This window comes from Planctopirus hydrillae (genome assembly GCF_001707835.1).
In the GTDB taxonomy this organism is placed as follows: Bacteria; Planctomycetota; Planctomycetia; order Planctomycetales; family Planctomycetaceae; genus Planctopirus; species Planctopirus hydrillae.
This window is the reverse complement of record NZ_LYDR01000043.1, coordinates 1-57,671: the sequence shown is the minus strand read 5'-3', so window position 1 is coordinate 57,671 and position 57,671 is coordinate 1. Positions and strand designations below refer to the sequence as shown.

The following is a 57,671-nucleotide window of genomic DNA, read 5'->3' as shown; positions in this document are numbered from 1 at the left end:
TTTCCCATGAATTGCAGAATTTATCAGCTCCATAAATTTTTGAGCAATTGCCACAAACCCTCTCGCGCTGTCGCTCCTGCACCGTGACACCACCTGGCCAATCCTGAAAGCAGATTTTCAGAAACCTTAACACCCAGATGCGGCTTCCATCGTCCCTGGGGGGACACAATCACCTGTAAGGTCGTCATCTCCATGAGACCGGCAATTCCCCGCGTTCGACCATAGCCACTCCATCGATTTCCACCAAAGGCCACTCGAGGATCTGCTGTCGGTGCAATGAGATCATTGATGACCACACAACCCGTCGAGAGTTGTCGAGCCAGATGCATGGCTTTTTCCGCTCCACCAAAGATCGAAGCTGACAAGGCATGGTCTGATTTCCGATCCTCTGCAAGCAGTTCCTCGATCGACTGATACTCGAACACAGTCGCCACCGGGACGAACAAATCACTGTGCAATACAGCGGCATCAGCAGCAAGATTCCCCAGAAGAACAGGTTGCCAGTTTTTCTCCAGACTCCACGAACCTGTCAGAACCTGCCCACCCCCGGCCACAGTTTGTTCGAGGATCTGAATCGCTGGTTCTGCATGAACACGATCCACTGCGCACGAACCACCTCGCAGGTTGACTTCCTGCTGGAACAGATTCACCAGTTCGTTGAGCCGTCCGTGGGGACAAAAGACTTTGCGCGGAGCCATGCATGTCGCTCCGCCATTGATCATCAGACCAAACGCGAGACATTGAGCTGCCAGTTGAAAACTGGCATCCGGGAGCAAGTACATTGCGTCACGACCGGAGAGCTCGAATGTGCCGGGAATAAGCTGCTCACTGGCCAACTTCAGAACGGCCTGGCCACCGGCTACGGAACCTGTCATGACGACAAAATCTGGTCGTTGTGCAAGAACCTCGGCCACCTCGGCATGGCTCTCACCTGTCACATGCATCAGGTCTTTCGGCAGACCTGCTTCCACCAGCAATCGTTTCAACAGATCAGAAACCGGCTGAGCCAGTCGTCCGGGTTTTAAGATGATCCCGTTACCCGCCATAAGCCCTTGAAGAACCTGTACTCCGGGCAGAAAGAGCGGATAGTTGGATGGCCCCACGATCAGAACAATGCCGTGAGGCTGGCGAAGTTCCCAAACTTTCGCACCTGGCATCCAGAGCGGTTGACCGCGTCCTGAGAGTTTTTTGGGCGAGAGTACCCGCCCCGCCATCCGTTCCAGAAACTGGCACGCTTCGGCTAATGGAAGTATTTCTGCAGTCAGCGTCTCAAGAGATTGCCTTTGAGGAATCGTGATCGTATCAATGATTTCCTGCTGCGAACTCACCAGAAGATGGCGAAATCGCTGGAAAATACGGGCTTTTTCGGCAATTGAGCGACGATTCCACTCCTGCTGTGCATGTCGTAGTTGAGGCATCGCATCAGATAGAGCCACAGATCAACCCCGAAAAACCCATCAACCTCGTCATTCGACTTGATATCCAGCCTTTAACCTATCGAAGTCTTGCTGTCGGGGGCAGAGGCCAGTTGATGAATTTCGTGATGGCTGCGACATGCTGCCAGACTATCAGCCATTTGGATCTGCTCAACGGGAAGCGTGTGATCGGCGAGTATCGGTTGGGCAGCCTGGTGAGCTGGCGAATCGATCGCCGGGAACGAAACATTTTGTTCGCCAAGATCTTCCAACAGAAGCTTTGAAGTGATTCTCGCTGATTCGTAGATGACGGGCAATCCGCTGCCAGGGTGAGTTCCTCCACCCACCAGATAGACTCCGGGAATATCAGCAAATCGATTTCGGGGCCTCAGATGTAGCATCTGCTGGAGGTTATGAGCCAGGTTGAAGGTGGCACCGCGATAAATTTCGAAGTCTTCATCCCAGTTTCGGGGTGTGACGATTTTCTCGTAGCGAATTCTTGATTCGATATCTTTCAGGCCAAATTTGGATTTGAGCTGCTCAATAACGACTGCTCGAAACTTTGCCTGCTGCTCGGGCCACTGAATGTTTGGGTGCTGGTGCGAAACGGGTGCCAGCACGTAAAGGGTGCTGTGTCCCGCGGGAGCCAGTGAATCGTCTGTCACGCTGGCATTCTGCACATAAATTGAAGGGTCTTTGGAGAGGATATGCCGCTGTTCGATATCTTTGAGATTCCCCTCATAATCTCCTGAGATCAAAATATTATGATGTGACAGATGATCGTAGCGCCCCTCGATCCCCAGATACATCATGAATGTCGAGCAACTGTATTGCTTGCGTGCCAGAATTCGGTTCGACCATTTCGGGCGATGTTTCTCTGGAACCAGCCGTTCCATGCTGCGGGCAAAATCGCCATTGACCACAATGGCTTTCGCCCGATACTCGCCCCTGGTTGTCCTGGCACCGACAGCCCGTGAACCCTCGAATATGAGTTGCTGAACTGGCTCTCCGTAATGAAACTGCACTCCCATCGACTGGGCAATTTCTGCCATTTTTTCCGAGACAGCACTGCATCCTCCATAGGGATGAAATACGCCGTACTCATACTCTAAAAATGAGAGAATTGTGAACAGGCTTGGGCAGCGGAACGGCGACATCCCGAGATATTTGCTCTGAAAAGAAAACGCCAGCCGAAGCCTGGGATCTGAGAAATATCGCTTAAGATCGCCATCCACTGATGCCCAAGGCCTGACAATGGGCAGTAACTTGAGAAGTGGAAGAGCGAGAACATCTTTGAGCGAGTGAAAAGGGGATTCGAGAATCGGACGGAACATTTCCAGCTTGTGTCGATTCTCATCGAGAAATCGTCGGAAGTTCCGCGCGTCCTGCGGATTGAATTCAGCCAGTGCCTGCTCCATCCGAGTGACGTCTGGTGTCGCATCGAGCTGGCCACCATTCCCGAAGAGGAGTCGATACTGGGGATCGAGCCGCTTCATGGGAACATCGGTCATCAAATCCCGACCCACAGCGGCAAAGATCTCTTGGAGAACTCGCGGGTAGAGAAAGAATGTCGGCCCGTAGTCGAAGCGATAGCCATCAGCATTCAGGGCTGATGTGCGACCGCCAGCAACCTCGCGACGTTCGAGGACGCATACCTTTTTTCCCCGACTCGCCAGCAGCATGGCTGCCGCCAGACCGCCGGGACCTCCACCCACGATGATGACATCACTCTCCACTCACAAACTCCTCTCAAAGAACTCTTCTTGGGGGAAGAAAGTTCAGAAAGACTTCCCGGGTGATGTCAAGATTTTTGAATCTTTTCTCGGATTTCTGCTGAGCAACGCCGCCATACACGAAGAATCTCTCGATCCACCGCCTCTTAGCGAGAATTATTCACATCTGGCAGGATTCGCCCAGTAGAAATTCTCACGACACTAATCACCGATCATGGCAGACCGTTCGAGCAAAACCTCCGAATTGAGCATTCTGAGTACGATTAGCATACTTCTCTGAGTCGAAATAAACACCCTCCTGAATGGCCACCGAAGTCAACTTCTTTGAAGATCCTCCCATGACGCAACGTACTTTTGTCCAGAATTTCACCTCGCGTCTGCAATTCAGCCTGGTGATCTTCTCCTTGCTCTGGCTCAGCGTTGCGTTCTTCTGGCTTTACCGGGCAGTGACTCATGCAGGACAGAAAATTGACTTTTTTGTCGCGATCTATCTCTTTCTAACCATCCTCTGCAGTGTGGTGGGTTTCGTTCTGGCGTTCATTGATAAGCGGCTGGCAGTTCGAGATCGGCCGCATATTTCGGAACAAACACTCCATGCCTTTTCTCTCGCCGGGGGCTGGCCGGGGACTTGTATCGGCAACTGGCTTTTTCGCCACAAGACACAAAAGACCTCCTATCAGGCGATGTTCTGGCTGATTGTGATGGGACATCTCTCAATCATTTCCTATGGCATTTACCTGACCTGGTGGCCAGCCAATTCTGAGCCTTCCAACATTTCCAAGCCTCCCTCGACCAGCCTCCCACGGATCACTCCTCAACCTCTACTTCCACCAGTTGGTGCAGCCGGGTGAATATCCCCTTTTCCCATTCTTTCTGCAGCCCACTAACGGATATCAGTTACGAATCGATGTTCTGCGGGCTAGTATGAGGCCTGATCAATCTCCCTTTGCCATAGCCACTTTGCGATTCAAGAAGACGCCTCATGATCTCGCAGGAACTCACCACTCAACTTGCCAAAGCCCCCACACCCGGCGATGTCTTCGAGCGGCTTATCCATGAACTGGAGGCTCAGAAATCCTGGCATCTTCTTTTCGATGCCCTGCTCGCCCAATCGAAGCTCAAACTGGGTCTTCCCACGCTCAAACCGACATCGTTTGAAGATGTTCCCGCTGCTCTCAGGCCGCAATTCGAGAAAGACTATGCGACAGCCGCCCGCGTGGTCGGTACAGCACTCCTCGGCCAGAAAGATATCACGGGAGCGTTCCCGTATTTTCAGGCGATTCGCGATCTCGAACCGTTGGCGGCCGCTTTAAAGGCGATCCCCTTACCCGTTACCTGGTCAGAAGAGGCCCAGTCACTCATTCAATTAGCGCTTTATCAAAAAGTGGCCCCCGAACGCGGTGTCGAAATGATGCTCAAACTGCAGGGAACCTGCAGCACAATCACGGCACTCGATCAGATCTTTGCTGAACTTCCAGCCGAAGCCCGCTCTCGCTGCGCTATTCTCATGGTCCGCAATCTGCACCAGGACCTGCTATCAAACCTTTCACGCGAAGTCCTGCAGAAGTCTCCGCTCGCCATGCCTCCCAAAACCATTCGAGAAGCGATTACTGGCCGGGACTGGCTCTTTGCAGAGTCAAACTACCATATCGACGTTTCCCACCTGCACAGTGTGGTACGCTTTGCCCGTTCGATCATGAACAGCCCCGGCGATCTCGCATTGGCACGCGATCTTGCCGAATATGGCTCGATGCTCGACCCTCAGTTGCAATACTCGGCTGAACCTCCTTTTGACGACTACTACGCAGCCCATCAGCAATTCTTTTCTGTGCTGCTCGAATCAACACCGGACGAACATCTGGCGTGGTTTCAGAAAAAACTTGATGCCGAACCTGATGCCCCTGATCGCGCTTTGATTGCCTACGTGATGGTCGATCTTCTGGCTCGGCGGAAACTTCTCAAAGAAGCGATCCCCCTTGCGAGAGCGCACTTGATTGGTGCCGACCCTCAGTTTCTGGCAGCTTTTTCTGAGTTGTGCCGGGATGCCGGCGAGTGGGGCGTGCTGGCCGAGGTTGCCGCTGAAGAGAATGAACCTGTTCTCTATGCTGCGGCTGTGGCTGCCCAATGCCCCCAGCCATCGGCCAGCTAATCGTTCTGAGTTAAAACCTTTATCGGCAGTACTTCGATTTCTTTTCGACATTGAACAACAGCTTTGGAGCACAGGCAAGATGAGACACGATGGTCGCCAGCCAGATGAACTGCGTCCGATACGAATTCAGCGTCAGTTCACCAAAGTTGCCCCTGGCAGTGTGCTGATCTCGGCTGGTGACACAACTTTGCTCGTGACCGCCAGCATCGATGAAACCTTGCCTCCTTGGAAGGCCGCAGATCCTGCCGCTCAAAAAGGCTGGCTTACCGCCGAGTATTGCATGCTCCCTGGCAGTACCTCTCCCCGCAAGCGCCGCGAACGGGAAAAAGTCGATGGTCGCTCGACAGAAATTCAACGGCTCATTGGCCGCAGTTTGCGGGCCTGCGTCGATTTTGAAGCATTGGGGCCGCGCACGATCATGATCGACGTGGATGTACTGCAGGCCGATGGCGGCACCCGCACACTGGGCATTACTGGCGGCTATATTGCCCTGTGCGATGCCATTGCAACTTTAGGTGATAAGGTTTCGAAAGACCGCCCGGTATTGACCACGTCAATTGCTGCCATCAGTGTCGGGATTTCACACGGTACTCCGATCCTAGATCTCGATTACATCGAAGACAGCCAGGCAGAAGTTGATCTGAATGTCGTCATGACGGGTTCGGGCGAGTTCATTGAGATTCAAGGGACAGCCGAAGGCCGCTCGTTTACCCGCGCGCAACTGGATCAACAGCTTTCACTGGCCGAGAAAGGGATTCGCCAGCTCATGGAACTCCAGCAAGCGGCTCTGAAAGGGTGATCGCCTTTGTTTCGTTGACCGTGAAGCCTGATGGGAACCCCTCGCCCATGTCCTCAAGGGAGAAAGTGAGAGACCGGGTTGCAGGCGTCGTACGTCTGCCACCGCCTCGCGGTCAATCGAGGTCACCAGTTCAGATGCACTTGTAAACTTCCTCACAAACCCCATCAAAACGGCTTCGAACAATGTACCAAAAAACCTGGGGGCAAACGAAGACGTTTGACCCCCAGCCACACAGTCTCAGGCGACCCAGTCCTCAGTTTCACATCGAATCAGCACGTCGGCAAAGTTGTGTGTAAGTGACTACGACTCTGAGCATGCATGCTTTAGAGACGCTGAACACGCCGTTGACGGCTGCGACCCTAGGGATTGGTTTTGCGACAATGCTGATCCAGTCCATATAAACAAGCTCAGACCCATATCGTGAAGAATATGAGCCTGACCTGTCGATGTTTCTGGCGGACCTAGACAGCCACTTGAGTGGCCAACTCCTTCAAGCCTTCAATCCCGAGACGCACGCAGTAATCGCCAAAACCTTCTCCAGGCAAGCGATCGGCCTTGTAACCTGTCAGCAGTGGTACGAGTGTCGGCACCAGTTTTTCCAGTGGGACATAATCTTCGTACATAAAGGCCAGTCGCGATCCTTCGGGATTTCCGCCGACAAACACGGTGTACTTACCCAGCGATCGACCGACAAAACCAATATCGGGCGTATAGGGCCGGGCACAACCATTGTTGCAACCCGTCATATGGACCGAGATCTTTTCCGATTGCAGCCCCAGCCTGGCCATTTCGACATCGAGTTGATCAATCACACTCGGGAGGACTCGTTCTGATTCCGTCAGCGATAATCCACAAGTCGGCAGTGCCGGGCAGGCAATTGCGAAGCGACGCAGAATGGTCAATTCTTCGGCAGACTTCAGGCCATACTGCTTGAGCATCGCCGTGATGTCGGCACGATCGGCAGGATCAATATCACACAGGATTAACCCTTGAAGAGCCGTCGCCCGCACTGGCATGCGGTACTTCTCAATAATGGCCCGCAGGCCGGTCTTGACCTGAACTTCACTGGTATCCCGCACGCGCCCGCATTCAATGTTGATACCTACAAAGAGCTTGCCATCGCCCTGTTCGAACCAGCCCACATGGTCTTCGACACCTTTGACATCCACAGAATTTGGCGGAGTCAATGCCTGACCATAGTACTCTTCCACTTTGGCCCGGAAGGCATCCAGGCCCCAGTTATGAATGAGGTATTTGAGGCGGGCCACTTTTCGATCAGATCGATTTCCAAAATCACGCTGAACTTTCACAACGGCTTCCGCCACAGGAATGACCTGTTCGGGAGTCACGTAGCAGAGCTTCTTGCCGACTGCAGGGAAGGTCTTTTCGGCAGAAGGAGTCCGCCCCATGCCCCCACCGACGAGCATGTTGTAACCCACAATCCGGCCCTCTTGCACATCGGCAATCAAGCCCAGATCGTTGGCATAAACATCAATGCAGTTATCGTCGGGCAAAGCGATAGCCATCTTGAATTTGCGCGGCAGATAGTGCGTACCGTAGATCGGTTCTTCGACAGGCACAAACGCCTCGGTCGCGTTGTGGTTGTTCCCCTCGCCATCAGTCAGCCACAGTTCATGGTAGGCTGTGGTCTTCGGACGAAAATGCTCGGCCATCTCATAGGCCAGTTTCTGAATGGCTGCATGCGGCTGATCTTTAAATGGAGCCGGGCAGGCCATCACGTTGCGATTGACGTCGCCGCACGCGGCGAGCGTAGTGAGCATCGTGTCGTTAATCCCTTTAACGACTTCTTTCGTGTTTCCCTTGGGGATGTAATGAAGCTGGATCCCTTGCCGGGTCGTCAAACGCATGGCACCGTTGCCATACTTCTCGCTCAAGTCGAGAATGCCCAGAAACTGCTCGGCTGTCATATTTCCGCCCGGAATCCGAGCGCGAATCATGACGATATGCGTCTTGCCTTTAGGCGTTCCATCCGGATTCTTGGCCTTCCTCACATCGCGGTCATCCTGCTGATACATGCCATGAAACTTCAGCAGTTGCTGGCTGTCTTCGCTGAATTCCGGTGATTCACTCTGCAGATCTGTCAGGATGGAACCACGCAATTGCCGGCTATTTTCCTTGATGATCTCATTTTTACTGCGTTCAACCTGCTCAGACATCACGGGTTTCCTGCTGACTCACAAACTCGGAATGGACTCTTTCGGTGGGGTGGGCCTGTCCACGCAGTTTGACACCTGGCGAACACGCCCCGCGTTCAAACCTGCAGGCAACACCTGCCAGTCAGGCACTACACTCAGGGAATACCTGCTGAATTCTCATGCGGATCATCATGGAATTGTACCTCAATCCGACCTGTCTGAGTAGGCTGACCTTTCTGTTGCGACTCCCCCACGACGCGTCATCGGCAAGGGAGTGCCCGAAGAACATCCTCACCACGAACCAAGTGGCAAACCCCTCAGCTTGCGGGATTTTCAGCAGTTCACGAACGACCACAAGCCCCCTCATGCTGTAAACTTCAAACAGTTACCAATGACAAACATTTCCCGATCAGCTTTTTGAACCCCTGATTTCCAACAAATGGTAATCCGATCCCCCTGAATCGCTGCTCGCACTCTGAAAATTCTCACTGCTCGAACCAATTGTCAATTTGCGAATCACTTTGCCGTCGTTGACCTCCAGGAGAATCCGCAATGAATGTTCTCGTGATTGAAGACGACCCCGCGATCGGCCGCTCACTTCAGCAAGGATTCTCCGAAGCCGGGCATCATTGCGTCTGGCAGCAGAACGGGACCTCCGGTTACGAAACAGCACTCTCCCGCCAGGCCGATGCGATTGTTCTCGACCTGCTGCTTCCCGGAGAGAGTGGTTGGGATGTCCTGCAAAAACTCCGAGCGGCTGGAGTTCAGGCCCCGATCATCCTGTTGACAGCGCTCGGTTCGGTCGATGACCGCGTCAAAGGCCTCAAACTTGGGGCCGATGACTATCTCGTCAAACCGTTCGACTTTGCTGAGCTCATGGCTCGCCTCGAAGCTGTCCAGAGACGGACTGGAAACAAGCCCTCCATGATTCTCCAAGCGGCTGGGCTGACTCTGGATCTCACCACTCGTCGGGTCACCTCGAATGATACGGAGAAAGAAATCGATCTCACTCCCATCGAATTCAGCCTGCTTGAACTTCTCATGCGCTATGCCGGCCAGGTTGTGACCAGAAAAATGCTGTGCGAACACGTCTGGGGCTTCAACTGGGACGGCACCACCAACGTCATTGAAGTGCATGTCAACCGGCTTCGCGGCAAACTCGATAAAGACCGCGATCAATCAATCATCAAAACCGTGCGGGGACGAGGTTATGCCCTTCCAGCATCTTAGCCGCCGACTGGCTTCGCTCCGCTTCCGACTCACGATCTGGAATACCCTCGTCGTGATTCTCGCTGTCCTGGCGGCATTGATCAGTGTCCGTGAAGGACTTCGATTCTCACTGGTGGACGAAACCAACCGTATTCTTCTCGACGAGGCGAGCGCACTCGAGCTGGCTGTACGTGAATACTGGCCCGATCAGGACGCCATCCGTGGCGAAATGGAACGTAAAGCTGAGAGTAGTAAAGAGGTGGGCTGGCACATCCGCTGGCTTGATGCCAATCGACAAACCATCTTTGCCAGTGCCAATGCACCATCAGCACCCATTGACAGCATGGTTGGCAAAATGGGAGACGCGACCATCTGGGCCAGTGGTGATATTCGCGCTGTGGAGAAGCAGGTCAACACCGAGGTGGTGACGTTTGTCCGTGTCGGGCTCAATACAGGGTTCATTACCACAGATGTCGCCCGTATGACTCGAGTCCTCCTGCCGATTGCTTTTTCCCTATGTATTCTCGCTCCACTGGGCGGGTTTATTCTGGCCACTCGCGCTGTCACACCCTTTCAGCGCATTCTGGCTTCAGCCGATATCCTGAGACCACGTCAGTTGCAGGATCGACTCAAAATCAAAGGAACAGGGGACGAACTCGACATTCTGGCCACAAAAATTAATGCCTTCCTCGATGAAATCGCTTCGCAGATCAATCGCAACAATTCGTTCCTCGCAAATGCCGCTCATGAACTGCGTTCTCCGTTAACGGCCATGATCAGCCAGATCGATGTCGCACTGTCCAAACCCCGCGATTCGGCCGAGTATCAGGAAACTCTCGAAACTTTGCTCGAAGAATGTCAGCACCTGGCGACGCTCGTGCGTCAGTTGATGCAACTCGCCGAGTCCGATGTTCGCGGCACAGATATCGAACGCCAGCCCGTGGATTTGAAACTCATCGTTTCCAGGGCCATCGAGATGTTCACAGCCGTCGCTGAAGAACGTCAGATCAGGCTGTCATTGATTCTTGGCAGCGAGCAGGTTCAGTCCCCTGATCCCAACTCCTGCCGAGTGATTGGTGTGGAAAGTGAATTGCGTCAGGTCGTGACCAACCTGCTCGATAACGCAATCAAGTTCTCCCGGCCCGAAAGTGAAATCCAACTCATCATCACGACGATCCCCGAAAAGCACATGCTGCAACTCGAAGTCAAGGATCAAGGTGTCGGGATCTCATCAGAGGATCTCGGAAATGTGTTTGATCGATTCTTTCAGGTCGACAGATCGCGCCAGAGGCTCGAATCCCGAGGTATGGGTCTGGGCCTGAGTATCTGCGATTCGATTGTCAAACAGCACCGGGGTGAAATCGCCATCAAGAGCGATCTGGGCGTCGGAACAAGTGTCGAAGTCAGACTGCCTTTAGCCGCCTGATGCCAATCTGCTCGCGACGTTTTCCCAATGAACATCAGGTGTTTCCGGCCATTCCAACGTGTTCAAAAATGAAAGATCCTCCAACTCAATCTGAGTGGAGGATCTTGTTTTTTGTGACCGTGCCAACTCGACATGATGCCTGTCAGCCAGGATCTGTCTGACAACGATCTCAGACTTGTGGAATTTCCATAACTGTCGGATTGGCTTCAAAAATGAAAACCTTGACAGGAGGATCCGTCGGCTTGGGGCCCGGCAGAATCAACGTTTCCGAGGTGTAGTTTTCGATCCCGGTCGCGGGATTGAGCTTCATGCGGGCTCCAAAGACTTTGGCAAACTCCTGGATGCGCGGATCCTCTTTGGATTGGAAAGCCCCCACAGTCACAATCGATTCAAATCGACCATGGTAGCAATAGGCATCAATCCCTTTCTGTCGCAAAGCCCGCGTCAATTGTTCGGCATCTTCACCAGCCAGATTCAGATTCATCCCGTCATTACCAGCGAGGCTGCGATCAAATTTGCTGGCACCCTTGGCGAGAGCTTCATCACCAATCGCACTCATCTGCCGACCGCCAAAACTGGCGATCTTGAGAGAATACTTTCCTTTGGCATCGACCAGACCATACTGCAAACCGGTGTTCAGGCGAGTCAGCAGCATATCGCGCTTCTGCTGAATGCTCGCAGGATCAATCAAAGGATTGATCGTGAGAAATGCCCCTGCCAATGGACCCTTTTGCCCCGGAGTTTCACGGTAAATTGCACCACTCTTGGGATCATCCAGAAACTTGGGACGAAACTTTTTGACATACAACAATGTCTTTTGAGCCACGGGAGACTCGATCGATTCGTAGTTGCCTGCCAAAACCGAAATCATTCCCCGCTGAGCGGCATAGACCCGGCCATCTTCACGCCCCAGTCGATCCACTGTCTGTAATTTTTCAACACGACCTTCCTGCAGATGGATATATGCAGGAATTCCCACCTTTCGCAGTTCATAAACCAGTTCGTCAGCCGCCTGACGGGCTGTCAATCCTTCATCCGTCCGACGATCTTCCGGCGGTTTCTTGAAACTGGCCACCATAATCATCCAGGGGCCATGTTCCTTACCCAGCGGGTACGATTTCCCCCGCACAGCATCAATTGCCCATGTTTCCAGAGCCATGGACGCAATCACAGACAACAGCAACACCGAGTTCAGCAGTGTTCGCACGGTGGACTCCCTTCCAGAGCGAACCAGGAAAATGAAACGCTATTGACCAACGGTGGATTTTCACTGCGACCCAATGATCGGCAAAAACCCTCCACTGATCAGGCGGGTGGGTTCTAATTTTTCTACAAAAATCTGTCCAGAGCGGCTTATTCTCTCAATCGATCGAAGAGATCCGAACCATCGAGAAACTTGATCATCGATGCACCCCGGTTCTCAACCTAAAGCCAGGCGGCCCATCGTCCAGCGGGCGTTGATGTCCTGAAATGGGCGGAGTGCGGTGTCGGCGTTTTGAAAGTCGAGCGGAAGATACCGCATGGCATCGATTCCCAGAGGGCCTGTGTAGCCCAGGTTCGTCAGCTTCTTAACGACGGTAAACTGATGATCGATGGCTGGCTGCCACTGGGCGATGGAATCGGGATCAACGAGCGGGCTGCTGGATTGATACTGGCCAGTGGGTGAGCATTCGAGCCGTGTGATTCCAACCAGCCTGATCTGATCCTTACCTTCAATGTGCCATTGGATGCCAACTTCGTCCCTGCGTTTGAGCCAGGGTTCTGCAAAGAGGTACTGGCCCATGGCGAGCCGCTTCAAGCACCAGGCGGTCTGCTCACGTTGCAAATCCTGCTGCCCGAGTATCCGTTCGCGACCCGACATGCCAAACTCGGCTTTGATCACCCAGGAGTGGGTTGACGCACTCACACGGCTGTTCCAGTCTTCGAGTTCTGCTGCCGTTGAGATGCAGGTGGTGAGCGTATGAAATTGCATCTGGCCATCGATGCATACACTTCCCAGTTGCTGCTCCATCTCGAAGGCAAAGCGTCGCGAGTTGCCGTATCGGACGACATCGAGCGGCGGTGGTGCGGCATCGACGTAGCAAGTGGGGAGCATCCTGTAGTGTGCGAGGGCACGAGGAGACCAACCCCATGGAACAAACTGGTAGTGAGTGTTGGCTTTATGCAGGAAAGTGATCAACTCATCGATCGTCGCAATGAATTTTACTTTGGTCGGCCCGGCGGGGGAAATCGGCGTTGTGGAAGGGAGCCAGAAGAGATCGTCGGCTGAGGCCTGCTTCATCCAGATTGTGCCCCATTGAGCCGATTGCTCAATCAGAGTTTTCGAGGGCTGGAAATGAGGATCAGCCAGTTCGTGCTCGAAGCTGAAGTTGCCAAAAAAGAGCCTGGGCATGGATTATGTTTGCCTGCGAAAATCTCGCCCAGAGGCGCGTTCCTGGGGCTCACTCAAGCCAGGAGAAAAATACCAGATGTCGAAATTCATGGTGGTTGAACTGCGATTGGCACGGCCTTGCCGATTGATCGTCTCCTGCAGCAACCGGCCCAGTTCAGGAGAGATTTCCTTACGCAAGGCCTGATACTGCTGGATGTAATTTTGTGAGGCAGCGGCATTGCCCCGCAAACTTTCGATCACCGCCAGACCCGCCAGACCATGTGCCCTCAAAGTCGGGTCTTGTTCCCCATCGCGCAAGAACTGCTGGCAGATTTCTTCAGCCTGGGAAAGTCGATCTGATTTCAGATAGATGATCGCCAGTTGCTCTTTGGCCCGGCGATTCTCCAGCTCGGCATCAGGGAAGTAAGTGATCACACTTTTCCAGGCCGCCTCGTCGTAACCTCGAGTCAGAGCGTAGTAGTACTGGGCCTGTGCTGTTTCCTGCTGGGGAACTTGATCAGTGTTTTGGACCGGTTCGAGGAATGGGTCGGGAGTGCGCAATAGCCAGCCAACCCCTGCTGAAGCCGAACCGACCAGCAGCATTGCCAGCAGCGTGAAAAGAGCATGTCTGATGAGCTTTTGCCGCTGGGTGCGATGCATGGAAGGTGTTTTGGTGGGCTGTCTGAGCGGGCGAACTTCCGGCGTCTCGTCGCGCTGATTGACGAAGCGGCTGATCTGTTTGAGATCGGCAAGAATAACGCCGGCATCCGCTGGACGGTCTTCCCGCTTTTTGGCCATCATCCGTTCGATGAGTTGCACGAGTGGTTTGGGAAGATCGGGCCTTAAATCGCTGATCGGTGGTGGGGCCACATTCAAATGCTGCACCGCAATCGACAGAGCCGTTTCGCCTTGAAAAGGCGGGCGACCACAGAGCATGTGGAAACACAGGACACCAAACGAATAGATGTCGCTGCGAACGTCGAGCGGCTTGCCATTGACCTGCTCGGGGCTCATATAAAGCGGAGTGCCCATGGTCACTCCCACTTGCGTGAGTTCGACCTTTTCGCCTGGGCGAGTGAGTTGAGCCAGGCCAAAGTCGGCGACTTTGGCTTCGCCCTTACGTGTGAGCAGAATGTTCTCGGGCTTGATATCGCGATGAATAATGCCCGCAGCACCGGCTACTTGAAGCGCTGAAGCAACTTGCCGCATGATCTGCATGGCGGCATTCACATCGAGCGCCCCCTTACGCACCAGATATTCTTTGAGGTTGCGGCCCTGAACATACTCCTGGGCAATAAACTGTACGCCATCCGCTTCGCCGATTGTATACACCTGAACAATATTGGCGTGGTTCAGTCCTGCGGCAGCCTTGGCTTCCTGTTGAAACCGTTTGAGGTAAGTCTGATCCTGAATGAACTCGGGACGCAAGACTTTGACTGCGACCGATCGCTTGAGCGAAAGTTGTTCCGCCAGATAAACCTCAGCCATCCCACCACGACCCAGCCTGCGAATGAGCTGAAAATCGCCGAGCTTGCGATTGGAGAGATCGAAGGTGGGAAGATCGGCCGTGTCGCTCATTATGTCAGGATTTCTTCTGCTTGCGGGATGAGTGATGCCGGGAGGCGAGTCATCCACCGGGAAGCTATTGGATTTCAAGGGTTGCTGGCAGGTGTTTTTGTGGTTGCCTGGTGCTTTCAAATTCTTGTGTTGAGATCATCGCATAGGTGGGGAGGATGATGCCAGTCGATTTCAGGGAGATCCTCTCTCGCTCCAACAGGTGAAAGAACTTTGGTTGTGACGGAAACGAATCGGTCAAAATGCCAGAGGCGAGAAGCGATTCACTTCGGTTTTGTATTGAACCTGGAACGAGTTTCGGATTGAACCGCGACGGCCATTGAAGGATACTCCTGTAACAAATCTGCTGTAACCAATCGACGATGACAATCGGGCAGATAAAGTCATTGTGGCTTGTTGGCCCGGCAGGTTGCGATTGAAGGATGAAAGTTGTCCCTGAATTCTGAATGAAGAGTTCAGGAAGTTGATAAAAGTTACGGGGCTGTGAGACGATCAGCAGAAAGAGGAATTGCCGATGACATGCTTTAAGCCCCGCGTACTGCCATGGTTTGCAGTGGCCTGCCTGCTCGTTGGCCTGACGACAAGTGTGTTCGCCCAGGCTGATGGCCGACCTGCGGAAGGTGCGGCAGCACCGATCAAAAAACCATTCTGCGTGGTGCAGGTGGCAAGTATCGATCGAGTGGAAAAGGCCTCCCAATACATCGCGAGCTTCTTCCAGGATCGTGCCGCTCTGGAAAAGAAGTATCGTAAATGGCTGGATGAATGGAATGAACCCGATGGTGCGGATCGTAACCGGCCCCTGGGTCTGATGGTTTTCCTGGGAGAGACCATTCAGGAAGAGCCGTGGTTTGTCTTGTCGTTTCCCGTCACCGATCCTGTGGTTTTTCTGCAGGGACTCGGCAAGGATAATCCCGAGGCCACTCCCCCTGTCAAAGTTCCCGGTCAGGCGGGCGTGTGGGAAATCCCCGAAGTGATTCCCGAAATCACACATGCCATTGAAGTGGGCGATTCGTTGCTCCTTTGTAATGCCAAAGTCCTCGAAAAACCGTTTCGAACTTTTGCGCGCTTCGACGACTCGGCTAAGGAAGACGCCAAACAATTTGATTTCTCGGCATCGGTGCGGCTCTCTGAAGTTCCTCCCGGAATTCGCAATCTGATTGGAGTCGGGATTCGAGCAGGGATGGCCCAGGCTGCTGAAGAGTTGGCAAAGCAGTCTGCCGAATCCAGTAACTGGCCATCACCAGAGGCTGAAAAACTATTCAAGTCGGCCTTGAGAACATTTTTGAACAGCTATGCCGGTGCTTTTGAAAAGCTGTGCGCGGACGGGACGGATATCACCCTGGGGATGAAGATCGATCCTGAGCTTGAACTGATGGAAGTTTCGATTCCGTGGCATGTGACTGCTGAAAGTGGTGCTTCCCGCATGATTGATAGCTGGCGGGTGCAGGATGGCCGACTGATCAAACTGCTGGAAACGAACAAGCCCGCCGAACTGAATTCATTTGCCTACACAGGCTTTCGAGCAGGGAAGACACTCTCTCCACTGGGAGGGATTTTCGCCAAGATGATGGAAGAGGCAGTGCGGGCTCAGGTGAAAGACGTGGAAGCGCAAAGAGAACTCGTCAAGGCGTTGAAGCCACTGCAGGATCTGACACGAACAATATTCAGTGGAAAGTCCCTCGAGAATTTTTCAGAGACACAACCCACAGCAGCCACCGCCTCGGATGGTCAAGCAGCCCCGGAGAAAACTGTTTTCAACGGGTTGGCCGTCACTGCCTTTGCTCCAAGAAAAAATCTCAGTGCCGATCTGACGGTCCTCTTGCCGAAACTGGAAGAGATCCGGGTCAATGACTCCCAGCTCGTGCAGAAAGTTTCGTTAGGAGTGGGCAGCTTTCAGGGACTGCCGATCCATCAGTTGGACTACCTGATGCCCTATCAGGATCCTGCCAAGGCCCTTGAAGAAATCCCTGGTTTTCCCAAAGTGGAACTGGAAGAAAAACCTGCCGGCGATGGGGCCAAAACTCCAGCAGCCACTCTCATTCAGCAGAAAGTGTATTTGTGGATCAGCGATGATTTGATCTGCTATTCCACGTTATCACTCGAAACCACAAAGTCGCGTCTGGCCGAAATTGTCGAGAAAATACAAGCCCCTGCCGACCCATTGGCCAGCCGACGGAAGATCCCTTTCTATATCACCAGTACGAACTTGAAGGATCTGGCCGAGACGATGCTTAAGCCGGTTTTGCCTGCGGATCTGCCCCCGGTTGATCCATCCGTTGGGGCACTCAAAGCATCGCTGAGGCCACTCGAAAATGGTCTGGTCTTAAGTTATCAGGCCGAGCAGGCATGGATCCGGCTCATGGCCATCGGGATCGAGAAAGGACTGCTCACGGCGGAACTCGATGAAGATGCAGAGGCTGAATCGAAGTAAGCCAGCGGATCGGTCGGTCTCATTTGCGAAGTACACGTTGTTGCCTAAACTTCTCATGCTGATGGCAGCCACTTTGCGGTTGCAGGCATTTGTTGATGGCTGATTTTCTGCTGGGATGCTGCATGTCTGTCGCTGATTCACGTCGATCGATTGAGAATGAAGTTCGTTTGGTTCACTCCCGCAGTGAGAATGTTTTTGCCGCAGCTCAACAGCTGATTCCCGGTGGTGTGAACAGCCCTGCTCGTGCTTTTGGTGGTGTGGGTGGCACACCCGTCGTCATGGATCGTGGGGAAGGGCCTTACCTGTATGACATTGATGGGAATCGATACCTCGATTACATCGGTTCGTGGGGCCCGCACATTCTAGGACATCGCCATCCTCTGGTGACGGCTGCCATTCATGCGGCTGTTGATCGCGGCACGAGCTTTGGTGCCCCCTGCGAAGCCGAAAATGAACTGGCACAAATGGTCATTGAGGCCGTCCCGTCGATCGAGATGGTGCGGATGACGAACTCGGGGACTGAAGCCACGATGTCGGCCATTCGTGTCGCACGGGGATTCACCGGTCGAGATCGATTGATCAAGTTTGCAGGTTGTTATCACGGGCATGTCGACAGCTTGCTGGTTTCTGCTGGAAGTGGAGCTTTGACCCATGGTGTCCCTTCGAGCCCGGGAATTCCTGCTAGTGTGACAGAGCACACGACAGTTCTCGAATACAACGACTGCGAGGGCCTGGCCCATGCGTTTCGTCAGCAGCCGGATCAGTTCGCCGCGGTGATTCTCGAACCCGTGGTCGGGAATATGGGCCTGGTCGTCCCTTCGCCCGAGTTTCTGAAGCTGTTGCGTGAGCTCTGTTCTCAACAGGGAACAGTGCTGATTTTCGATGAAGTCATGACCGGTTTTCGTCTGGCGTATGGTGGTGCCCAGGGGTTGTTCGGAATCATGCCCGATATGACGACTCTGGGAAAAATCATTGGCGGCGGAATGCCTGTTGGGGCCTACGGTGGGCGAACCGATATCATGAGGAAGGTTTCGCCCATCGGGCCGGTCTATCAGGCAGGGACGCTGTCCGGCAACCCCGTGGCGATGGCCAGCGGAATTGCCACTCTCAGTGTGCTGCGTGATACACAACCTTATGCAGCTCTGGAAAGCTACACAGCGAGGCTGGCTCAAGGGCTGAGTGAACTCGCGACAAAGTATGGGCTGCCCCATACGTGCCCTCATGTGGGAAGTATGATCACGCTGTTCTTTAATCCCGATGTTGTGACAGGTTATGAGGTGGCGAAACGGAGCGATACAAAACGCTTTGCCCGGTTCTTTCATGGGATGCTCGAGCGGGGAATCTATCTCGCCTGCAGCCAGTTCGAGGCCCACTTTGTGTCTGCGGCTTTAACGGAAGAACATTTGAAGCTGACTCTCAGTGCAGCCGATGATGTCCTGGCCGATATCGCCCGGCAATCGTGATCACAGCATGCTGGGCTGGCCCTGGAAAAGCTGGCAAGGGTTTTACTCCTTCTCCCGTTCCGACGGGAGAAGGTCGGGATGAGGGTGAGTTCGCTCGTATGGGGCGTATAATCAACGAGTAACCCCACCGCGTGATGCCTGTTACCTCCACTCCTTCACAGTCAATCGGCGCTCCTGCGAATGCCTCGCTGACCGATACAGAACGATTGGAAAGACCCTCACCCGGCACTCCGTGCCACCCTCTCCCACGCAGACGCGGGCGAGGGTTCCCGAGGGCGTGCACCGGCAAGTTAACATCATGGAGTTGGCAATCCTCAAGGCGTCAAGGTCAAGCCAGTCTTGCCTGCTTAACAGTTATCGGGTTCGTTTAATGCCACTGGCCAAGTGAGGAAGTGTTTTTCAATTCTGTATTGCAGGGGGTGACTGTTGCTGGCAGATAGCAGTTGATAGAACTGTGAGTTGTGAGTTGTTGCCAGATCTTATCAGGAGAGAGTGTTGCATCTCCTGTCGTGATTGCTCGCGAATGGCGGGTTCCTATGACGTTGAGAATAACCGATCGATCACAGATCGAAGATTTGGTGGATCGACTGGCTCAAGCGGTGCATGAGGCTGACCAGCCGGGCCAGATCACACAGGAGTTGCTGGCCAGTCTTTCGCCGCTCACCGGAGCCGTGGCATCGCGCCTATGGATCTGGGTCGGAGGTATTCCCACTGTCAGTCACGATGGGGCTCCTGAGAATACCACGGCTTCATCGCAGCGACCGACAGTCAGGGGCAGTGCCATGGCGGTCGCCATTCATGCGGGTGCGATCCTCGCCCGTTATGCCGATCCTGATGCGCATGAGTTGCGTGAGGTCGCCAATCTGGCCAATTCAGTGAAGCCTCAACCTCTGGAGCCTTTGCCTCAAGGAGATCGCAGTGAGACAGTTGCTGCCGAGAGTGTCCTTCGCTGGATGATCCCCGTGCGAAAGTCGAGTCGTACGCTGGCAGTGCTCGAGTTTTTGCAGCCCGGGAAAGCCGTTGATCCCTTGCCACTGGCCAGTGTGGTGGCAGAATTACTGGCCGATCTGCTGCTGGATCAGGAAGTCCGCCAGTTGCGATTGACTGTCGAACGCCGCCAGAAAGAGCAGGCATTTTTTGCACGCCTGGCAACGACCTCTGGATGGCAAGTCGCCGCTCAGTTGATTGCTCAGGAGGTTCGCGGGCTGGTGGGCTGCGACCGCGTAGCAGTTTTGCAGTTTGCAGGGAAGCAGGCACGTTTGCTGGCGGTCTCGGGAGTTGCTGATTTTGATCGGAGATCGCCAGAAGTCCGCCAACTGGAAGCGATGGTTCAAGCGGAGAGTCAAGTCCGTGAGGAAGAGCGCGATCCCGGCATTCAGTTGATCACAGACTTAGCAACCGGAGTGCCCATTGCGGCTATCGTCCTGGAGAAGTTTGGGGCTGAACTCGAACGGCGCAAAGAAGCATCACTGCAGCCGGTTTCCATGTCGAGTACGAAGCCCGCAGGTATCAATTCCAAGTTACTCACGACGCGGGAGGCCAATGAGCTGACTGAGATTCTCAGGAACTGGCAAGGTCTCGAAGCGGTCGTTTCGTCCATCCTGAGGCAGCAATTACTGGTGGAGACGATTCCCCTCGCGTCGTTCTGGTTGAGAGCGAGTCGAGAGTTCAAGACGCTGTCGCTCCGTCGGCAGGCTCGGCGTGTCCTGTTGTTTGTTCTGCTGGGTGGAATGGTGGCGAGCCTGTTTCTGATACCTGGCGAACTGCAGATGACCGGACAGGGCGCTGTCTGGCCGCGCGAACGCAAGCATGTTTTTGCACCCCACGCAGGACGTGTGGAACAGATTCACGTGAATCAGGGGAGCATTGTCAAAACAGGCGATCTCCTCGTGACCTTGCATAACCCTGAAATGGAGTTGGAATCGACACGATTACAGGGTGAGATTTTAACACTGGAGAAACAGATCGAGGCGACACGATCTGCCCGGGTGCAACTCTCTTCCGGGAATAGCGATCAGGCGGCGAAAGCTGCAGAACTTTCTGCCCAGGAATTGGGGTTTGAGCAGCAACTGCTCTCCCGCAGAGAGGAGTTGTCACTCGTTAGACAGGCCATGAGTGAACTGCAGATTCGATCGCCAATGGATGGCGAAATCATGACCTGGGATCCTCAGCAGACACTGGCTGGGCGACCGGTGGAACGCGGCCAGATCTTACTGGATCTGGGAGATACGCAGGGTGAGTGGGTGGTCGATGTCCGTGTGACAGATCAATCAATGGGCCACATTCTGAGTGCGTATGTGCAGACTCCGGGACAAGGAAATCGACCACAGGAAAAACTCCCTGCCGAGTTTGTCCTGACAACCCGGCCTGAAGAGACTCACACTGCCCATGTGGAGTCGATCAGTGAAAGTGTGGAGCGTGACGAAATGGGCCAGCTCTACCTGCGACTGGTTTTGGGTTTTGACCGGCAGAATGTTGCAGGTCTTCGCCCGGGAGCGACAGCAGTGCCCCGAATTCACTGTGGCAGAGCACCTTTAGGTTACGTCTGGCTGCATGATTTGATCGACAGGATCCGTCTGTGGTGGCAATTTTGAGGCTGGGGAAAAAGTTTCTCCAAACCTCATAGTTTGAAACATCGCTAAGTATGAATCAATAGTGAAGCGAATGGCTTCGATTCAACAATTTCTTTGCACAACCTGAAACAGGTGTGACAACAAGCTGTCACAAGCATTTCCGATAACTGCCGACGTTCGATGGGAAGTGGCGGTGGTTATGGCCATGCGAAGGACGGCAGAGATGGGTCGGCCAGAGCAAGCCTGCGGCCTGACCACCGCCACACTCTTTTTTGGAACTGCACAGTTAACCATGCATCGATCGACGTATTCCGGAATTCAAATGCGAATCGATGCGCTGTCCAGCATGCGTGCTTGAAGCTGCTAGCCATCCTCAATCCCATCCTCAGGTGGCTGTAAAACTTGGCAACCACAAGTCTTCATCGCTTAGGATTCAAGAGAGTTGCTCTCATGAAGACCTTCTGCCAAAAAATCAGGCCCGGCAGATCGTACTGCCGGGCCTCCGTTAGAATTGCTCCCGATAAAATCGGGGAACGAGATGCAGGACTGAATCAGGCGACCAGGCTTTTGAGTGCCTGATCCTCGGTCGAAACCAGCGGAATCAATCGATTGAAGTGCGAAATCTCCAGCACTTCGCGTGCAATCGGTGAGGCACCGTACAACACCATTTTGGCCCCTTGTCGCCCTGCTTCCTCATGGATATGCCGGAGCACTTCCAACAGGCAGGAACCAAAGTAAGGTGCCGATGAAAGATCGACAACCACCGCATCCGGAACATGTTCTTTCAATGAGGCGACCACTGTATCGACCTCATCCAGAATCCGTTCGTCCGACAGACTGCTCACTGATTTTTTCAAATGCAGTCGCAGTACTGTCCCCTGTTTTCTCATTTCAAAATAACTGGCCGGAACAACCGGGGCCGGTGTGAACATGAGGCCCTCCCACAAAAAAATTCCACTGACATAAACTCGGAGGACACCCTCCGTCAAAAAAAGGTTCGCTTGATGGACGACTCTCAATTCACTTGGGAGCACTGTCACTTGGTTCGTGAATACTGTGTTCGTGAATACTGTGCTGGTGAGTACCCGGCTGGTGAATCTGTTTCAAACTGGCTTTGGTGAGAACTCACTTTGATTGAGATCTGCATTTTCCAGACCGAACCTGAACACCAGATGAACAGATCTCCAAAAATACAATCTGATATCCTCTGCTAATGATCTTCTGATCAACTTGTGATGCGATTCACCAGGCCTGACGACAACTTTCAGCGCCCCTCCTGAGACCCGTCACGCCAGTGACAACCCTGGAACCGTCTCACATCGATCTGTCGGGCATTCAGACGTCAATTGACCTCACGAGTTCCCCAAATGTTCGCGACGGTATTTTTTTAGAACCACTTGATTCCCTTGTTTGCTGTATTCCACCTCATCCATAAACATCTGAATCAGCAGTAACCCTCGGCCGCATGGCTTCTCAAGATTCTCAGGCACTGTCGGATCCGGAATCGTCCCCGGGTCGAAACCTGGCCCCTCATCACGAATCACAAAGCAGGCCGCTGCAGGCGAAAACTCCGCAGCGACGTGAATCCGCCTCTCCTGATAAGGAGAGATACTCATCCTGGAGCGAGCCAACTCATAGAACTGACGATGATCGATCTCACGCAAACTCGAACTTACCTCGAGATTTCCGTGATAACATGCGTTCGTCATCGCTTCCTGTAAGGCCACTCCCACACGGATTCGATCTGCTGCTTCACAAATTCCACTTCGAGCTGTCTCTTCCTGAAGGTATTGCACCAGAGAGGCAATCAGTTCCGGATCATTCTCGATGCAAAATTCAATTTTGTGATGAACAATCCGCTGTGACAGACGCTCACGTGTCGTATCGTCCCGCACGGCATCGAGCACACCCTGAATCGCATCCGTCAAGTCCTGTGCCAGTCGACACTTCGGCACATAGCTCGATGCACCCAGCTTCAGTGCCATCACGGCAATCTCATCTGTCCCGACTCCCGTCATGATCACCACGGGCAAACGCGGACAGTCTCGCCTGAGTGTGGTGACCAGTTCTAACCCACTGATATCCGGCATCGCCAGATCTGTCAGAACTACATCCACAGGATTGAGCGCAATCATCTGCAAAGCTTCAGAACCGCTCGAAGCTTCACTCACAATCCACTGTGTGTTCGCCTTTAACAGGCCGCAGACCAGGCGTCGATCCGTCGAAGAATCATCGACCACGAGAATACTCGTCATACCCGATTCCCCGCTTGATACCGAAAATTCTCAAGTTGAATTCGCATAGCCATCGACGCCCCAGTTGTCATTCACAACCTAAGAATTGCCAGTGATCTGCCCAGTCGACTTTGATTTCACCTTCTCAGACTCAATGCAAGTTCCAGGACTCTCGCTCTCTGGTCACCATGACATATATCTACCAACTCAGCTCCTTTGAAACACTCATAGAGATTTCCCAGGCTATGGATGAAAGAAATCACCTCATACAAGAAGTTATTCACATCCCCTTGCCGGAGCCTGAAGCAGTCTCTGCACAAACTCTTGGCAATTCTTTGGCAATTCTCGCGACGACATGATCAGCCGATTGCCGATACCTGGCCACCAACTCTGCTTCAGGTAATCGACCTGCGCGCTTCACGTCCATTTCCATCTGCTCATACTGCTCACTCAGTTTGTTCGCGCCAAAGGTTCGAAATGCACTTTTCAATGTATGACTGAGTCTTTGAAACAGCTTGGCATCCTGTGTGGTGATCGCGTCATCGAGTTTGTTCAGCAGCCAGGGGGTCTCCTCAAGAAAAGCCTGACCCACATCTGCCAATAGTGCCCGATCTCCATTTGTCGCACGCAATGCTAACTGCCAGTCAACATCATCCTCTGACTTCACCAACAACTCAGCTTCACCATCAATGGTCTGGATGGCACCTGCTGTATTCATCGGATCTTCAATGACTGGCTGGCAACCCGGCTGAGGTTCCCCAGCATTGACCTGCTGCTCCCGACGAGTTTCTTCGGCACAAACATCATCGGTTCTTGCCGCAACACCCTCACTGGTCATCTGGTAGAGCGGCTTCCAGCGTGGAGCATGATCGTTACAGACCTGCTCAATCATCTGAAACAACTGACGAGCCCGAATTGGCTTCATCAGATAATCATCCATTCCGGCCTTCAGGCATTGTTCACGATCCCCCTGCAGGGCATGCGCTGTCATCGCCACGATCGGAATATGCTCTCCTGTCCGCCTTTCAATCTCGCGAATGGCCATAGTGGCTTCATTCCCGTCGAGTTCGGGCATCTGCACGTCCATCAGAATCAGGTCGAACGATTCACTGCGATAGCGTTCAATCGCCTCGATGCCGTTGCTGGCCACCACCACCCGGTGCCCCCATCGTTCCAGTAATCCCAGTGCCAGCTTCTGATTGGCCAGGCTGTCTTCTGCCAGCAGAATTCTCCGCGAATTGGCGGATCTTTCAGGCACAGCCATCGCCGAAGCCATAGGCACGGCACGAGGTACCTGCCCCATGATTCCCACAATCGAGTTATACAACTCGGATTGTTTTACGGGCTTGATGAGATAACCGGCAATCCCCAGTTGTTGACACCGTGAAAGATCTTCCAGCCGATCCCCGGATGTCAGCATCAGGATTTCCACCGGAGGCATGTTCTCCAGACTGCGAATCGATGCCGACAGACTGAACCCGTCTTCTCCCGGCATCTGCGCATCGGTAATGATCAATCGAATCGGCTCGCCTTGATCGATCGCATGCTGCAACTCTCGCCGGGCTTCGATTGCTCCTGCGGCAATTCTTGGACGCATCCCCCACAGCAACGTCAACTCTTCCAGAATCTTTCGATTCGTCTGGTTGTCGTCCACAATCAGCACACGCATACCATGCAGTTGAGGCTCCTGCGCAAGTGGCTGCACACTCCCCTCGGCCTCCACCCCCAGATTGAGCGTAAAGTGAAAGGTACTTCCTTGCCCCACTTCACTTTCCACCCAGATTTTTCCCTGCATCAGTTCCACCAGCCGGGCAGAGATCGCCAATCCCAGCCCTGTCCCGCCATATCGTCTGGTGGTCGAAGAATCGGCCTGCTCGAACGCTTCAAAAATGGACTCAAATTTATCTTTGGCAATCCCGATCCCGGTATCCTGCACCTTGAAATGCAATGTCACCTGTTCGGCAGTTCGACTCTCGACAGAAACATCGAGAACTACCTCGCCGCGTTCGGTAAACTTGAGTGCATTCCCCAGCAGATTGATGATCACCTGGCGCACCCGGACTGCATCTCCACGAACCTCATCGGGAACATCTGGTGAGACATGAAACGCCAGTTCGAGCTTCTTGCGATGAGCGCGATTCGAGAGCGATTTCATCGTGTCGCCCAGCGAATCGCGTAATCGGAAAGGTTGCTCATCGACATGCAGTCGACCGGCTTCAATCTTCGAAAAGTCAAGAATGTCGTTGATAATCCCCAGAAGCGATTCACCCGATTCCAGCACCATCCGCAGGTAATCCCGCTGTGCCACCTTCAGATCGGTATCCATCACCAGTTCTGTCATGCCAATAATCGCATTCAATGGAGTGCGAATCTCATGGCTCATATTGGCGAGAAAATCACTCTTCGCCCGGTTCGCCGCTTCAGCCGCATCCTTGGCTTCCCTCAAGGCCTGCTCAGCCAGCTTCATCGGGGTAATATCGCGAGAGACTCCGTAGGTTCCAATCACTTCACCCGCTGGTGAAATCAACGGCAATTTGGTGGTCGACATCCATCGGATATGACCATCACTCCAGACCACCCGTTCTTCCTTACCAATCAATGGCAGACGGGTCTGCATCACATATTCTTCATCTTTACGAGCAATCGCTGCATGCTCTGCCGAGAAGAAATCAGTATCCGATTTTCCAATCGCCAGGCTCGGATCGGACAAGCCGCTCGCGGCAGCTTTCGCCTGATTGATACGCAGATACCTGCCCCGCACATCCTTGAAGTAAATGTTATCCGGAATGCTCTTCATGAGGTTATTCAGCAGATCCCGCTCCTGATCGAGAGCGATCTCTGTTCGTTTGCGATCGGTCACATCCGAGAAGATCCCCTGGATTCCGACGCAATTCCCTCGACCATCATAGACCGGGTTCTTCATCACATGCGTGTAATGCACCTCTCCCGAAGGTGTCACAAATTCTTCGATCGTTTCAAACTGTGCTCTCGTTTCAGTGACATATCGATCATCAGCCCGGTACTTATCGGCCAGATCTTTCGGAAAGAAGTCATAATCCGTCTTACCCACCACCTCATTTGGCGGAGATCCCAGAATCTCACACAGCTTGCGGTTGGCAAATGTCACTCGCCCATGCAGATCTTTGCGGAACATCGCGTATGGCAATGTCTCCACTAAAGACCGATAAAACGATTCCGACTCCACCAGCTTCTGCTCGGCATACTGACGCTTGAGCACTTCCGAAATGTGCCGCTTATGTGTCAGATTCAGATCATCACAGACCGACCTGAGTGCCACGATCAGTCGATCCTGGTGCGATAACTGGGGCACGACGTCATCACTGCGCGGCCTCGTCAATCGCTGGATGCCTTGCAGGACATCCTGCAGTGGTCGTTCGTATGAATAGATCAGATCAGCCGCTCCATCAACCGCCTTAAGAATCAATCCCAACTCGCCGGCCTTGATCAGCAGCAGCACTGCCACAGGAGGCGTACACTGGGATTTGATCAGCGGGAGAAACTCAATGGCTTCACAACCAAGAACCACCAGAGCCGGGCGGATCTGTATGGCGGCCGGCAGATCCTGATCGATATCGAGCGTCTCAATCTCATAGCCGGCATCGACCAGCGTCTGACGAAGACCTTCGCGAAAGGAAGGGCGTGGTTCAACAATCAGGATGCGGGGCATGATAAAGCCTGATCAAGTGTCGCATCATCAAAATGATACGCGTCGCCCTTTGAAATACCGCCATGTCTGCCATCCTGTTTGCGATGCCTGCTGCTTCGAGCCAGCAGGGTGGGTGACTTTCAAAGCGACGCTTCAAATTGCGTTTCGTCGGTGGTCAATCATTGGGGAGTTCAACCACAATATTAAGAAATATCCACATTCAAAAGATAGGTCTTTCATGTGGCTTTCCGCAATTGTTGCCACTCAGTTCCAGTCACCTGCTACCACCAGAACCTGACTCTCCCTCGCGATCATGGTGATTTATTCGCTTTGCAGTTGATGGGCATGCTCTTTGAGCTTCAGCAGAAGCGCCACGACTTCACGTGTTGTCTGCTCACTTCCCGAAAGCGCTGTATGATGCAGTTGCAGCACATTTCTCCCGGCGGCACTGGCATGCTCAAGATAGCCAGCACGACGATATCGCTTTGAAGAATGGGTTTCGTGCAGGGCCGAATACCCGGCGGCCAGTGGTAATCCTTCTGCCTGCGCAGCAGCCACCAATCGATCCCTGCTCAAGCCCCCCCAGAATTCGGGCTCATACCACAATCCCAGTTTGTACAACGAAACCAATGATCGTTCTTCGTGCTGATCACTCGATACATGCCTTTGACCGCATAACTCATCCCAGGCCATTTCGATCGTCATGGCCTGTTGCCAGCGATGTTGATCGTGAGCGGCCAGAAACTTCCATTGCGGCCTGACAACCAGCGCCTGCAACTCGGAAAGCGGATAAGCCTCATTCCCGCGTTGAGTGTGCAGCCTGAGCCTTGCTTCCTGCCGTTCAGTCGAAAGCAGCAACGCCCCGCCGCGACCCGCACTGATCGGCTTACTCCCTCCGAAACTGAACGCCACAATCTCTCCCACAGGCTGCTCACCAACAAGGTTTTCCAGAGCAGACTCGCCATTGATTTCGGCACTCAATAGCTCGCGGCGTGCATAGCGTGCTGGTGACTGGCAGGCATCTTCTATCAGCACCACTTCACGAACCTGGCACCAATCTCGTAATCGTAACCAATCCGGCGTTTGCCCATGCAGATGGCTGGCAATCAATGCCTTCACTCGTGGCAAATCAGCCGCTTCTAACCCCAGGGGATCGATCGTCCAGTATTCTGGCACCACATCGACCAGCACTGGCAACGCCCCCACAGCCAGGACATTCTTGAAATTCGCCTCAAAGTCATAGGCGGCCAGCAGAACTTCATCACCTGGTCCCACGCCCGCAGCTCTCAAGGCCAGTTCGATGGCCACGGTACCGCTGGATGTCAGTACGGGTCTGCGCCCAGGAAATCGCTGAGCCAGATCCTCTCGCAAACCCGCATGCTCGCCCCCTTCGTAGACTGCCCAATCATCGCCCTGCAACGAGCGGGCCATTTCATAGGCAATCTCATCTCGTGGCAGGAAACGGGCAGGAGCCCCATGAGGCCAGAACGGACTTCCACCGAGAATCGCAGGTCTTTCGGTAACCTGCGATTCGAACTGCTGCCGTAGTTCACTGAGCAACTTCGATTGATTCATACCCAAGAAGTTCGCACACTCTTGAATAGCTTTCCAGCTCTGGCTGAAGATCTCTCAGTTGAACGAGTATGTCACTTCTTCCAGCCGCACCCGATTGTCGAGCAGAAACCCCATGACCGACGATCCTCCACCAAGACAACTGGGCGATGTCCTCGCACAACTGATGCAATTGCGAGGATATTCACAAATCCAGGAAGATGATCGGCTCCGTTCTGCCTGGAAACAAGTGGTTCCCGCAGCCTATTCGACTCTTACCAGACCCGCCCGAATCTCTCGTGGTGTCCTGCAGGTTTACGTCTCTCACCCGGCAGCTCTCAGTGAACTTTCAGCATTTCACCAGAAACCTATCGTCGAAAATCTGCAGAAAATACTCCCGGAACTCAAACTCAAAGACATCAAATTCCGTCTGGGATAACCCGTATTCGTGCCCGAAGTGATTCGTTTTGCTCGGCGAGCAAACTGCGAATCCCGCAGGTCGAATCGGCTCCAAAGCAGTTCCCCTTTACGCTTTGGATGAAATCTTTTGTAATGCCCCTTTGATTTCCAGTGTTCAGGGATTCGAACCAAGGATCATTTTTCGTGCGGGAATGGAGTCGCCTCGCGAGGTATGTGAAGCCCTATTGGAAGCTGCTGGCATTTGCCATCAGCTTCGGAGGAGTTGTTGCGCTTCTCTGGGGTGGCGCGCTCCTGCTGACATATCCCGTCATCAAAGTTTTCCTCGAAGGGGAACATCTCGGCTCTTACATCCAGAACGAGATTGAAACCTCGTCCAAAAAGCTCGAAGAATCACGAAACGAGCTTCATCAACTCCTCCATCGCCACGGAATGGCTCTCGAACCAGAGGTCGGCCCTGCTGCGATCTCCTTGCAAGCTTCTCATCCATCGACAGTGAAAACTTTGCCTCTCAGCGCCACACGCGAGCAGGCCAGACTCCAGAAAGAGATCGATACCTGGGCGCGCAGGCTTTACCTCATGACGTGGCTTAACCAGCGCGTTGTCCCCTGGCTGCCAGATGATCCCTTCCGACTGCTCCTGGGACTCATGGGAATTCTTGTGGCAGCGACGTTCCTCAAAGGGGCCGCAACGGTCATACAGGATCTCTATGTCGGTAAGGTGGCTGAACTGACTGTCATGGATTTGAGAAAAGATCTTTATCGCCATCTGTTGAAATCAGATCCACTCGAAGTCGCTGCTACTGGCACTCCCCGGTATATGGCAACGTTCATGAATGATACTCAGCAATTGACACAAGGGCTGATGCTGGCTGGCGGCGAAGTCATTCGCGAACCTCTGAAGGCCATAACCTGCCTGAGTGCCGCGCTCATGATCAACTTTCGCCTCACGTTCGTCCTGCTGCTGTTCGTACCAATTGCCGGCACGATGTTCTACCTGCTCAGCCGCAGGCTCAAACGGGCGATGCATCGCACACTCGATGCCATGTCCCGCATCTATCAGCAACTGGAAGAAACCTTTTCACTTTCTCGAATCGTCATTGCCTTTGGAACACAGCGCGATCACCGGGCCCGCTTTCGACGTGAGAATCGTGCCTATTTCCGCAAAGCGCTACAGATCGTCAGGATCGATGCACTCAGCAGCCCAGTCGCTGAAAACCTTGGAATGATGGCAGTGATGGCCGTTCTCATTCCGGCAGGATATCTCGTACTTGAAGGCCAGACGTTCATCGGCCCGATCCAGTTCACTGAAACCCCCATGAACTTCACCGATCTTTCCGTGCTCTACACACTCATGGCGGGAACTCTTGACCCAATCCGCAAGTTCTCGCGATACGTCACGCGCATCCGCCAGACGGGAACAGCCGCCGAACGGATTTTTAAAGCCCTCGATCAGCAGCCCTCGATCATACCACCTGCCAATCCAGTCCCTCTTCCGAGGCATGCCGAAGCAATTCGCTTTGAGGGCATTACATTTACTTATCCACAGGCCGAAGGTGAGAACCGCCGACCGGTACTCGTCAATCTCGATCTGACGATCCATGCCGGAGAGGCTGTTGCGATTGTCGGCACCAATGGCTCTGGAAAGTCGACACTGGTCAATCTATTGCCTCGCTTCGCCGATCCTGAAAAAGGCCGCATCCTGATTGATGGCATTGATCTCCGCGATGTCAAACCTCGCGATTTGAGAGATCAGATCGCTATTGTTTCTCAGGAAACCATGCTCTTCGATGATACGATTGCCGGAAATATTCGGAACGGTGCTTCGACAGAACAGGAATCTCCCACGCGCGAAGCGATTGAATCAGCAGCCGCCCGAAGTTCCGTTCTCGAATTCGCCAACAAACTTCCCGATGGCCTGGAAACAGGCCTGGGTTCCGGTGGCCGGGAGCTCTCTGGCGGTCAGCGTCAGCGGATTGCACTGGCCAGAGCCATGCTTCGCAATCCTTCCATCCTGATTCTCGACGAGCCGACATCTGCGATTGATGCTCACAGCGAACAGGCCATTCAGAAAGCTCTGGCCGAATTCACAAAAGGCCGCACCACCTTGCTGATTACGCACGCGATGTCGCCTTCGCTACTCAGCTTCATCAGCCGGATTGTCGTCCTCGATCAAGGCCGCCTGATTGCGGATGGCCAGCATCACGAATTGCTCGCCACCTGCCCCATTTACCAGCGACTCTTCCACAGCGAAACGCTGCAAGCCGCTGCTTAAGTTCTGGTTTTAGGTGTTTGGTATTGGGTATTTGAGTGGCCCAGTGTTTCTCATATCCAACACCAAATGCCAAACACCAAATCCCAACTGCATTACGCATTCACTTCCAGCACCCACAAAATCAATGCCTTCGCCAGATGCATACGATTTTCGGCCTGCTGAAAGACGATGCTCTGTGGCCCGTCAATAATTTCATCGGTCACTTCCTTCCCCCGCTTGGCTGGGAGGCAGTGCATGAACCGGGCTGAAGCTGGAGCCAGCTTCAGCAGATTCTCATTGACCTGGAATGGCTGGAACACTTGCTGCCGGGCTTCCGCCTCCGCTTCCTGCCCCATACTTGTCCAGACATCAGTATAAATTACCGCCGCATCTTTGAGAGCTTCGGCAAAGTTCGATGTCTCAGTAATGTGAATCTTGGGCAGGTAAGATTTCACACGGTCGAGGAAATCTGCTCCCAGGCGGTATTCTTCCGGAGCACACAGCACAAACTCGACACCCAGCATCGAACAGCACGTCGCCAGTGATGTCGCCACGTTATTACCGTCACCGACAAATACAAACTTCTTTCCCGCGATCGAGCCGAAGACTTCCTGCATGGTAAATAGATCTGTCAGTGCCTGGCATGGATGTCGATCATCCGACAACCCATTGATCACCGGCACCCCCGCATACTGGACGAAGTCGTCAATCAGTTGCTGGGAAAATGTTCTGAGCGCGATCACATCGCTATAGCCACCAATGACGCGGGCGACATCCTGCACAGCTTCCCGTCCACCAATCCCGGCATCTTTGGCTGAGAGAAAGATACTGCTCCCACCCAGTTGCATCATGGCAGCATCAAAACTTAACCGGGTCCGCAGCGACGGTTTTTCAAAGATCTGGGTCAGCACACGCCCGGGCATTAACTGCGGACGAATCCCCTTCGCCACACCAGTTTTCATTCGCTTCGCCAGCGCAAAAATCTCTTCAATATCTGTGGTGGAAAGATCCACCAGCGCGTTCAAATGTCGCATATCCCAAACCTATTCACTCGCGGCCCGCTCCATGCGAGAAGACCCTGTCATCGCTGTTGTCCCTGGCTTCAATAACAATCAAACCCAGGAAATTTCTTTCACGCCAGGAACCGATCCCCAGATGCGTGAACCTCTTAAAAACAAGATTGAACGCGAAGGCTCAAAGCTCCTCCGCGTTCAATCGAAATCGTCGAATTTTTCACTGCGATTACGATTTTCATCCATTCAATCCCTCGTGCGGAACATCCACGACGGCGATTGAACAGCGATCATCGCTGAGCACTGCTCATCTTAACAATGCTCACCTGCCAAACCTGAGAATTCCTGAACCTTACGACACCTGCTGAGCCATCTCTCGCAAGACTTCCAGCAAGACATCACATCCTTCATCGACCTGTTCAGGGGTGATGTTGAGCGGAGGCAGCAATCGAATCACGGTATCATGCGTCGCGTTGATCAAAACGCCACGTTCCATACACTTTGCCACGGCAGGCATTGCCGAAATCTTCAATTCCATGCCGATCATCATGCCTCGAATGCGGATCTCCTGCACAATCGGCAATTCTTCCGCAATCTGCTCAAATCTCTCACGGAACTTTTCGCCCATTTCCTTCGCGTTGTCCAGCAACCCCTCCTCTTCGATCGTCCGCAACGTGGCGATTCCCGCCGCCATCGCCAGAGGGTTCCCACCAAATGTACTTCCGTGCATCCCTGGTTTCAGGCAGGCGGCGACTTCATCACGACAGATCACGGCCCCCGCCGCCACACCCGCTGCGAGACCTTTCGCCAGCGACATGATATCGGGTTCAACACCCGAGTGCTGATAGCCGAACCACTCGCCAGTTCGCCCGGATCCCGATTGAACTTCGTCGAAGATCAGCAGAATTCCTTCGGCATCGCACAGGGCTCGCAAACCCTGCAGGAACTCTGTCGACGCAATATTTACGCCCCCTTCGCCTTGAACCGGTTCCAGCATGATCGCTGCCGTTTCCTGATCGATCAACTGCTTCACCGCATCCAGGTTGTTGTACGGTGCGTAGCGGAAACCGGGGAGTAACGGATGAAAGCCCTCGTGGTATTTCGGCTGGGCGGTCGCCGTCAAGGCCCCAAATGTGCGACCGTGGAATCCATTCTCAAACGAGATAATCCGATACCTGCCAGCCCCTGCTTTGGCCGCCCGCGCGATCTTGATGGCAGCTTCATTCGCTTCGGCACCACTGTTACAGAAAAACGCTTTACCGAAGCTGCGAGTACACAGCATCTCGGCAAACTCGCCCTGAGCCTCCGTGTACCATGAGTTCGGCACATGAATCAGTTTTTCAGCTTGCTCCTGCAAGGCACGCACGACCGCAGGCGGCGAATGTCCCAGAACATTGCAGCCCCAGCCGGGAAATAGATCGAGATAGCGGCGCCCTTCAGCATCCCAGACATACGAGCCTTCGCCCTGCACAATGCAGACCGGATAGCGGCGATAGTTCGACACCACATACTTGTCGAACTTCGATATTGTTTCCTGACTCGACTGGGTGGCCATTGCGTGCATTGGCTCGTCTCTTCAATCATCACGCCGGCTTGCCGGCGAAAACCCGACTGGCCCCAAAATCACTTTGGCAACTTCCTGGTGGGAAGTTCTTCACATTCGCCAAAAGTGAGCGATCGGCAAGCTCAGGGCCCAGGCTTGCCGTATTTTCTCGAAGAAGAACAACTGAGAATTGTATCAGATCCGATGCAGGCAATGAAATATGCTCTGCACTTCGTCATTCGAATCCCATGCAAGTCATTCGAATCCCGGCACTCCACCTGACTCAATTTTTCAGAGAGGTTACGGGACGATCTCGGTTCCTATCCCACGGTTCGAATAAATTTCCAGCAGTACTGAATGGGGAATTCTCGCATCGATGATGTGCACCTTCTTCACTCCCGCAGCCAGAGCTTCTAAAGCCGCCTCGACCTTGGGAACCATTCCTGCATCGATCGTACCGTCGGCAATCAGTTCCCGGCAGCGTGCTGCCGTCAGGTGAGATTGCAACGTCGAAGGATCCTTTCGATCGAGAAAGATCCCCGGCACATCACTCAAAAACATCAGTTTATCAGCCTGAATCAATCGGGCGACAGCCGCTGCCGCCGTATCGGCATTCACATTCAGTCGATCGCCCTGTTCATCCAGTGCCACCGAAGGAAGGACAGGAATCCGTCCCCCGCGGCACGCTGTGAGCAGCACATCGCGGTCAATATCTGTCACTTCACCCACGCGTCCCAGGTCAATTGGTTCTCCCCCAGGGTTCGGTAGAAACAGTTGCCTTCCTTTGAGAACATTGACCGTGAGATAACTGAATCCAACAGCATCACCACCTTGCCGCTCGATCTCTTCAACCAGCGAACCACAAATTTCGCCCGCCAGGGTATTTGTGACAATCTCCAGTGTCTGCTCATCCGTGTAACGACGGCCCTGCACCCAGCGAGGGGTAATTCCAGCCGTTGACATGGCGGCGTTAATCGCCTTTCCACCACCGTGGATCAGAATCGGGCGTGCCCCCACGGTCTCCATAAAAATCACATCGGTCAGAAACTGACGAATGGCGGCTGTTTCCTCGAGAGCACTTCCTCCCAGTTTGATGACGACATGTCGATCACGAAACTGGCGAATCCAGCCGAGCGCTTCCAGCAGCACATCTGCTTTACGGATCGCGGTCTGCATGGGTGTTTCCGTTTGCTCAACCAAAGCATCACCACTCATTTGACCAGCAGTCACTGAAGCCAATCCTGTTGCATTCAATCGAGGAGTCCTCTGCCAAAATTTCAGGCAAACATCCGCATACAAATGTGACAAACGCACTCGCGAGAATCCTACCAGAGTTTACACAGACACCATTCAACATGCGAAGTTCATCGAAATCTTCGCCTTCAGACGCCAGGATGACCTGGCTTCAAATACATCGCCGGTACGTTATGCCGGGGGTTCATCAGAAGGAAATCAATTCAAGAAGTCATACATACGCAACTTTGCCCAAAGAGATCACCAGAACTTCTTGTTTTTTGCACACAGTCAGTCGATGGCCCTCACCGAGAGGTCATTGCCTGAGAAAATGAACCACCAACGTTTGAATCTGTGTTGCCAGATCCGCGCTGGGACTCGACGATACATGCACTGATTCTGCTGACAAACCTCGTATCTCCGCTTTTGGAAAATCTCGCACAAAAGGTGAGCTCAATTGCACTTACAACAATCTGAAAACCGTCTGATTGTTCAGGCACCCGCCAAGCTCAACCTCTCTCTGCGAATTCTCGCGCGTCGTCCCGATGGTTTTCACGAGATCGAGACGGTGATGGTTTCCATCCAGCATTACGATACGCTCACCTTCGCCCCCTCTTCCCAAGTTCACATTGCCTTTCGATTCGAGGACTTGACGCATCATTCATTAGCAGCAGCAACACACTCTTCGGTAGATGAAACGGCTGTTGTCCCTCAGGATCACACCAATCTGGTTGTTCGTGCGGCACTCCTGCTGAAGGAATATGCAAACGTTAACTACGGAGCCGAGATCCTCCTGCAGAAAAGAATTCCGGCTGCCGCCGGTCTGGCGGGTGGTTCCAGTGATGCGGCTGCAACCCTGGCAGCCCTCAATCAGTTATGGAATCTTCGGTTAACTTTACAGGAACTTTCTCAGCTCGCGTCACAGTTAGGAAGTGACATTCCCTTCTTCCTTTGCGGCAAACCGATGGCGGTCTGCCGCGGACGTGGTGAGATCATTGAGCCTGTCGAACTTCAGGAAAAGCTGTGGTTTGTTGTGGCAAAACCACCAGCCGGACTCTCGACAGCACTCGTTTACCGCCATTGCCAACCTACCCAGGAATCTCCCTCAATTGCTCCCCTGCTCAGCAGCCTGGCGAATGGAGATCAAATCAGCGCGGCACATGCTTTGCATAATGGACTCCAAGCAGCAGCAGTCGAGCTCTGCCCTGCAATTCGTCAGCTCGAGTCCACTTTTGCAAACCTTGATGTGATTGCCCATCAAATGAGCGGAAGCGGGACTGCTTACTTCGGTTGGTGCAGAAGCGAAGCGGCAGCCCAAACTGCAGCCCAGCAGCTCACTCACCTGGGACTGGCACAGGTCTTCGTGGCTTGTTCCGGATTGTAATGTGAATTGGCAATCAAACGACGAGATTCGTCTCACTCCCATCTCTCGCTAAACATCGTGTTCCTGGTCGTGCCGAGTCACATGCTTGCTGTTCTGTACAAGTTTGCTTTCTGCATACCTCCCGATGTTTGCGATCAATCGTCCATCGAAGTTTTGACCGCCTTTCAAAACCAGCGATCTGCAGTGTCGTCAGGTGTTGAATGGCCATCGTTTCTATCTCATTTCAACCTCTTTTTGTGCTGAGAGTCTGCACAAACCTGTTGGTGCTGATTCAACAATCGTGATGTTTTGTTACTTCATTCTACCGGTGTTCGTCATTCCGAATGATGAGGAGTACGGCCATGGAAATTACCGAGATTCGCATCAAGCTCATGGATGATCCCAGCGAGCGGTTGCAGGCCTTTTGTTCGATCACGCTTGACGGATGTTTTGTCATTCGTGATCTGAAAATCATTCAGGGAACGCGCGGCTCTTTTGTCGCCATGCCCAGCCGCAAGCTGATGGATCGCTGCCCCAGATGCTCATGTAAGAATCATTTAAGAGCACGGTTCTGCAACGATTGCGGTTGTGAACTTCACGAAGAGCGCGCCAGTAAAGCTGATGATGGTCGCGCCAAGCTCTATGCCGATATCGCACATCCCATCAACTCTGAATGCCGCGAACGTATTCAAGCCAACGTGATTGTGGCTTACTCGCTGGAGCTGGAGAAAGCCAAACTCCCCGGCTACGTCTGCACTTACGACGACTTTGGCGAAGAAAATTATGCCACCAGTGTCGAAGAAATTACCTGCACTCCAATGGTTCCCCACTCGGTAACCACATCCACGGCAACAGCCACCTCGTCAACAGCCACCACCAGTCGACCACGTCATACTTTCGTTAATCGAGTCGCTCAACTCGAAGAAGAAGGCTTTGGCTCTGGTCTGGTCTGATGATAACCAACATGATTGGGATTTCAGAGTTAAACTGTGATTTGCGTGCCATGCTTGCGGCTCTGAGCAAGCATGGCTTCGCGACTAACAACGTGTAGTTGTTTCAAGGGATATGCGTTAAAAAAAGACACCCGGCTGCATGACGCAGTCGGGTGTTTTTTGATTTCCATGGCTGTTTGGGATCTGCAAAGAACCTCAGCCAGGACTTGTTCAATCCACCAGTAATCTCTCGAAACAGAGCTTCCTTACTTCACCACAAAGTTAATGCTGCTGCTGGTGACTCGACCCGAAAGCTCATCATGGACCGTCAACTTCAGTGAGTGCGGGCCCAGTGGCATCTTCTCGGGAATCGTGAACTGGTAGTTATGGAAGTAATCGCGCCGTTCATTACGGCACAAATCTTCTGTTGGTGGGAACTCGATCTGATGCCGGATTTCACCGGCGGGGCTGATGATGTCGATCTTGGAACGAAGGAGTGTTCGATACTGCCCTTCTGGTGTCAGTTCACTCTGGAAGTTCTCCGCCTCAGCATAAACGAGCACTTCCTGTCCTGGGCGGAACTCATCCCGTGGGAACTTCTCATAGTTTCCAAAGTACCAGATCTGTTTGCAGAAACAGACATTCCGCAGCTCAAGTCGAGCCATCTGCTTGAGCTTGGAAACACCCGCCTGGAATTGTGCCACCGCCTGGCTGGCGCGATCAGCCGTCTGTGGAATCTGCTTACTGTCAAAGTAATTTGATAACCCCCAGAGCATCTGCTGCCAGAACTCCTGCTCGGAGGCAGGAATACCGGGAATCGCTGCCATCGCCCGCTCTGGTCGATCAGCCATCAGATACAACAGCCGCAGATAAACGTGCTGACGTAGGTAATAGTCGCGACTCTCGGGTGATTCCCCGCGCGTTAACAGGTTGACGGAAGCTTCTGTCTGGCTGATCAGTTGATCGAGAGAATCTCCGCCGGCAGAGCTGAATCCCGCCTGGGAACCACCAGCACTGGAAGTTCCCGTGGCGGAGACTCTGGTCACGGGTGATTGAACCACACCAAACTTTCCGGCCGGCCCCAATGTCGCGTTAGCGGCGGGTACTGAAGCATTCCGGGAAGCGGTCTGACTCGTGACAGGTTCCTGATAACTTTGTGGCTGAATCGGCCCAGAGGCTCCCGCGGTTTGTTCGGAAGAGGATTGATCCACACGATAGAAAGCACTTTGCACTCGTTCTTTGGTTCCCGCTGCCACTTCATGGCGAGCCTGCTCAACTCCCGTACCGGAAGCCTGTTGGTGAGCCTCCAGATCACGATGCTGGGCCAGTTGTATCGCTGAACGTCGCGAGCGCTGCAGATCATCGGGCCCACTTCCCGTCCCGGCTCCATTTTCCATTTCAGTATTGGCCCAGGGCGAGGCATTCCCCATGCCACTGTTCGCAGACTGAGGTTTTTGAGTATTGGTCGAATGCCCCCATGCGGGCGCAGACCCCTGAGTTAAGCCGGAGTCCCGAGAAGAGGCGAGATTGTCAGCCCACGCTTGATTTCCCGGTGGATTCGCTTCGGCTTGCCGGGCGGTAAGCTGCAAAGACATTCGGCGAGCCTGCAGAATTTGAGGCACAACGGCTGGATCGACCTTCTTGAGCTGGTCGTACCAATAAGCTCGTTCATCCGCATTCGCACCAGCTAATTCCTGATCGATCAGCCTTAAAGTCGCAGGAGACATTCCTCCCGCTCCCGTGGCCGAAGAACTCCCTGCATCGACATTTTTCGCCACAGATTGCTGGGCAGATGTCGCAGGTTCGACTGGCATCTCCGGCGCTGTCGAAGTTGCCACCTTCTGGCTGCGAGAGGCCTGAAACGGCGATTCAGCAGGATCAGTTTTGGCTTCAAGTGGCCCATCGGCTTTGGCTAGGAGTTTCTCAGGATCGACGATCTTGACTGGGCTCGATGACTTTTTCTCGGCTGAATCCGTCTTCGTAGAAGCCACACTCTTTTCATTCGACGGCTGGTTTTCTGGCTTATTCCAAACCAGGCGCGGCCCACCCGTGGTCTTGCAACCCACAGGTAAAACCAGACATCCGAAACACACCAGCCAGGCAGCACCCCACACCATCTGGCGCGGGCTTAAGGCATCCTGGTTTGAAGGTTTCTGGAACATCTCAAATCCGTTTGTTTTCAGGCGGGAAATCCTGATTTTGAAATCGCTGCAAAGACGATTTCTCAAGCCGATGGCAATGCATCAAATGCACTTCATCACCTGAGTGAAAAGGTTCTTTAACTGTTGGAGGCGTCAGAAACAGATGGCTGATGCCAGGGATGTCCCACAGCAAATTGACGATTGCTGATAGACTGCAGCACCAGACCGTACAAGGCGGGAAGTCGACAAAAAGGCCATGCGAATTAATCGCAAAGAAGCAAATCAAAGAGACGTGAAGGAAAGTGAAGTGATTGATGGCGAGAAGGGACAGGCTTCGCAATGGTCGACTGCCAGAAATCGATCATCCGGACAATCGACCATGAAAAGAGGTTATTCAGGAAGATGTAATTCAGTCTGAAAAGATCAGCAACCCCAAAATTTTGACCAGGAAAAACTGCTGGAATCGTGCCTGAATCTAAGGGGTTTCGACGGCCTTCTCGGGAGGTGGGCCTGCCACCCGCCGGCGTGGCGGATCCAGAAATCGATAACCCGTGTTCGGATTGTTCGCGTCGTAGGCATAAGCCTCATGATGATCCAGAAACAGCTTCAAATAAGCGGCAGGAATGGCAAATCCGAGCCCTTCAGCAAACAACAGCTTCATGTTAGTCACACCGACCACTTCACCCCGGCTATTAAAAAGTGGCCCACCACTATTGCCAGGATTGATGTCTGCTGTCGTCTGGATATAGACCAGGCCTTTGACATTGCGGTTACGCGTACTCACAATCCCCTGCGAAACAGAGCGTTCCAGCCCGAGGGGATTACCAATGGCAAAAACTTCATCTCCTTCACGCTCATCATCAGCTTCTGTGAGATAGACCGGCTTAAACTTCAAATCGTCCTGCTTAGGGATCTCCAACAGGGCCAAATCAAAAAATGGGTTGAGGGCCACAATGCGCACGTTATCGATCCTTCGCCTCGCAAATTCCCCACCGGCGGCCTGATGAAAAATCGTGACCGCAATACGCGTTTCTTTTTCGATGACATGGCAGTTTGTCACACAAAAGCCACGGTCATTGATGATAAAGCCCGAACCCAAGCCTCCCGGCGTCTGGACCAGCACCACGCCTTCGCCATACTTTTGAGACAGATCTTTAATACTCGCACGAGGCAACTCGGCGGTCTGATACAGCTTTTTCGCCTGTCCGGGAAGCGGCGTATTGACCGAAGCCGCCCCTTCTGCCTTGATCACTTCCCGCCGGCGGATCTGATTCAGCGGAATCTTGACGATATCCACGCCAATATCCAGATAGAGCGCTCCATCCTGTTCTTTCAGAACATCCCCTTCGAGCTTCTGTCCAGTCCGCAGTTCAATCACCTCACCGGCGCTGACCAGTGCCATTGAACTCGACACGAAGGCAACCGCCAGACTCATCACCCATAAGGCTCGCCTCAGCCGCAGGATTTGTGGGCGATTCGCATTCCAAGTCCGCATGTTCTTCATGTTTTCAGCCTGATTCGTCTGATGAAAAATGACGCTCACTGCTCACTCCAACCACGCAGCCGCCAGAATGCCATTAACAGAATTACGTCGCCAGATCACGAATCCGCAAAACGATAATCATTATGGCAATCCGAACAGGTCTTATTCACTTTATCGAGAGCCTGCTGGAACTTCCCAAAATCCATTTCCTTGGCAGCACTCGATGCATCTCTGGAGGCATTAATCATATTCTGAGCATGTTTTTTATAGTCATCTTCTTCGCCTGAATCGTAAGTCGAGTCAGCAGCCACGACCGACAGTGCCAGCAAAACGATCGTTTCATGCTGCACCGTCTCCTGTTCCGACTTCAGTTTCGCTTCTGTGGTAATATTACTTTTGAGCCAGTCAAACGCCTTCTGCATGCGGACCATCACCCCCGCTCGATTGGCCGACTCGCCAAACGTCTTTTTCTCTTCGACATTACCGACGTCTGGTGGAACACTTCCCGAGAGAACCGAAGTGAGCTTCTCGAACACAGCATTCGATTTGTCAAAACCTTCTTTGCCGAGTGCCTTCGATGATTCGCGCAACTGTCCGCCCAGTTCACGGACATACCTGGCGTTTGCCTTCCACGACAGATCATCCGGGTGCCGCTCGACAATCGCCCCCAGTGCCGCAATCACAGCTCCGTCCGCTTGGATATCCTTGTAGTTCCCCGAATAGGTACCAGCCGACTGCAATTGTTGAGTCAGTCGGTTCCGGATGCGTTTCATTTCATCCTGAAGCTCATCCGAACTGATCGTCTGTTTCCAATCGACACTCCCCCCTGCGGCGACAGTTGGCGGTGCGACTGCAGGTGCTGCCGGAGTGACCGCAGGGGCCGCCGCATTATTCGCTTGCGCCATCGCTGGAGCAGGATTCGCTGCACCTGACGTCTGATTATTCGCTGCGATCGCCAACGGATCATCAAACCAGACATCATAAGGAATATCCCCCAGCCACTTCCTGCCCCCAGCCGACTTACTCGCACCTTCTTCAGGCCGTTGTTCGGCCGCATTACTCTGAGCGGCAGTCGATCCCTGGTTGGTGGCTGGAGCCGGCACTGCCGTCTGTGCTGGAGCGGCTGTCCCTTCGGGTGTGGCTGGTGCACGGGAACCACATCCCGTACTCGTGAATATCGCCAGACTTGCCACAGTCAGACCGACTGACAGTGAATAATGACTTTTGACCCATCGGGAACTAACCCGCCAGCCGGATGACTGCTGCATAGATGCGACACTTTTTTGTAAATCGAGAGACGTCATGGAAATGTGACACTCAGCCATAATAAATTGATTCAGGTTCGATCACTTTTAGTATGACCCACCCATACTCAGGCAGCAAGAACAGACTGGTTGGATCGCCGATTTGGATTTTTTCGCAATATTGGCCAGACGCTCAAGTCAGGTTTACTCTTTCCTGCGATATGCACAATCAATTCCGCAGAGCTGAAACGTTTTTTCCGGATGAGACGCGCCGAAGGGACCTGAAGTTCCGCAAGATCTTCAAGGAGATGCCTCACCTCTTAAAAACATTCCATAATCCGCCCACTGCTGGCTGTGGTTCTTTCTCAGAAAAAATCTGATCCAGAAGTTCGATGACAATGTCATCAGCACTCTTTGAATCCGCCTCAGCAGTGTAGCGCAACAGCAATCGATGACGCAGAACCGCTGGTGCCAGTGCCCTGAGATCCTCCAAACCAACGACGGGTTGCCCATGGATTGCGGCCCGGGCCTTGGCAGCCATCACCAGTGCCTGACCTGCTCTTGGCCCGGCTCCCCATTGCACATACTTCCTGATCTGCTCCGGGGCACTCGCATCCTGCGGCCGGGTCGCCCGACATAAACGCATAGCGTATTCCAGCACATAATCGGCCACGGGAATCCGCCGCACCAGTCCCTGAAACTCACTCCATTCACTGGCAGAAATCACCTGAGAAACCTGGCGAGGTTCTGCCCGATTGGTCTGCCTCAGAATTTCAAACTCTTCTTCAGCATCCGGGTAATCGACACGAATCTGCAGCAGAAATCGATCGAGCTGTGCTTCGGGAAGTGGATACGTCCCTTCCTGCTCAATCGGGTTTTGTGTCGCCAGTACAAAAAAGGGATTGGGGAGTACGTGCCGCTGGCCACCTGCTGTGACTTGCCGCTCCTGCATGGCCTCCAGCAGTGCGGCCTGGGTTTTTGGTGGAGTTCGATTGATCTCATCGGCCAGTAAAACATTGACGAAGACTGGCCCGGGTCGAAACTGAAACAGTCTCTGGCCGGTTTGCCGATCTTCCTGCAACACCTCTGTCCCGGTGATATCCGCTGGCATCAAATCCGGTGTGAACTGAATTCTTCCAAAGGTCAGATCCAGAGTCTGGGCCAAAGAACGCACCATGAGGGTCTTCGCCAACCCGGGAACGCCGACCAGAAGGGCATGGCCCGAAGAAAGCATCGCCACAAACAGTTCTTCCAGGACCTCGTTCTGCCCGACAATCACCTGATTCAATTCATGGCGGATGCGCTGCCACGCCTGTGACAATCGACGCAGGCACTCGATATCTGACTCTGAACCATCTGAATCTGAACCTAGCTCTACGTTCGACGATCCCTGTTCAGGCTCAGAAGCATTTTCCTCAAGATCGAATTTCTCAGGGACACCCCGGTTCAAACTCTCTTCAAACAACCGCGAGTCGTCTTCAGGCATCAGCCGATCCTCTCACACATTAATCACAGTGACGGCAGGCAGTCTGGCGACCTTCAGCAATACGCTGACCTGTCGTCCGTGACCGACATTCTGCCGATTCCCAAATGCTGACTCAGCGGCCTTCACGAATACCTTGGCAATCAGCTTCCAGATCACTCAGAAGTTCTACTGTCAGACTGACATGACCGCCCCCTGCGATGCAAGCCGTCAACCATCAATTCCCAACGGACAGAGACTTGTCATCCCTGCAGGTTGAGGATGCTCGATTGGCCAGCCGAAAACTCCCTATTGCCCTGCCAGCCTGAGAGATCTATCGTTTTTGGCACACGGGATGCCTTCCCTCAGCATCGCAACGAAGGAATCGGCTAAGGATGGAGAAGCCAAATTGCCTGAATTGACCTCTCGCGATGTCGCCAATTTACAGAGTTTCCCCTCGGGAGCTGAGGGTGACCAAAGAGCGCAACTTCAGAACCAAAAACACCTTACACTCTCTTTCCCTCTGTTTCTGGCAAGTCTCGTTTTTGTAGGATCGCTTCTGGCCTCGGGATTGTGCATTGACGCAGCCCCTCCTCTTCCTGTCGATCTCTCCACCGAGGTCGAGCCACCCGTTTCGGCAATGCTGCCACTTCCTGCAGCACCGCTCGAGATGGCCACGTGGGCACCAGAACCGATTGAAGGCTCTCTGGTGATCGCCGGTGGTGGCGTGCTCCCTCCTGCGATTTTCGAAAAGTTTATGGAACTGGCGGGTGATTCAACGGCGCGGCTGGTCATCATTCCCACGGCAAGCATTTACGCGGGAACTCCCGAGATTGAACCCAAAATCGACCCCTGGCGGCATCGAAATGCTGCCAGTGTACACGTCCTGCATACCCGCTCGCGGGATGAAGCCAACTCCGAAGAGTTTTCTCGAATTCTGGATCAGGCCACGGGAGTCTGGTTCATGGGGGGCAATCAGAACTGGATTACCAGCGTCTACGCCGAAACTCGCACAGAAACACGCCTGCGCGCTCTGCTTCAGCGGGGTGGTGTGATTGGTGGGACATCTGCCGGTGCTGCCATCATGTCGCAAGTCATGATTACTGGCGGGAAATACTACCCCCAACTGGGCGAAGGGCTCGGCTTCCTCCAGGGTGTGGTCGTCGATCAGCACTTCCTGAAGAGACAGCGTGAGACGCGTCTAAAATCAGCCCTCACACTTCGCCCCGGCCATGTCGGCGTCGGTATTGACGAAGGGACAGCTCTGGTTGTTCAAGGTCGCCGGTTTGATGTCGTGGGTGATTCTGAGGTGGTTGTTTATCTCCCGGAAAATTCCCGCAAACCACTCAAAGAAACCCGCATTTCGCATGGACGCTCGACAGATTTTGTGACCTTGTGCCGTGCGGCTATTGAGCGCGCTGCAGAAGATAAACAGCCATTGGCAGTACGGCAGTCGTCGATCGCCAGAACACAGGTTCCTCAGGGGACATTGGTCATTGTCGGTGGCGGAGCAACTCCAGCGGCTGCCATCGAGCGCTTCATCGAAGCCGCCGGTGGCCCGGAAGCCCCGATGGTGGTTGTGAGTAACGCCCTGGGAGACGAAGCACCGCCAGCTTCACAAGTCGTCAACTGGTTAACCAAAGCAGGTGCCCGCCATGTGAGCCAGTTGCACACGTCCTCCCGAGCCGAAGCTCACGATCCCGAGAAGGCCAAGCTCCTCGAAACAGCCAGAGGGGTCTGGTTTACGGGTGGTCGCCAATGGCGATTGGTTGACCGTTATCTCGACACGCCGATGCTGAGCCACTTTCAGAATGTCCTCAAGCGAGGGGGCGTTATTGGCGGTACTTCGGCCGGCGCCTCGATTCAAGGAAGCTACCTCGTTCGGGGTAATCCGGAAGGAAATCGAGAGATCAGTGCTGAAGGTTACGAACGCGGCTTTGGTTTTCTCCCTGGCGTAGCGATCGATCAACATTTTTCCGAGCGAAATCGACTGGCTGATCTTGTCAGCCTCAAGACCCGCTACCCGGAACTGGTGGCCATGGGGATTGATGAATCGACAGCCGTGATCGTTAAAGGGACACAACTCGAAGTCATCGGGAAGCAGACCATAACCATTCTCGACCAGACTGGGCCTCATGATCCATCCGGCAGCGAACGAAAGTTCGAACCTGCTGTCGTCCGCTCCGGGGAAGCCTATGATTTCGCCAGTCAGAAACGAATCGCTATCGCAGAGAAGTCCACACAGGTCGATTCCCCGTCCGTTATGATCAATTCGCCCTTGACCAATACGCCTCCGAGCAACACGACGGAGAACAAGTCATCCGAGGCTGTCGATCTCGAAAAAGACCTCCCCTTGCCAGCAGCCACCAACTCGCCTCCAGCACTCAAGCGACCCACGACGCGCACCTCAGCAGGCCAGTAAAGAATTGGTGAGCGAGACTGGTCTCTCTGGTTCGACGGATTTCCCGCTCACGTCATCTAAAAGCATCCCAGAAATCAATGGCGTATCGAGAGCCTTTCAAGCATGCTTGCTCCGAACCGTTGTCATTACATACACCTTTGCATGCCAATTCATCTGGGGTGTGGCTGGAGACTGCGTGGCTGGGGTCAAACGTCCTCGTTTGCCCCCAGGTCATTGGACTATTGCTGATGGCGAACATGCTTGAAAGTCATGAAAGCATGGCTCAGATGCATCTTTGCTGGGATCGCTCTGTTACTTGGGGGCGGTTGAAGACATCCCACCCTAGCCACTCCGGTAAAGTCCACGCCCTTCCGCAAAGCCTCCAGGGACGTGCCACCCTTGGATAACAGTTGTGTGTAAAAGACAGCTCCGAGCCGCAAGCATGGGACACATAACACTCTAAATCGTGAAAACCTTACCAATGATTCAGCTCTTGAGATCTTCGAACAGCGGTGTCGAAAGATAACGCTCACCTGGACTGCACAGTACAGTCACAATTGTTTTGCCTGCAAACTCCGGTCGTGAAGCGACTTTTGCAGCGGCACAGACATTGGCACCACTGCTGATTCCGACGAACAGCCCTTCTTCCTTCGCCAGTCGGCGAGACCATTCGAACGCTTCGTCGTTTGTCACCGTGATCACTTCATCGATCAGCCGCGTATCAAGGTTTTTGGGAATGAAACCCGCACCAATTCCCTGAATTTTATGGATACCGGGGCTCCCACCGCTGAGCACTGCCGAATGCACCGGCTCGACAGCAATGGCCTTGAATGCCAGATTGTGGCGGCGAATGAATCTCGTGACCCCCGTAATCGTACCACCGGTCCCCACTCCCGTCACAATGGCATCGACCACCCCGACACTGTCGGCCCAGATCTCAGGGCCCGTCGTGGCCTCGTGAATCGCCGGGTTCGCGGGATTTTCAAACTGCTGAGGCATCCAGGTCTGTTCGCTGGCCATGACCAGCTCATGAGCCCGGGCAATTGCTCCCTTCATCCCTTCAGCAGCAGGTGTGAGCACCAGCTCGGCACCCAGCGCCTTGAGTAGAACTCTTCGCTCCGCAGACATCGACTCAGGCATTGTCAGTGTCAGACGATAGCATCTGGAAGCACAAAGAAATGCCAGGGCAATCCCCGTATTGCCGCTGGTCGGTTCGATGATATGTGTGGATCGGTTTAACTGGCCAGCCTTCTCGGCGGCGTCAATCATGGCTTTGCCGATCCGGTCTTTCACACTGCCCAGTGGCTGGAAAAACTCGCACTTCCCAAGCACTGTCGCTCCCCCTTGCGAGGCAGTTTTCAGTTTGACCAGCGGTGTACGGCCAATGGTTTCCGTAATGTCGTGGAATACTCTTCCGTCGGGCATACCGATCGACTCTTTTCAGTCTGTAAAACTCAAACAATAAAACCTGATTACCCGTTTCATCGATATCGATTGAAAGTCGCCTTATGCAAAAACGTGACATCAAGGCTGGGTGAGGCAGTCAGATGCCATCGCCACTGGCAAGTTCCAGAGCAAAGACTTCGTGATCCTCAACGGGATCAAGTTCAATCAGTCGCGCCAGAGTCATGTTGTCGAGGTAACGGGAAGCAAAGTTGCGAATCTCCAGCAGCACTCGGCGAAAGCGGCATAATCTCGCTTGAGAACATGGGCGATGAGCCGAGGTTGAAACACAAGGTGAGGGAGCAATCACACCATCAAAAAAGCGAATGACCTGCCCCATAGTGATCTGCTCCGGTGGCTGAGCAAGAACGTATCCGCCCTTTCGTCCCGGCGAACTCTCGATCCACCCCTGGGATTTCAGATCCAGAACAATATGTTCCAGAAACCGCTTGGGAGCATCATTCATTCGTGCCAGCTCACTGAGCGAAATGGGACTTTCGCCAAACCTGGCAGCCAGCGTGATGAGTATCCGCAAGGCATAATCTGCTTTTCGAGAGAGTTTCACCTGAGGACCTCAACACGAATAAACATTCTATCACCATATCTATCGTGTTTTATTTCTCTCGAAAAGAGGCTTGCCAGATTTTTTTCAGGAATTCCCTTAATCACATGCAGAAAACAACTTAGGGCAAAGGCACCCAATCGAAAACAAACAACCCGAACTACCCATTCCCCCAAATCCAACCCAAGGGGTTGATTTCCGGCAATTCCTGACGTATTCTCTCAAGTGTAAACACCACCAAGTCGATGATATATTTGTGACCGGCGAAACATTTCTAAAACCAAGTTGAGAAATCATGGCACGCAACCGGCTGACCTCACCTGACCTGTTTGATCTGCAAGCAACTCTCCGTTTGCCTCTGGATCGAACTGCAGGTTGTCAGGCACCCGAGGAAGTGCTGCCCGCAAATAACCGCTGGCTGACGACCGGCTTGCCTGCACCGGTTTCTTCCGTGGAAATTCCCGCATGGGCTCGGCCGATTTATGAAGCCGCTTTCCTGACAGCTCGTATCAAGGTCCGCAATCGAAAAGTTCTCGATGCCGCTCTCACCGGTACGATGATCAACTGAATTCTCGACAGTTTTTTCTGCAACAATCAGCCTCTCCCTAAACACAAGAAGAGCCGGAACCCAGACTGGGAACCGGCTCTTCTTGTACTTGAATCGCGATCCAGGTGAACCTGGTAATCCAAAGATTGACCGTCGCATCAGCTCTCTAGCGGCGTAAGACCCATTCTCTATCTCACGACTGACTCACTTACGCCGCCCCAAACCCCGCAAGGGGCCGCAAGGGGTTAGCAGCAGCAGACGGGCATGCCGTTGAAGCAGATGCAGCAGGTGCAGCCGCAGGCGACGAGAGCACAGCACTGATCGCAGCAGGCCTGAATCATTTTGCAGCAGTCGGCATCGCCTGAAGTGCAGGTGATGCAGCAGCCATCGGCTGTGGTCTCGCAAACGCACTTACACATGGACAGGTTGCAGCAGCAGACGCAGTTCCCATTCTGCACGCAGCAGACACTGCATAAGCAGCCGGCGGATTGAGCGCAGAGAGCCTGAATCATGTTGCAGGTCAGTTCGTCGTCACACTTGCAGACGATCTTCATCCCGCCAGCACACTTTTCGAGTGTGATCTTACACTTAGGAACGGTGAGGCAGTTGATCTGTGGTGCTGGAACTGCTGAGACAGGTGTGGCAGTGATTGGAGCAGTGGCTGTTGTCATGTTATCAATCCTTTAAAGCTCAAGACGAACGTAAGTGACTCGCTGACCATCCATCTCCGGCTGGAACAGCACGTTCGTAATAATACAGTCGCTCCCCACCTGCACAATCTCGACCTGAGTTGCGTATATTTCCCTGAGCGATCCCCGGCGAAAATCCAGCAGCCGGTCGAAAAGTTCTCTTATAGCCACCCCAGAAATCAATGGTGTTTCGAGAGTCTTTCAGGGATGCTTGCTCCGAGCCGCAAACATGGCACACCAAGCGTCGTTGAATCGTGCAATCGGATTCAGAACTCCAGCACGACATCGGCCAGCCGGGTTCGATCACCCGATTGACGCAATTCTTCGAGCAGTGACCGCACATCGGGCACGAGAAAATCCCGGAACTTGCGGCTGTTATTGATGGTGATGTTCACTCGCTCATCGATCTGAAACGCCTCAGCGGCCAGTCGCACCACATGCCTTTTGCCGGGCGAGGTAATGTATACGCTGTTCCCCGGCGTAATGCGGAACTTCACAATCTGTGGCGAAGGAAGGGTTGTTCCCGCAGGTTGAGGGATGATCAGCGTGCGTGGGAGATCGAGCACACTCAGGCCAAAACAGCGGGAATCGGTCTTGCGAAGTGAGAGCCACTCGATATCTGCCGGAGCCGCACTGCGCGGATGCAGTTCCATCCACTCGAACATGCGCGACATTTCGTCGGAGTACATTTCGAGACCCCGGCCGTGAATCTGCACCAGCATGAGGTCATGCCGAAATCCCTCTTTGAACATGAACTCCAGCACGTTGGCGTTGATACTCATCAGATCGCGGTCGAGCTCACCCGCCACCACGTACCAACTGGTGAAGCGAGCATTCCCTTTGCTGTACTTGCAGTAGGTATCCGCCCTGCCGCAAATGGGAATCACACCGGCAAACTCATCCGCATGAGACATCCCCATATCGAAGGCCGCATCCCCTCCCATGGCATGTCCAGCCAGATACACACGATCCGCATCGACCGAAAAACGCCCGCGTGCATCAGCAAGAGCCGCCAGTACCTTCAAATGGGCCACTCCTTCCCCATTGTATTTTGTCGCGCCATCCGGCACATATTCCGGGGCAATCACAATAAACCCTCTGCGACGGGCATTTCCGGGACGATCAGCAGTTCCCGCCCACCAGGTCGCAATAGCCGCTGTTGTACGATCTTCCGGCCTTAAGGCGACAATCATCGGATAGCGATGTGCCGGGTCATACTCGGGTGGCAAAATCGCCTGATAATGAAAAATCGCTTCTCCGTGATCGCTGCGAAGTGTGATCTTGAGCATGTCACTGGCCAGAGGTTCCAGTAATTCGCCATCTGCCGAGATCTGCGGACCAGGCTCCAGACCTGCCGAATCCCGAAACGGCGGCAATTGAGGGATCATCTGCCGGATCGATTTCCAGCCCACGCCTTCGAGGGCTGTGAGTTGACGGAGTGTATTCTCGCGGGTTTCTGGTGATTCAGCTTTGAGGTACTGCAGGACCAGTTGCTGGGCATCCCACAATGCCATGGTCTTGGCCAGATCTGTCGATGCACCAACCGATCCAAAAACCCATCCCGAAAAGGCGAGTGCAAGTTTTTCTTCGGCTGAAAGTGTGGCATCTTTGTCGGACCGCAAAAAGGCCTCCAGCCTCGGCAACGTCTCAAACGATAGACCATGGCTCACTTCCGACCTGAGGATGGCCACCCGCTCCCGCAGCTCTCGATTCGCGATTTGTGCCTGATACTCACCCAACAGCAGGCGGGCCAGTTCGATCTGCTGGCGAGCCAGATCATACTGCTTAATAAAGGCCTCGATATCCCGCATCACCACCGGGCCCAGTTGTTCGGCAGGAGCCAGCCTGGCCACACTTTCCGCCAGTTGATGCTGACCTTGTTTCTTTCGCTCCTGCAGTTGCTTCACGAACTGGCGCCCTCGCAATTGAATCAGTTCGACCCGCATACGATCGACCTGATCTTTCAGTTCGGGAAACTCCAGCGCGACTGACTCCAACTCCTTTTGAGCTTCGGCATACAGCTCGCCCTGCAGATAAAACCGGACAATCGCCAGTCGATCCTTGGGTCGAGTTGGATCAATGGCCTTCCTCAGAATGTCACTCAGGATTTCTGTCGGCAAACTACTCGTCGCCACACCCGATTCCCACTGATGGGTGAGTGCATCAATGAGTGCGTATTTCGGGGTCAATCGACTGATTCCCTGAATCACATTCTCCGGCCCTTTTTGTGTGAGAATTTCCAGCCGCCGCCGACCAAACTCATCAAAGGAGGTCACATTTCGAAAGCCACCCAATTGAGCCAGCACCTGTTGCTTGCCGGTTTTATGGTGCTTGAGCTCAAAGACTTCCCAGGGGAATAGATCCGGCTGCCCGACCGTTTTCTCAGCATCAGGGATCTGTCGTGTCGGCACAAAAATTTTCTGCCAACCTGCATCCACCATAATGATCGGATAGATCGGAATCGGCCCTGGCGTTTTAGCCTGCAGTTGAGCAAGCCCCTGGATCGGCGTCGCCTTGCCGCTGATGATCATGCCATTCTTGAGACGAATCTCAGCCCCGTGGGCAGAGTTGGCTTGACCGGGACTGATGACCAGAACAGGGCCGTTTGCCAGAAACAGTATGAGAGCCATCAAGGCCATGATTCTCATCAGTTGATTGAAAGATGAGATCCACACCTTCAGTTCTTCCACTGGGCCTTGAATTCGCAATGTCTTTGACCACCACACTTCAGTCAACCAGTTTCATCAGCAGTAAGTATCAGTGAAAAATCAATATCAGCCAAGAGGCTTATCGGCTTTGTCCTGCCGAGGGTGTCGTCGAACCTTTCCCTCATTCATTGAGTGCCATGGCCATTCGTGTTGGCAAAGTTTGACCTGGCACTCTTTCTCAAGGGACAGCATCCGCCGGGATGATCTCAGGAAGTTTTCTCTCGCCCGGCTTTTTGCCAGGTTCTATCGGCGCAAAATCCATCTCGAGCATCCATGCAAACAGATGCACCACCAGACGGCGATCGTCAGGTCTCTGCTGAATCACATACCCCCCTGTGGTTTGAGGTTCGACAGTCCCATACACCAGTTGACCTGTCCGATGATCCACCACACTGACCCGTAATTCACTCTTGAGAAATACCCGCCCATCGACGGTCCGGGGTGGTTGCGTCACCCGTGCCCAGAAGACACTGATGGGCAACTCTCCCAATTGTTGGGGATCAATGGCTGTCTGCGGCACAGAAACCATCCACTCGACTCCCCCGGTGTGCGCATCAATTCCATAAAACATGCCATCCACCGGGATGGCTGCCAGTTCGGCCCCTATAACGCGCAAGCCATCCGAAGGATCCACTTCCTGACTGGCCACCACCAGATACTGATCGGATTTACGCCTGACAATCAGTGGCCCGCTGGATAATCCTTCATCAATTTTCGAGGTAATGATCTGTTTTTTCGATACGCGCTCGATAACCCGTAGTTGACCACCCGCATCAAGCGTCGCAATCTGCGGATATCGATTCTCGGGAGCATCCGGCCCATGCCGAAGATCCAGATCGCTCCGGCTAGCCGGTTCGACCATCGCCACACTGGTCGTCATCGGCAGGGTCTCTGTCCAGTTTAAATCGGGCTGCAGCCAGTTGTGATAACTCAGCAGCAGGTTTGCCTCCGTCCTCACCAGGCTGACGACTTCACTCCCTCGCTGCCAGAGTCGATCTGTGGAGATCGGCCCAGCCACTTCCGTCAGGAGATCGCCACTCCGGAGGCCATACACCGATGTATTGCCCGTCGGATGTTCATACAACGTCACCGCCTTCTCATCGATCGTCACCTCGACCATGCGGGGCAGATTCTGGCGGCTCCATACGATTTCTCCCGTGGTAATACTTGCTGCAAACAATCGGGTTCCAATCTGATAAATCACCAGATCACCAGAGACTCCATGAACCTGGCCGGATGACAAGCCCATCTGGTCAACGACTAAAGGAAACCGCCGCCCGTTGGGGTACTTCATCACTTGCGAGGTAATGGCCCGGCTGGCCATCGAATTGGCACCGTTCGGCAGAAGTTTTCTCTGCCAGAGGATGCGTGGCCCGGCCGGATCAGACAGCGGATCGACAACGGTAAAATGCCCACCCAAAGGAAAGACCAGCAGACTGCCCGATGAGAAGACCTGATGCCATCGCATGTTCCCACCGAACTGCAGATGATTCATCGCCGTCCCATCCCGTTCCAGATAAGACGTCGGGATCTGCCAGCGGAAATTCCCCAGTGGATCCACCGCCACAATGTGCAGCACACTGGCATCCATTTCAAAGTTCCAGTCGTCGGTCAGCAGCGAGCGACCACCCATCTGTTCAATCGGCATGCGACGAATCAATCCCGGCGGTGCAGGCTTTCTCCGCGTGTCTGTAATCACTCCATTCCAGTAGGGAATCTTACTTTCAGCTCGCAAAAAACGACCGTCTGCCTGCAAAGCCACCAGCGACTCTGCGCCCGAAAATTCCTCACGGGAGCCTTCAATCTGTCCCAGAAGAGGAAACAGCTTGACGGCCCAGTCGGCTTTCCCTTGCCGGGTGAGCAGTTCCATCCAACGGGCTACCGCCAATCCGCGAAGTGGATGTCCCTCGGTCATGACAATCGAACTCAGCCATTGCTCGGAAACGACGGGATCGTCCAGAAATATGGGCGACTTGATGAGTTCACTCATCGCCTCGACCATCTCGGGCGAAGTCATGCCAAACACTCGCGCCAGAGCCAGCAAACGCTCGGCGCGATCTTCCAGTGGCAGGTTTTCCGCCAGCTTGACATCTTCCGCCACCTGACGATTCACCTGCTCAAGTGCCTGCTGGCGTGCGTCTCCCCGCAATCGAGAAAAGGTCATGGCGAGCCTGTCAGACAAAAAGTGATCCAGCCGACACGACCAGTCACCATTCACAAGCATCGCCTCAGGCTCATCTCGTCCCTGGGCTTGCCACAATCTCAAAATGGCAGCGAGTGCCGCTTCATGTTCCTGCCGGGCTGTATAACCATTCGCCAGTCGATGGAGGTAGATCCCTTTCTGCCTGGCCGAAAGTTGATACTGATCCAGTCGATCACCCGCAGCCCGATACTTTTCGAAATCGGATTGCAAGCCGTCAAGAATCACATCGATCAGCAGTTGCCGATTGCGTGGGTCATCACTCTTCGCAGCGGCCGCTTGCAGATCTTCGAAACCGGCATCTGTCGCCCCTCGGAAGAGCAGCATCGCTCCCCGCAGTCCCAGACCCGCTGGCCGGGTCTCTTCCTGGGCGAGGAGTTCTTTGACTTGCTGCTCGACACGATGCAACGACTGAAAGACCGTGACGCCATCCATCCCCTGCATCACAAGCCTATCACCAGCGGCCACCAGATTTCCCATCGCGGATTGAGGTTCGACAGTCGCCCGTGCCAGATGCTTCCCCGTGACAGCATCAATCGCCACAATCTCCTGATCATCCTGCGGCACATACAACACTTCACCTGCCAGCACGGGTACGCCCACAGGAGTCGAAATCACGGTGGCAGAACCCCACAAGGCTTCACCATTCTCCAGTGAAACCGCCTGAACTCCCGAACGACTGACCAGCACGAGGTGATCACGCACCACGCCGGCAGCATACAAACCGTCTTCTCGCGGTTTTTTCCACAGGAGCTGACCGCTGGCCAGGTTCACACAGTGCAATTCGTTCGATTCGCGAGGTGTCAGAATCACTCGCTGGCCATGGACCAGAGGCAGGCTGTCCAGCCAGCGGCTCGATTCTTCATCAGCATTCCCTCCCGGCGGCTGGCCCATCACCTGAGCGACGAACAGACCTCGCTGATCAGCCTGCAAACTGGGTGTGGTGACCGCAAAGCTGTAAGTCCAGACGAGTTGCCGCCGCAAAGGATCGACAGCCACTACCCGGCCCGCACCTGTCGGGCAGATCAGCAATTCTTGCAAAGCCGAAGGCGTCAAACCGGCAATACTTCGAATCGCTCCACCAGAAAGGTCGGTTTCAGCCGATACCAGAGGCTGGATCCAGCGGATCACGAACTCACCAGCACTCACTCCAGAATCATGAGCAACTGCTGCATCAGTCGCTTCCGCCTCGACTTCTCGAACTTGTTCTAAAACAACCAGCCGAATCTCACCCGCTGCCTCATGCAGTGCATACAACAGTCTGCCGAGTGGAAGCGGTGGCCCGAGAAAATAACCATCCGCCAAAGGATCCTGATCTCCCTCAGGCTCTCGAAATTGGGCATCTTCACCCTGCGGAGTGCGGCGACGCCCTCCCAACTCGGCAATCAGCCGACCCGTCGCCAGTTCATGCACACGCAACAGATTTGTCTTAGGCTCTGAGAACAGATTTCTGACGATCTGCCCATTCGCAAACGGGTTCGGCGGGATGGGCAAACCAACGGTCGAATAAACATTTCGACCATCAGTCGACATCGAACCCCAAGTCGCATCGCGGTATATCCGTTGCTGCAAAAATTTCGTGACCTGACCCATCAGCCCCAACTGCACTGCAGCGGCATCCTCACTCCGCGGAGATTCCCCCAGACTCCGCAAGGCTGTCAGCAGCCCGGCATCCATATCGGCCGAGATCCATTTCAGACGACCGGTGGAAACATCAAAAGCAGCCAGTGCATCAGGCAAACGCACCACCAGATGATTCCCGGAAACGAGCGGTTGAGCGGCGGGTATTCTCAGTTTCTGCTCTTCTCGCAAACCATTATCAATCTGGTCAATCAACGATTGCCATTGAATCTCAGTCGACTTCATCATCGATGCCTGAGACCGCAAAGACGTCGAAAGCTGATACGATGTGGTCCACGCCGGTGCACCGGCCAAAGTCGCGGGCAAGGAAAGCCCCGTTCGCGAGGCGATCCCCCGCACCATGGGCCAGTCGGCTGACAGAGTTCCCGCTTCACTCAGAAGACGAGCAACCTTTGACAGCTCTTCCGCACCTGCAGGGCTCATCGCCGAGATCACTTCGCGATAGCGTGAAAGCCTGGGATCCAGCCGCTTGCCACGCTCTCCTTTGGGCAAGAGTGCCAGCCAGCGGGAAGCTTCCCAGGGCCTTCCCAGATCAATCGCGCGCCCACTCAGCCATAAAGCCGCATCCTCACCAGCCGCAGTCCCTGCATATTCACGCGCCAGCTTCATCAAAGAAAGCACATCACCGGCCCGCAAGGCCTCATTCACCAAAGGGCGACCAGCGGAACCCAATTGCAACTCCAGTTGCTTGCGGCCTGCTTCAGGCAACAACAACAGGCGCTGAATCGCCTCTTCCTGCATCGATCGCAAACCCTCGCGATCCAGAAAATAGTCTTCATCCTGCCGCAGGATGTATCCCAGCCGACCGAGTGCCGGTACATAGTCTTCAGTCATCAGATTGATGTCGGCTTCTTCGAGAGCGTTCGCCAATTCGCGCCGCGGTGGAATCGTTTGTGATCCTTGCGAAGGATCAATCCCATTCATGGGCGTCGGATTGAATTGCGGTGCCAGAATCACCCGACCATTTACCGGAAGAGGGCCATTAACTGGGCCCGGATTCGGCACGACTCGATTCGGCGGCACAACCTGGGCGACTTCCTGCTGAGCCATCACAGGTTGAATGAACAGGATGCGGTCGACCCCATTTCCCGCAAAACCACTCACCCACGACAGACCAACCGCCAGCATCACGGCAGATTTCCAGGTGCGTGCCCACTTCGGCAATGTTCGCCTGGACCGCCCCCACAGGCCATCGTGAGGCCATTCGGTCAGCTCGTGCTGCTCTCGCTTCATTTTTCGAACCATCCTTAGCCCTCGCGAAACATTCAGCCTGCCAACCTGTTCCTACCCCGGACATCCCTGCCGTACCGTCGCTTGACCAACCCGCCCATCACTCGCTTCGGCAAGGAAGCACCAACAGCAGCCCCACAAAATTGCAGCAACTAGCATACCAGACAGGCTGAACGACGTCAGACTTCATGAACGACTTCATAAATTGACTCCCCACATCATAACCGACTCAGCTTCCCGCGACAGACTTTGTTTTTTCTGTCGGCTGCGCTGCCAAAATCCCGCACAGCAAAAAACCTTGTTATACTCGCAGCAAGGACTTGCCGTTCCGGAGACTCACGATTCGCTCGGAAGGAGTGAAACATGGCTTCCACACAAATCAGTACCACACCTCAGGGCGCAATTGTGCCCGCT

General features: G+C 53.8%; 37 protein-coding genes. 14 read left to right on the top strand and 23 right to left on the bottom strand.

Annotated elements, in window-relative coordinates; all coding sequences use genetic code 11:
- Nucleotides 1-23: 23 nt before the first annotated feature.
- A complete protein-coding gene (locus tag A6X21_RS05955) occupies nucleotides 24-1,436 on the bottom strand; it encodes an aldehyde dehydrogenase family protein (RefSeq protein WP_068846698.1) in 1,413 nt (470 codons plus the stop codon).
- Nucleotides 1,437-1,489: 53 nt separating this feature from the next.
- Nucleotides 1,490-3,151 carry a phytoene desaturase family protein gene (crtI, locus tag A6X21_RS05950; protein ID WP_068846697.1) on the bottom strand — a complete coding sequence of 554 codons (1,662 nt, stop codon included), beginning with the start codon at nucleotides 3,149-3,151 and terminating at the stop codon, nucleotides 1,490-1,492.
- Between the two features lie 335 nt (nucleotides 3,152-3,486).
- Between crtI and A6X21_RS05940 the strand changes: the two genes are divergently transcribed.
- The 3 genes from A6X21_RS05940 (at nucleotide 3,487) to rph (ending at nucleotide 6,096) form a co-directional block, all read left to right on the top strand.
- Nucleotides 3,487-3,999: a DUF1294 domain-containing protein gene (locus tag A6X21_RS05940; protein ID WP_165603693.1), complete on the top strand. Its 513-nt coding sequence runs from the start codon at nucleotides 3,487-3,489 to the stop codon at nucleotides 3,997-3,999.
- Nucleotides 4,000-4,130: 131 nt separating this feature from the next.
- Nucleotides 4,131-5,297 carry a hypothetical protein gene (locus tag A6X21_RS05935; protein ID WP_068846694.1) on the top strand — a complete coding sequence of 389 codons (1,167 nt, stop codon included), beginning with the start codon at nucleotides 4,131-4,133 and terminating at the stop codon, nucleotides 5,295-5,297.
- Between the two features lie 79 nt (nucleotides 5,298-5,376).
- Nucleotides 5,377-6,096, top strand: coding sequence for a ribonuclease PH (rph, locus tag A6X21_RS05930; protein ID WP_068846727.1), 720 nt, complete (start codon nucleotides 5,377-5,379; stop codon nucleotides 6,094-6,096).
- Between the two features lie 461 nt (nucleotides 6,097-6,557).
- On the opposite strand, the gene A6X21_RS05925 is transcribed toward rph, so the two are convergent.
- Complete coding sequence (locus A6X21_RS05925) at nucleotides 6,558-8,273, bottom strand: NADPH-dependent assimilatory sulfite reductase hemoprotein subunit (RefSeq protein WP_068846693.1); 1,716 nt, start codon at nucleotides 8,271-8,273, stop codon at nucleotides 6,558-6,560.
- A 531-nt stretch (nucleotides 8,274-8,804) separates the two neighbouring features.
- Between A6X21_RS05925 and A6X21_RS05915 the strand changes: the two genes are divergently transcribed.
- Together A6X21_RS05915 and A6X21_RS05910 are read left to right on the top strand one after the other, a co-directional pair.
- Nucleotides 8,805-9,482, top strand: a complete 678-nt coding sequence (locus A6X21_RS05915) for a response regulator transcription factor (protein ID WP_068846691.1) — start codon at nucleotides 8,805-8,807, stop codon at nucleotides 9,480-9,482.
- Nucleotides 9,463-10,887: a sensor histidine kinase gene (locus tag A6X21_RS05910; RefSeq protein WP_068846690.1), complete on the top strand. Its 1,425-nt coding sequence runs from the start codon at nucleotides 9,463-9,465 to the stop codon at nucleotides 10,885-10,887. The genes A6X21_RS05915 and A6X21_RS05910 overlap by 20 nt, the downstream gene beginning before the upstream one ends.
- 169 nt (nucleotides 10,888-11,056) lie before the next feature.
- On the opposite strand, the gene A6X21_RS05905 is transcribed toward A6X21_RS05910, so the two are convergent.
- The 3 genes from A6X21_RS05905 to A6X21_RS05895 all read right to left on the bottom strand — a co-directional run bounded on the left by A6X21_RS05905 (nucleotide 11,057) and on the right by A6X21_RS05895 (nucleotide 14,836).
- Nucleotides 11,057-12,094, bottom strand: coding sequence for a hypothetical protein (locus A6X21_RS05905; protein WP_068846689.1), 1,038 nt, complete (start codon nucleotides 12,092-12,094; stop codon nucleotides 11,057-11,059).
- Between the two features lie 213 nt (nucleotides 12,095-12,307).
- On the bottom strand, nucleotides 12,308-13,279 hold the full coding sequence (locus A6X21_RS05900; RefSeq protein WP_068846688.1) for a hypothetical protein: 972 nt from the start codon (nucleotides 13,277-13,279) through the stop codon (nucleotides 12,308-12,310).
- 3 nt (nucleotides 13,280-13,282) lie between these two features.
- Nucleotides 13,283-14,836 carry a serine/threonine-protein kinase gene (locus A6X21_RS05895; protein WP_068846687.1) on the bottom strand — a complete coding sequence of 518 codons (1,554 nt, stop codon included), beginning with the start codon at nucleotides 14,834-14,836 and terminating at the stop codon, nucleotides 13,283-13,285.
- Between the two features lie 511 nt (nucleotides 14,837-15,347).
- Here A6X21_RS05895 and A6X21_RS05890 point away from each other — a divergent pair.
- From A6X21_RS05890 to A6X21_RS05880, 3 genes are all read left to right on the top strand, one after another.
- Nucleotides 15,348-17,264 (top strand): hypothetical protein, encoded by a 1,917-nt coding sequence (locus A6X21_RS05890; RefSeq protein ID WP_068846686.1) that lies wholly within the window; start codon nucleotides 15,348-15,350, stop codon nucleotides 17,262-17,264.
- A 122-nt stretch (nucleotides 17,265-17,386) separates the two neighbouring features.
- Nucleotides 17,387-18,727, top strand: a complete 1,341-nt coding sequence (hemL, locus tag A6X21_RS05885; protein ID WP_068846726.1) for a glutamate-1-semialdehyde 2,1-aminomutase — start codon at nucleotides 17,387-17,389, stop codon at nucleotides 18,725-18,727.
- A gap of 536 nt (nucleotides 18,728-19,263) precedes the next feature.
- Nucleotides 19,264-21,321 carry an HlyD family secretion protein gene (locus A6X21_RS05880; RefSeq protein WP_068846685.1) on the top strand — a complete coding sequence of 686 codons (2,058 nt, stop codon included), beginning with the start codon at nucleotides 19,264-19,266 and terminating at the stop codon, nucleotides 21,319-21,321.
- Nucleotides 21,322-21,851: 530 nt separating this feature from the next.
- Here A6X21_RS05880 and A6X21_RS05875 read toward each other — a convergent pair.
- The 4 genes from A6X21_RS05875 to A6X21_RS05860 form a co-directional block, all read right to left on the bottom strand.
- A complete protein-coding gene (locus A6X21_RS05875; RefSeq protein WP_131818209.1) occupies nucleotides 21,852-22,232 on the bottom strand; it encodes an STAS domain-containing protein in 381 nt (126 codons plus the stop codon).
- Nucleotides 22,233-22,652: 420 nt separating this feature from the next.
- Nucleotides 22,653-23,555, bottom strand: a complete 903-nt coding sequence (locus A6X21_RS05870; RefSeq protein WP_068846683.1) for an ATP-binding response regulator — start codon at nucleotides 23,553-23,555, stop codon at nucleotides 22,653-22,655.
- 259 nt (nucleotides 23,556-23,814) lie between these two features.
- On the bottom strand, nucleotides 23,815-27,222 hold the full coding sequence (locus A6X21_RS05865; protein ID WP_068846682.1) for a response regulator: 3,408 nt from the start codon (nucleotides 27,220-27,222) through the stop codon (nucleotides 23,815-23,817).
- A gap of 300 nt (nucleotides 27,223-27,522) precedes the next feature.
- The gene (locus tag A6X21_RS05860; protein ID WP_068846681.1) at nucleotides 27,523-28,776 is read right to left on the bottom strand and encodes an aminotransferase class I/II-fold pyridoxal phosphate-dependent enzyme; all 1,254 of its coding nucleotides are present in this window, start codon (nucleotides 28,774-28,776) and stop codon (nucleotides 27,523-27,525) included.
- A 112-nt stretch (nucleotides 28,777-28,888) separates the two neighbouring features.
- Between A6X21_RS05860 and A6X21_RS05855 the strand changes: the two genes are divergently transcribed.
- Together A6X21_RS05855 and A6X21_RS05850 are read left to right on the top strand one after the other, a co-directional pair.
- On the top strand, nucleotides 28,889-29,191 hold the full coding sequence (locus A6X21_RS05855) for a DciA family protein (RefSeq protein ID WP_068846680.1): 303 nt from the start codon (nucleotides 28,889-28,891) through the stop codon (nucleotides 29,189-29,191).
- Nucleotides 29,192-29,355: 164 nt separating this feature from the next.
- The gene (locus A6X21_RS05850) at nucleotides 29,356-31,443 is read left to right on the top strand and encodes an ABC transporter ATP-binding protein (RefSeq protein ID WP_131818208.1); all 2,088 of its coding nucleotides are present in this window, start codon (nucleotides 29,356-29,358) and stop codon (nucleotides 31,441-31,443) included.
- Nucleotides 31,444-31,535: 92 nt separating this feature from the next.
- Here A6X21_RS05850 and argF read toward each other — a convergent pair whose 3' ends face one another.
- From argF to argB, 3 genes are all read right to left on the bottom strand, one after another.
- Nucleotides 31,536-32,456 (bottom strand): ornithine carbamoyltransferase, encoded by a 921-nt coding sequence (gene argF / locus A6X21_RS05845; protein ID WP_068846678.1) that lies wholly within the window; start codon nucleotides 32,454-32,456, stop codon nucleotides 31,536-31,538.
- A gap of 331 nt (nucleotides 32,457-32,787) precedes the next feature.
- Nucleotides 32,788-33,999, bottom strand: coding sequence for an aspartate aminotransferase family protein (locus A6X21_RS05835; RefSeq protein WP_068846676.1), 1,212 nt, complete (start codon nucleotides 33,997-33,999; stop codon nucleotides 32,788-32,790).
- A gap of 279 nt (nucleotides 34,000-34,278) precedes the next feature.
- Nucleotides 34,279-35,154: an acetylglutamate kinase gene (gene argB, locus A6X21_RS05825; protein WP_068846725.1), complete on the bottom strand. Its 876-nt coding sequence runs from the start codon at nucleotides 35,152-35,154 to the stop codon at nucleotides 34,279-34,281.
- 514 nt (nucleotides 35,155-35,668) lie between these two features.
- On the opposite strand from argB, the gene ispE reads away from it, so the two are divergent.
- Nucleotides 35,669-36,595 carry a 4-(cytidine 5'-diphospho)-2-C-methyl-D-erythritol kinase gene (ispE, locus tag A6X21_RS05820; RefSeq protein ID WP_068846674.1) on the top strand — a complete coding sequence of 309 codons (927 nt, stop codon included), beginning with the start codon at nucleotides 35,669-35,671 and terminating at the stop codon, nucleotides 36,593-36,595.
- 341 nt (nucleotides 36,596-36,936) lie between these two features.
- Entirely contained in the window at nucleotides 36,937-37,527 is a 591-nt protein-coding gene (locus A6X21_RS05815; protein WP_068846673.1) for a SpoVG family protein, read from the top strand.
- Between the two features lie 245 nt (nucleotides 37,528-37,772).
- Here the strand turns inward: A6X21_RS05815 and A6X21_RS05810 are convergent, their stop codons facing one another.
- The 4 genes from A6X21_RS05810 to A6X21_RS05790 form a co-directional block, all read right to left on the bottom strand.
- On the bottom strand, nucleotides 37,773-39,668 hold the full coding sequence (locus A6X21_RS05810; protein WP_068846672.1) for a hypothetical protein: 1,896 nt from the start codon (nucleotides 39,666-39,668) through the stop codon (nucleotides 37,773-37,775).
- A 454-nt stretch (nucleotides 39,669-40,122) separates the two neighbouring features.
- On the bottom strand, nucleotides 40,123-41,142 hold the full coding sequence (locus A6X21_RS05805; protein ID WP_240490180.1) for a S1C family serine protease: 1,020 nt from the start codon (nucleotides 41,140-41,142) through the stop codon (nucleotides 40,123-40,125).
- A 104-nt stretch (nucleotides 41,143-41,246) separates the two neighbouring features.
- Nucleotides 41,247-42,398, bottom strand: coding sequence for a cytochrome c (locus tag A6X21_RS05800; protein ID WP_165603692.1), 1,152 nt, complete (start codon nucleotides 42,396-42,398; stop codon nucleotides 41,247-41,249).
- Between the two features lie 289 nt (nucleotides 42,399-42,687).
- Nucleotides 42,688-43,860, bottom strand: a complete 1,173-nt coding sequence (locus tag A6X21_RS05790; RefSeq protein ID WP_240490179.1) for an AAA family ATPase — start codon at nucleotides 43,858-43,860, stop codon at nucleotides 42,688-42,690.
- 385 nt (nucleotides 43,861-44,245) lie between these two features.
- Between A6X21_RS05790 and A6X21_RS05785 the strand changes: the two genes are divergently transcribed.
- A complete protein-coding gene (locus tag A6X21_RS05785; RefSeq protein ID WP_240490178.1) occupies nucleotides 44,246-46,258 on the top strand; it encodes a cyanophycinase in 2,013 nt (670 codons plus the stop codon).
- Between the two features lie 465 nt (nucleotides 46,259-46,723).
- Here the strand turns inward: A6X21_RS05785 and cysK are convergent, their stop codons facing one another.
- Complete coding sequence (gene cysK, locus A6X21_RS05780; protein ID WP_068846669.1) at nucleotides 46,724-47,662, bottom strand: cysteine synthase A; 939 nt, start codon at nucleotides 47,660-47,662, stop codon at nucleotides 46,724-46,726.
- Between the two features lie 118 nt (nucleotides 47,663-47,780).
- Nucleotides 47,781-48,245: an RrF2 family transcriptional regulator gene (locus A6X21_RS05775; protein ID WP_068846668.1), complete on the bottom strand. Its 465-nt coding sequence runs from the start codon at nucleotides 48,243-48,245 to the stop codon at nucleotides 47,781-47,783.
- A 292-nt stretch (nucleotides 48,246-48,537) separates the two neighbouring features.
- Between A6X21_RS05775 and A6X21_RS05770 the strand changes: the two genes are divergently transcribed.
- Complete coding sequence (locus tag A6X21_RS05770) at nucleotides 48,538-48,810, top strand: hypothetical protein (protein WP_068846667.1); 273 nt, start codon at nucleotides 48,538-48,540, stop codon at nucleotides 48,808-48,810.
- Nucleotides 48,811-49,034: 224 nt separating this feature from the next.
- On the opposite strand, the gene A6X21_RS05765 is transcribed toward A6X21_RS05770, so the two are convergent.
- From A6X21_RS05765 to A6X21_RS05755, 4 genes are all read right to left on the bottom strand, one after another.
- Nucleotides 49,035-49,460, bottom strand: a complete 426-nt coding sequence (locus A6X21_RS05765) for a hypothetical protein (protein WP_068846666.1) — start codon at nucleotides 49,458-49,460, stop codon at nucleotides 49,035-49,037.
- 12 nt (nucleotides 49,461-49,472) lie between these two features.
- On the bottom strand, nucleotides 49,473-49,649 hold the full coding sequence (locus tag A6X21_RS24570) for a hypothetical protein (protein WP_165603691.1): 177 nt from the start codon (nucleotides 49,647-49,649) through the stop codon (nucleotides 49,473-49,475).
- Between the two features lie 95 nt (nucleotides 49,650-49,744).
- Complete coding sequence (locus A6X21_RS05760; protein WP_131818207.1) at nucleotides 49,745-52,108, bottom strand: hypothetical protein; 2,364 nt, start codon at nucleotides 52,106-52,108, stop codon at nucleotides 49,745-49,747.
- A gap of 256 nt (nucleotides 52,109-52,364) precedes the next feature.
- On the bottom strand, nucleotides 52,365-57,260 hold the full coding sequence (locus tag A6X21_RS05755) for an outer membrane protein assembly factor BamB family protein (RefSeq protein ID WP_165603690.1): 4,896 nt from the start codon (nucleotides 57,258-57,260) through the stop codon (nucleotides 52,365-52,367).
- Between the last annotated feature and the right edge of the window lie 411 nt (nucleotides 57,261-57,671).

Coding starts and splice junctions, on each gene's coding strand:
- A6X21_RS05940 (WP_165603693.1), top strand. CDS start 3,487: ATGACGCAACGTACTTTTGTCCAGAATTTCACCTCGCGTCTGCAATTC.
- A6X21_RS05935 (WP_068846694.1), top strand. CDS start 4,131: ATGATCTCGCAGGAACTCACCACTCAACTTGCCAAAGCCCCCACACCC.
- rph (WP_068846727.1), top strand. CDS start 5,377: ATGAGACACGATGGTCGCCAGCCAGATGAACTGCGTCCGATACGAATT.
- A6X21_RS05925 (WP_068846693.1), bottom strand. CDS start 8,273: ATGTCTGAGCAGGTTGAACGCAGTAAAAATGAGATCATCAAGGAAAAT.
- A6X21_RS05915 (WP_068846691.1), top strand. CDS start 8,805: ATGAATGTTCTCGTGATTGAAGACGACCCCGCGATCGGCCGCTCACTT.
- A6X21_RS05910 (WP_068846690.1), top strand. CDS start 9,463: ATGCCCTTCCAGCATCTTAGCCGCCGACTGGCTTCGCTCCGCTTCCGA.
- A6X21_RS05900 (WP_068846688.1), bottom strand. CDS start 13,279: ATGCCCAGGCTCTTTTTTGGCAACTTCAGCTTCGAGCACGAACTGGCT.
- A6X21_RS05895 (WP_068846687.1), bottom strand. CDS start 14,836: ATGAGCGACACGGCCGATCTTCCCACCTTCGATCTCTCCAATCGCAAG.
- A6X21_RS05890 (WP_068846686.1), top strand. CDS start 15,348: ATGACATGCTTTAAGCCCCGCGTACTGCCATGGTTTGCAGTGGCCTGC.
- hemL (WP_068846726.1), top strand. CDS start 17,387: ATGTCTGTCGCTGATTCACGTCGATCGATTGAGAATGAAGTTCGTTTG.
- A6X21_RS05880 (WP_068846685.1), top strand. CDS start 19,264: ATGACGTTGAGAATAACCGATCGATCACAGATCGAAGATTTGGTGGAT.
- A6X21_RS05875 (WP_131818209.1), bottom strand. CDS start 22,232: ATGTTCACACCGGCCCCGGTTGTTCCGGCCAGTTATTTTGAAATGAGA.
- A6X21_RS05870 (WP_068846683.1), bottom strand. CDS start 23,555: ATGACGAGTATTCTCGTGGTCGATGATTCTTCGACGGATCGACGCCTG.
- A6X21_RS05865 (WP_068846682.1), bottom strand. CDS start 27,222: ATGCCCCGCATCCTGATTGTTGAACCACGCCCTTCCTTTCGCGAAGGT.
- A6X21_RS05860 (WP_068846681.1), bottom strand. CDS start 28,776: ATGAATCAATCGAAGTTGCTCAGTGAACTACGGCAGCAGTTCGAATCG.
- A6X21_RS05855 (WP_068846680.1), top strand. CDS start 28,889: ATGACCGACGATCCTCCACCAAGACAACTGGGCGATGTCCTCGCACAA.
- argF (WP_068846678.1), bottom strand. CDS start 32,456: ATGCGACATTTGAACGCGCTGGTGGATCTTTCCACCACAGATATTGAA.
- A6X21_RS05835 (WP_068846676.1), bottom strand. CDS start 33,999: ATGCACGCAATGGCCACCCAGTCGAGTCAGGAAACAATATCGAAGTTC.
- argB (WP_068846725.1), bottom strand. CDS start 35,154: ATGCAGACCGCGATCCGTAAAGCAGATGTGCTGCTGGAAGCGCTCGGC.
- A6X21_RS05815 (WP_068846673.1), top strand. CDS start 36,937: ATGGAAATTACCGAGATTCGCATCAAGCTCATGGATGATCCCAGCGAG.
- A6X21_RS05810 (WP_068846672.1), bottom strand. CDS start 39,668: ATGTTCCAGAAACCTTCAAACCAGGATGCCTTAAGCCCGCGCCAGATG.
- A6X21_RS05805 (WP_240490180.1), bottom strand. CDS start 41,142: ATGCGGACTTGGAATGCGAATCGCCCACAAATCCTGCGGCTGAGGCGA.
- A6X21_RS05800 (WP_165603692.1), bottom strand. CDS start 42,398: ATGCAGCAGTCATCCGGCTGGCGGGTTAGTTCCCGATGGGTCAAAAGT.
- A6X21_RS05790 (WP_240490179.1), bottom strand. CDS start 43,860: ATGCCTGAAGACGACTCGCGGTTGTTTGAAGAGAGTTTGAACCGGGGT.
- cysK (WP_068846669.1), bottom strand. CDS start 47,662: ATGCCCGACGGAAGAGTATTCCACGACATTACGGAAACCATTGGCCGT.
- A6X21_RS05770 (WP_068846667.1), top strand. CDS start 48,538: ATGGCACGCAACCGGCTGACCTCACCTGACCTGTTTGATCTGCAAGCA.
- A6X21_RS05765 (WP_068846666.1), bottom strand. CDS start 49,460: ATGACAACAGCCACTGCTCCAATCACTGCCACACCTGTCTCAGCAGTT.
- A6X21_RS05760 (WP_131818207.1), bottom strand. CDS start 52,108: ATGGCTCTCATACTGTTTCTGGCAAACGGCCCTGTTCTGGTCATCAGT.
- A6X21_RS05755 (WP_165603690.1), bottom strand. CDS start 57,260: ATGAAGCGAGAGCAGCACGAGCTGACCGAATGGCCTCACGATGGCCTG.